This window comes from Bradyrhizobium sp. Arg237L (assembly GCF_029990105.1).
Taxonomy (GTDB): Bacteria; Pseudomonadota; Alphaproteobacteria; order Rhizobiales; family Xanthobacteraceae; genus Bradyrhizobium.
Map to the genome: position 1 here is coordinate 1 of NZ_JAQMIL010000050.1, position 56843 is coordinate 56843.

The following is a 56843-nucleotide window of genomic DNA, read 5'->3' on the forward strand; positions in this document are numbered from 1 at the left end:
ACCCGCCCTGCCGCCTCAAGCGGCGGGCACCTGTCCCTGATTATCGTGTCTCACGATAAGGGTGCACTTCATCCGATCTGCTCGTGGCGGCTCTCGAAAACGAGGGCGTCGACCGCATCTTTGGCGTCCCCGGCGAGGAGAACCTCGACGTCGTCGAGAGCTTGCGCAAGTCTTCCATCGAATTGGTCGTCACTCGTCACGAACAGTCCGCCGCCTTCATGGCTGCGACCCACGGGCGCCTCACAGGGAGGCCCGGTGTCGCCCTCAGCAACTTTGGGGCCGGGCGCCCTGAATCTCTCTACAGGAGCTGCCTATGGGCTCTTGGGAGGCATGCCGATGGTCCTGATCACTGGCCAGAAGGCGATCCACGCCAGCCGGCAGGCGCACTTTCAGATCGTGGACGTCGTCGCGAGCATGAAGCCGCTCACGAAACTGTCGCAGCAGATCGTAAGCGCGTCTTCCATCGCGACCGTCGTCCGGAATGCTTTCCGGATTGCGATGGAGGAGCGTCCCGGACCCGCGCACCTCGAGCTTCCGGAAGATGTCGCGGCGGAGAAGGTTTCCGGCGTGCCGGTCGTCCTGGTCCACCCGACCGATCTCCCGGCGCCCTCGATGGACGCCGTCCGGAAGGCCGCCGAGCTCATCCTCTCCGCGAAATGCCCGTTGCTTATGTTCGGTGCCGGTGCCAGCAGGCCAAGGCTCGCGCCCGCGCTCTCCGAATTCGTCCGCGGGGTGAAGATCCCATTCTTCAACACGCAGATGGGGAAGGGTGCCGTTGGTGAGGCTTCCGACTACTATGTCGGCACGGCGGCGCTGAGCGAGCGCGACTACGTCCATCGCGCGATCGACTGCGCAGACCTGATCATCACCATCGGCCACGACACCATCGAAAAGCCGCCATTCATCATGGGACGTGGGCGCCATCAGGTGCTCCACATCGGCTTCACGCCCGCGACAATCGAGGAGGTTTACTACCCGCAAGCTGAACTAATCGGCGACATCGCGAAAGGTCTCGACATGCTGGCGGCCGAGATCGAAGGGAAGCTCAAGCAGACCACGCGGTGGGACGGCGTGCGCGCGGACATCCTCCGCCACATCGGCGACCGTGCCAACGAAGACCACTTTCCACTGACGCCGCAGCGGATCGTTCACGACGTCCGCCAGGTCATGCCACCCGACGGCATCGTCGCGTTGGACAACGGGATGTACAAGATATGGTTCGCGCGCAACTACCGCACGGACGTCGCCAACACGCTGCTGCTCGACAACGCGCTTGCGACGATGGGAGCGGGGCTTCCGTCGGGCATGATGGCGGCACTGCTGAATCCGAAGCGACGTGTGCTCGTTGTCGCCGGCGACGGTGGTTTTATGATGAATTCGCAGGAACTGGAGACCGCGCAGCGTCTGAAGCTCGACCTCGTCGTGCTCGTAATCGAGGATCGCGCCTACGGGATGATCAGGTGGAAGCAGGCCGTCGACGGTTTCGGCGATGCGGGGATGACTTTCGGCAATCCGGATTTCGTCGCCTACGCGCAGTCCTACGGTGCCCAGGGTCATCGCGTGACCGAGGCGGGCGGTCTGGCACCGAGACTGGAGAAGGCCTTCGCAGCCGGTGGCCTCCATCTCGTGGTGGTGCCGGTGGACTACAGCGAGAATGTTCGTGTTTTGGTGGACGAACTAGCCGACATGCAGCACTAGGCCCTGTGGACTCTAAGGATTCACACATCAGGTCGATGCGACCTGATGTCATCCGGCTCTAGCCTTTGTCGAAGCCTTGGCTTGCGCCTCCAGGAACAGATCGACGAACAGTCTCGATGGCGGCCCGGTCGCGGGCGGTCTTGTGATATTTTGCCCGGCGTGTCGCGCGACAGGTTGAACCGGTCAACGTCACACGCGCCGCCGTCGAATTCAGCGATCACTGGGCGTCCCTCGACCGGCGCAAACTCGCTTGGTTGACGCTGCATTCCGTCTGCATCAGGCCGCCTCAGGAAGCGCGCGATCGATTGCGTGGCACTCTTCCTGGACAGTTGCCGCACTTCTCGCCCCAGCCGGGGTCTTAAATCGAGTTAGCTACCCGGTCCGTTGGGGCGAAGCACGGAATCGCTTTCTGTCCATCGAGATTTTGCAGCGGAAGCCAATACCCACGACAACGCAGGCCATAAATTACAACGTAATTTCAATAACATATGCGTTCGCAGTTTTATTCTGAATGGCGCGCCAATTCTGCGATTTTCTAGGCCAGATTACGATTTTGCGCGATTTCGTCCACGAGACGACGGCGCGCTCGCATCGCTAAAGTTCGAATAAGACCGGCGCCGCGATGTCGTTTCGGTCGGTGCTAGTAGCGTTGATGCCGAGCGCCAGCGACCATTTGTCGAACGCGGTCACCTTTGCAAGGCGTGCACCGTTGTAGGGTGCGTCCGTATTGCTCGGTGATGTCGAGAAGCCGTTGCCGAACATGTTCGGGACAATGATGAAATAAGCAGCGGGATCGAGCGCCTTGCCGGCGCCGATGAGCCATTCATTCCCGAGATGCGTACCGGAATACCAGCACGGATAGATGATCACGTTGCTCCGCTTTGCGTTAGGCGTTCCGTAGGGCGTAGGCCAGGCGCGCGCCCCCTCAGCGTCTGGACGGATTGCAGGCGATATCGCCGAGGCAGTTTGTAAAACATGCGTCGTTTTGCGTCCCGCGCCGACTTGACGACAACGCCTGGAAACGAAGACTTCAGTTCAGCAACCTGGGCCTGCACGCGCGTGCAAGTCCGGCCTCATCGGCCTCGGCCTGCACCGATGTTGATTTGGCATTTGCGATGCGTCAGGCGGTAGCGCCAAGACTTCAAGACGCTTTTACCTTCCGCTTCAGAGCACGCCGCTTTTGAGTAGCGGTCAGCTTACGCCTAAGCGAGACCAGCGCTGCCACGGTAGTCTTGTCCTGAGATTTTCGAATCGACACTTCTGTTATGGTCATGATGCTCCCCAAAGCGACAATGGTCGAATCTTTGGAGGACTTGATCAAGATCACCGAAGCGTACTCGTCCTGATCAACTTTGGAGTGTTGCTTTGAAGTGACACGCGTGAGACGGAGTTGCACCTACAGCAGCGGAATACTCTTGCAGCGCCAAACCGCGCGGTGCCTGGCAAGTCTGCTAGATGCTGGATCGCGTCTCCGCACGTCTCGCAAATGCGGACCTTGTCCTGCGGTTCACTGACTGCGATCACCGAAGCTATTCCTCTAAGCTACAAACCAGCGATACTTGGACAGTCAAAGCGCGGTGTGAGTCTAAATGATGTAGATGCTCGCCCGTAAAATTACGGGGTCGTTCAAGCGCTCCCAGCATTAACCTAACCGCGAAACGGATTGTGCTGACCGGCGCCCGCGAATGCATTGCGAAGAAGACCTACATTCGAGCCCATGGGTATCCGGCTGTGCATTTCGATGCAGTCGTGAACAAGCTCAAGGATAATCCGGGTTGGACCATGCGCGAGCTAGAATGCGGTCACGACGCCATGCTCGACATGCCGCAACAGCTTGCCGACCTTCTTATGGCAAGTGCGTAGAGCCCGCGTCGCACGCGTCCACTGGCGCTGCCATCAGTATGGAATCCGAAACTCTGAAAAGTGCGAGTCGGATTGACTACGTCGATGGCGGGCGGAAGCTGCTCGGATACGCCGGCGAGCGACCGCGAGGTGAGGCCGAAAAGGAGAGGCAGGCACTAGCGGCTGCGGTTCGAGTGAATTCGCGGGCGTGCCCTTGCTCACAGTGCGCTGAGGCTGCGCTGCGCAAGGGGCGTTGCACTAGTCACCGGAGATCGCGATGCAGACCACGATCCCGCGCCAGCTCGCTTCGATCGCAAAATGGACACTAGTCTCACATGATGAAGGGCTCGCGGGGGGCGTGCGATGACGTCCTTGTCGATCGCCGCTAGAGTTCGCGGCACATCGTCAATAAAGGGAGCTGTGATGCCGTGGTACGCCTACATCGCCTGGTTCTTTGCCGGCGCATTTCTTACCATCGCGATCCCACATGTCGTGCAGGGTATCTGCGGAAACTGCTTCCAGACGCCGTTCGCTTCACCGCGCGGCGTCGGCGAGTCCTCGGCGGTCGCCAATGTGATCTGGGGTTTTGTTAATCTCGCCATCGGCGGCGCACTGATCGATCTCAGCTTCCCGCCCCAACTGATGCCCCCGTGGACGATCTGCTTCACCGCGATGATCGGCGGGCTCGCCATCGCCATCTACCTTGCCAAGCATTTCGGCAAGGTCCGCAACGCCGCGCCCCATCCGTGACGAAGCGTGCTTGCGACTCCGTCCTTGAGAGCTGGCCGGCGCATCGATGCTCGCGTATCGGGTTCTGGTGGCGCAGCTCGATCTGCTCGAATCTGCTTTGGGCTTCCCAAGTGGATTTCGACCGTGGGACCGCCATCAAGCCGATCTCGTCGACGTACCGCGAAGCAAGACGACGTAGTCGAAGGCATCGCGGCAGAAAGCTCCGACGCGATGTTCCTCCGTCGGATGCCGCCTCTCAGTGTTTCACGCCACTCCGGAAGATCTGCTGCAAGTTCGCTTTCTATTTAATCAGACCAATCGCATCTCGGAAATTTCGGTGCTGCGCCGTTTGAAGCCATTCGAAGATAACGATCTCGGTTGTGACAACCTCTGCACCATGTCGCTCCATGCGTCGAATGGCGGTCTCCTTGTCCTCCGGACGGCGTGAGCCGAGGGCGTCGCGCACCACATAGGTTTTCCGCGAGGTCTGCAGCAGGCCAAGCACCGTCTGCTGGACGCAGACGTGAGACTCGCATCCGGCGACGACGAGTTGCGCATCGGGTGGAACGCGAGCGAGAAAGCCATTCTCGCGGCAGGCGTCGAAGAATTGCTTGTGGACCAGCCGGTCCTGCTCGACCGGCAGTTCGTCGACCGTGGCGCCCAGGCCCTTCGCGTTCTGTTCGGTGAAAAGGCGAGGAACGCCGATCAGTTTCGCCGCCTCGACGAGGCGGCTCGCATTTTTGATGGCGGCTGCGCCTTCATAGATTGCGGGCATCAGACGCGACTGGAAGTCAACGATCAGGAGAAGGGAACGCTCGGGATCTATAGTCAACATGATGTCAACCCTCGCAAAGGTGGGCGATACGGTGCTTGACGAAGGCTTCCATCAGGTCGGGCGCCGAGGCGCCGAACATCCGGATACGGCCGGTGTGGAGCAGCAGGAGAAGTCCCGTGGCGTGGGCAAAGCAATCGACCATCAGGTGATTTGCCTTCTGCCGTGATGTTCCCAGCTCGATCGCGGCTTCGGCGATCGGCCGCAGCGCTGCCTCAAGAGCCGCGTTGAGTATCTCATCACGTTCGTGGCCAAGACCCGCCGGCTTCATGCCACCACGGAAGAGATAAAAGCCGAGATCTAGATCGCGCGGATTCTCGGCGTAGAAGGTGAAGAACGACATCGCTGCAGCCTTCAGCCGCCGCGAGGGAGTCCTGGTCTGGGCCACCGCGTCGTTGACCGCGGCGCCGAGGGAGGCGAGGGATGCCTTCAGGACCTCGGCGTAGATCGCTTCCTTGGACTCGAAGTGGAAGTAGAGCGCGGCCGGTGTGTAACCGGCACGAACCGCGATGGCTCTGAGGCTCGCGCCCTCAAGACCTTCCTCGGCAAACACCTGTTTCGCGGCGCAGAGAATGAGTTCCCGCTTGTGTCCGCTGACTGCCTCGCGCCGGCTCTGCCGCTTTTCCACCATCTGCTCCTCGAATCGCGCTTGACATGGATTCTTACAGTGTTAGAAAATCTAACAGCGTTCAATAAATTGAACAAGGGGGGTCGCCATGCTGATGTCGGGTGCCGATTACCGGGAATCTCTTCGCGCTTACAAGCCACGGGTCTTCGTGAACGGGAGCACGGTAACGAGCGTGGCTGATGAGCCATTGCTCGCGCCCGGCGTCGCAGGTGTGGGCGTCACGTACGACTTTGCGCTTCGTGAGGAGCATGTGCCGATCATGACGGCGCGGCAGGGTACATCCGACAAGACCGTCAACCGGATGCTGCATATCAACGAAACCTCCCAGGACCTGCTGTTCAAGCTCGAAGCTGTGCGTCTCGTGTGCAAGACAGTTGGATGCGCGCAGCGTTACCTTACTCACGATGCTCTCAACGGCATCTATCAGTCGACGAAGCTGACCGATGACCGTCATGGCACGGACTATAGCCAGCGTTTCCTTGCTTATCTCCACGATATTCAAGACAAGGACCTTACTCTCGGCGTTGCAATGACGGACGCCAAGGGCGACCGGTCGAAGCGTCCGGGGGTTCAGGTCAATCCCGACGTTTACGTGCATATCAAGGAGCGGCGGCCGGATGGTATCGTAATCCGCGGCACCAAGGCCATCGTCACGGGCGCGCCTTACATGCACGAATTTCTCGTCATGCCGTGCCGGACCCACAATCCAGAAGACAAGGATTTCGCTGTATGCTGTGCCGTCCCGTGCGACGCACCAGGCGTGACGATCATCGCTCGCCCGGCCGGCCGCCCTGGTGAGGCGTCGGCCAAGTTTTCGGCCAAGTACGGCCAGTCCGTCGGCGTCGTGATCTTCGATGACGTCTTTGTCCCGCATGACCGCATCTTCCTGGCCGGCGAGACGGAGGAGGGCGGCTTCCTCACGACGTCTTATGCCACGCACCATCGGCACTCTTGCATCGGCGCCCGCGCCGGGTTCGGCGACCTCTTGATCGGAGCCGGAGCCCTTATGATCGAGGCCAATGGGCTCGACATCGATCGCCACGCTCACATTCGCGAGGCGATGGTCGAGCTCATCACCATCACGGAGAGCTTCTACGCCTGCGGCGTTGCCTCGTCCGTCTATTGTACCAGGGATCCTGCGGGATCGGTGATGCCGGACGCGGTCTTCTCCAACATCGGCAAGCTCTTGCTCGCGACCAAGATCTACGACATGCACCGCGTAGCCCACTACGTCTCTGGCGGGTTGATCGTGGCCCTGCCGGGACCGGAAGAAGACCATAATCCGGAGACCAAGGCGTCGCTCGCAGCAGTCATGGGCGGACGGCCGGATATCCCCGCCGACAAACGGGCCGAGGTGGCGCGCTTTATTGAGGATCTGACGGTCTCGCACGAAGCGGGCTGGTACTCGGTGATCTCTCTTCATGGCGGTGGTTCGCCGGAAGCAATGAAGCGCGAAATTTGGCGCAACTACCCCGTTATGGAGAAGATCGAATTGGTCGAGGGGCTCCTTGACCGCGGTATCCTCGACGAAGGACGCCGTGTCTCGAAGCAGCCGGGCCGCTGCTGCGCGACCGGATGTCAGGTGCCCGAGCCCCATCAGCACAGCGAGGTGCTGAAACTCGAGGGTGCGGCCGAATAGCTTCCGCTCCTCGGGCCCTCCATTCACCGACGTTCGATGGACGGCTCATTCTGACTGTCCGTAGCTTGCGGGATGACACATGAGTAGTTCCTATCGCGAGGTCTACGACCGCTGGAAATCGGATCCGATCGGATTCTGGAAGGCTGCGCAAGCCGACATTGACTGGTTCGTTCCCGCGACAGAGATCTATCGTTCGGACATCAAGCCGTACGGGCGCTGGTTTGCCGACGGCGTCTGCAACACCTGCCATAATGCCGTCGATCGCCATGTCGACGGCGGTCGTGGCGAACAGGCGGCGATCATCTACGACAGCGCCGTCACCGGCACGAAACGGTCGATTAGCTACGCCGAACTGCTGGGGGAGGTTCAGGCATGCGCCCTCATGCTCGAGGATTTTGGCGTGAAGCGGGGCGATTGCGTTCTTTTGTACATGCCAATGGTGCCGGAAGCCCTATTCGGGATGCTTGACTGCGCGCGTATTGGCGCAGTCCACTCCGTTGTGTTCGGGGGCTTTGCTGCGCCCGAACTCGCGACGCGGATCGACGATGCCAAGCCTCGGGTGGTGCTCTCCGCATCGTGCGGGATCGAGGGGAGCCGCGTAATCGAGTACAAGCCACTGCTCGACAAAGCGATCGAACTGGCCAAGACCAAGCCAGACGCCTGTGTGATCTTTCAACGCAGTCAGTCAAGGGCAAAGCTAATCCTCGATCGCGACCATGATTGGCAAGCTTCGACGACGCGCAAGGCGGCCGAGTTGCGTGCCGGCCGCAAGTCCGATTGTGTGCGCCTGGCGGCGACCGATCCCCTATATATCCTTTACACGTCGGGAACGACGGGCCAACCAAAGGGCATCGTACGGGATAATGGCGGGCATCTGGTCGCGATGCGCTGGACGATGTCTGCCATCTACGGGATGTCTCCCGGCGAGACCTTCTGGGCCGCCTCCGACGTCGGCTGGGTGGTAGGTCATAGCTACATCACCTACGGACCCTTGATCACTGGCTGCACAACGATCCTCTATGAGGGAAAACCGGTCGGTACGCCCGACGCCGGTGCGTTCTGGCGGGTGATTTCCGAGCACGGCGTGAAGGTCCTTTTCACAGCCCCGACCGCGATCAGAGCGATCCGGAAGGAGGATCCTGGGGGAAAGCTGCGAGCCCAGTATGACTTAAAGGGATTTCGTGCACTCTTTCTGGCGGGCGAACGGGCGGACCCGGAAACCGTTCGCTGGAGCGAGGAGACCTTGGGCGTCCCGGTGATCGATCACTGGTGGCAAACAGAGACTGGCTGGTCCATTGCCGCGAACCCGATCGGTCTCGGCATGCTGACGATCAAACACGGCTCGCCGTCCGTCCCCATGCCCGGCTACGATGTCGAAATCCTCGATGCCGAAGGTCGGAGTGTTCCTGCCGGCGAGATGGGCGAGATCGCGCTGAAACTTCCTCTGCCGCCCGGCGCTGCGGTCACACTCTGGAACGCCAACGACCGCTTTCAGCAAAGTTATTTGTCGCGTTACTCCGGCTACTTCAACACAGCCGACGCGGGCTACCTGGACGAGGATGGTTACATCTGGGTGCTTGGCCGAACCGACGACGTTATCAACGTCGCCGGGCACCGCCTGTCGACGGGCGCGATGGAGGAGGTGATCCTCTCCCACTCCGCCGTCGCCGAGTGTGCGGTGGTTGGTTGCAAGGACGAACTCAAGGGGGAATTGCCCTGCGGCTTGATTGTCCCGAAGAGCGGGATCAATGTCAGCCCAGACGTGATCGGCGAAGAGATCGTGGCAATGGTTCGCCAGCACATCGGTCCGGTGGCGGCACTAAAACGCGTTATCGCCGTCGATCGATTGCCAAAGACCCGTTCAGGCAAGATCCTGCGCTCAACGATAAAGCGGATTATGGATGGCGAGCCCGTGACGATACCATCAACGATCGAGGATCCTGCGGTACTCCACGAAATCGGGAGCGTTGTGAAAAAATGACCGCTATGTCCGACGCTGATGGAACCCTCGTTGTACTTGGTGACGGACCAATAGGGCTCGATAGGCGCGCTCGAGCAGTAGTGCACTGACGCTTCCTTGCGTAACCGTTCAAACCAGGGCCATAGCGTATCAGTTTGGAAGAGCTTTGGTGCGCCAGGGTGGAATTCTCTAAAGGGGTCGCATAGGCGTCGTCGTAGGCCCTCGGGAGGGCGGCTGTACGGTCGGCGTTAATGGCGCTGTTCGTTTGCATTGTTGTTATCCAGATATTGTTGGCTCAGTGGATCGAAAGCTTGCGAGCAATTTGGGAAATCCATCTGAAATGGGGGCTCGCGAACTGAGCGATCGTCAGGGTCGTGTTGACGAGCTGGAAGAAGAAACGTGCACGTTTAAGATGCCGTTTGCTGGCGTGCATGGCGGCTCGCCGAGACAGGTTGCGCGGTCGCAATGGAATCGTCATCGAGGTATTCTTTGATACGACAACAGGGCGTTCGCCGGGACAAGCCGAGTGCAGAGCGCGATATGTAAGAGGATAGCTTCCCATCTGCATCGTGTTGCCGGAGGCAGACATGTGCGGGCCTGATTGCATGGAATCTCCTTGAGTGGGCCGCGGCAATTGCTGCACAACATAGAGGATTGGGGCCAGCCAGGTGTGATCTGCGACGCCCATCGTGTTGAACTCTGACGCCCTTAGGGCGTGTCCTCGGAACTGCCGAATGACGAGGGTGGGAGATTGCAGAAGCGTTCGTCGCAACTTTCAGGATGGCAGACGCGAAGCGGTCTCTAGAAGCCAAGAGATACTTCAATCGAGGCGATCAACCGGCTCGATGCATCGTCAATCTGGTTGGCACAAATGAGCGTCGGCGATCGGTTCTTCCCATCTCAATGGCGGTGACCGGTTGAGCACGTGTCACTGAAGTGGTTGCCGTCTGGTTTCAATGCCGATCAGTGCAATCGCCACGGCGGCGATGATCAAAAATCCGGCGAAAACGGCGCTCGCTAGGGAAAGGCTTTTTGTTACGATCGGCGCGATCGCGGTCGGTGCCAGGAAGCCGCCAACCCTGGCGGCAGCCCCTGCGGCTCCCATGCCTGTCGCCCGGTCGCTGGTCGGATAGATTTCCGGCGTGAAAGCATAGAGCGCACCGAATGCGCCGACGAGCGCGAAGCTCATGCTGAGGATGGCCGCAGCAATCTGAGCCGGAGTCTCCGCCACCGCGAAAGCAAAACAACCGGTGGCACTAAGAACAATGAAAGCAATCAACGTGGGCCGTCGGCCCCATCGCTCCACGCCAAACGCAGCCAGGCCATAACCGGGAAGCTGCGCCAGCGCAGTCAGGACCAGGAAGTCAGAGCCGCGCACGAAGCCGAAACCCTCGCCTGCCAGTCGAGCCGTCAGCCAGGTAAAGATGCCGTAGTACGAGACCGAAATCAGCAGCCAGGCGATAGCGATGAAGATGGTTTTGCACCGCAGTTCCGCGGACAGCAATCCGCGACGGCTTTGCGGCGCGCTGCTTTGCAGGGTGGGCATTGCCGAATCGAGTTGCTTGCCATTGGCGACGGCAACGCCTTGCAAGATATGGGTCGCAGCCTCGGCCTTGCCGGTTTTCAAGAGAAAGAGCGGCGATTCCGGAAGGGACCTTCGCAACCAAAGTCCTGATAGAGCGGGCAGGGCGGCGCACGCAAGCAGCCAACGCCATGCATGCTCCGGCGACAGCGAGTGAACCGCCCAGGCAATGACAGCGACTGCGAGGGATCCCAGGGCCCAGAAGCCCTCGAGAGCCACCAGCCAGCGTCCCCGGCTTCGAGACGGCAGAAATTCCGCCATGGTGGCGTAGTCGACGGGCAGCGTTCCACCGACGGCGAATCCGGTCAAGAAACGGCCGAGCAGGAGGAGAGGGAAACTGGGAGCCGCCGTCGCCAGCAATCCGAAGACCGCGTCGCACGAGACCGTGATCAAGAATATGCGGCGCCGGCCAAATCGGTCCGCAAGCGCGCCGAAGAACGGAGCCCCGATCATCATCCCCAGGAAGAACGCGGCGCCGGTCTGAAGCGCCAACGCGATCGATATCCCAAAGGCGGCCGCGAGCGAAGGCGCGGAAAAGCCCGTCGCCAGCACCTGCATGGCATCCGCGGCCCATACCAGCCCGAGGATCGCAAGGAGGCGAAACTGAAACCGCCCGGTGCCGGCACGTTCGAGCGCTTCTTCATAGGTCTCAAAGCTAGCCTCGCTCACGATGGTCATGTGATCTCCCGGGTAGCATAAAGGTTGGTACACCTTATTATTTTAGCTGCTGAAAATTCGGGCAAATGAACTTCATGTGTATCAAAGGACGGCGATATCACAAGCGTGTTTCGACTAGTAAACGCGCTCGACACGATACCTTCGTTGCTGCATTTTACTTGGTGCACGTTTCATTTTTTGGTCCCGGCCGTTTGATTAAGACCAAGGGGACCGACGGCTCGCTGCAAGCCGGCTGACTTCAAGGCATAAACAATCGTGGGCAGGGTGTTTACGGGATGCGGTACTTGCAAATGAAATCGGCTTCTTTCACGCGTCACGTGCCGAAGACAGTCGGCGAAGCCATATCAATGCTCGCCAGACTTGCCGCTGAAGACGGAAGAGTGCTCGCCGGGGGGCAGAGCCTCGTGCCCATGATGGCGCTTCGCATGGCGCGACCGGCCCATCTCATCGACATCAATGAGGTTGCCGGCCTCGACACGATCGTTAACGACAATGGACGGCTCGCGATCGGCGCTCTCGTGCGCCACGGCGCGTTTCACCAGCCGGTCACGGAAGGTCCGTTGGGGCGGCTGCTGACGGTTGTCGCCGATAGCATCGGAAACTATCCGATACGCATGCGTGGAACCATGTGTGGCAGCCTTGCTCATGCGGACCCGGGATCCGAATGGTGTCTGACGGCCGCCACGCTCGATGCCGAACTGGTCGTCCGCAATCAAGATGGAGAGCGCCGGATTCCGTCGAATTTGTTCTTTGACGGGATCATGTCGACCACCTTGAAGGAAGATGAGCTTCTAGTCGAAATACGCTTCCCCATTTTGCCGATGGATACGATGTTCGGTTTTTTCGAATTCAGTCATCGTGCTCGGGATTTGGCGCTGGCCGCATCGCTCGTGACCTACCGGTTGGAGGAGGGACGAATGCGAGATGCGCGGCTGGGAATAGGCGGCGCGGAACCAACGCCGCGCCGCATCGCGGCCGCCGAAGTAGCTCTTAACGGCAGGCGTCCCGGCAGCGAAGCGTTTCGTCTGGCGGCTCGAACGGCCGCGCACGCGGTCGAGCCCATGGACGACAGCCAGATCGGCGTGGAGCACCGGCGGGACCTCGTCGAAGCGGTTGTTCAGAGAGCGCTGGAGCAGAGCTTATGAGTAAGTCGACCAAAGGATCTGGCACGTCATGGGTCGGCCGCGCAATTCGGCGCTTGGAAGATCCGGCGCTTGTCCGCGGAAGAGGCCGCTTCACGGCCGATTTGCACGCTGCGAACAGCGTGAAATTTGCGCGGAGCCCGGTAGCGGCAGGACGGATAAAGGCCGTCAAGGGGCCGGCGGGCGCTCGCATCATCACGGCGACCGATCTCTCCGACGTCAAACCTATTCGGCCGATGCTGCACAAGTTCAACTATAGACCGATCGCGCAGCCGATCCTCGCCAGCGGCATCGTGCGCTTTGTCGGAGAATGCGTTGCCGCGGCGATTGCGCCGACCGAGGAGGAGGCCGAAGACATCGTCGACGGCATCGAGATCGATATTGAAGAGACGGAGCCGATCGTCGGTGTGCATGATGCCATCAGCTCGACGCGCGAGCCTGTTCACACTGAGGCGCCAGGCAACATCGTCGTGGAGGGCCAGATCAAAACGCCTGGCTTTGACACGACATGGGCATCGGCGACCAAGATCATAAAGCTTCAGGTCAGGTCGCACCGACAGAGCGCATCACCGATCGAACCGCGTGCGGCTCATGCGTCCTATGATTGGCCAACCGGGCGGATCACCCTGACTTATACCACCCAAGCTCCCCACCTCATGCGTACCGCCATTGCTGACCTGCTGGGGTTACCGGAGGCTGATCTGCGCGTCATCGCACCTGATGTCGGCGGAAGCTTCGGGCAGAAGATGTCGCTCGCGCCGGAATGCGTCGTGATCGTCTGGCTCGCCCGCACATATCGCAGCTCGTTTGCGTGGATCGAGGACCGCCGCGATAACCTGATCGCGGGTCTGCATAGCCGCGACCAGCATATCAGTCTCGAAGGCGCGTTCGACGAAAGCGGCCGATTGCTTGCGCTGTCGGCGGATGTTCTTGCCAATATCGGCGCCTATTCATGCTTTCCGACGACATGCGGCGTCGAGCCGTTGATGGCGATGGTGGAGATGCCCGGTCCCTATGATGTCCGGCAATATGCATGTCGCGCCCGCGGCATCACGACCAACACCTGCACCATGGGACCCTATCGCGGAGTCTCACGTCCGGCCATTACGTTCGCCCTGGAACGGCTGATAGACGAGGCCGCACATGGCCTCGATCTGGATCCGGTCGAGATCCGGCGACGAAATCTGATCGACACGTTTCCTTATACGTCGGCCACTGGCCTGGTCCATGACCAGTCGTCCCATCTGGAAAACACTTGAGATTGCGGTCAAGCATATCGATCTTACGTCGTTCCGAAAGCGCCAAGGCTTGGCCTGGAACGCCGGCCGTTACCTTGGCGCTGGGATAGCGACCTTTTCCGAGTGCACGGGGTACGGAAGCGCCGCTTTCGCCGCACGCGGGATGGAGATTACGCCTGGATGGGAGTGCACCGAATTGACGGTCGATCCGTCCGGCTTCATCGAAGCGCGGATTGGCGCCTCGCCGCACGGCCAGGGACTACGGACCACCTTGGCGCAGATCATCGCAGACGAGCTCGGTGTCGAGCCTCGGAACGTAAGGATCATCCATGGCGATACCGATCGAACGCCCTATGGCTGGGGAAGCTTCGCGAGCCGCTCGCTGGTCATCTCCGGCGGGGCAACGTTGATCGCCGCCCAGAAGGTGCGGGCCAAGCTCATCGGGATGGCCGGTCACCTGCTGGAGGCGCAGCAGGAGGACATCGTCTTGAACGAGGGGAGGGCAAGAGTCATAGGCACGGATCGTTCGATCACGATCGCGGCCTTGGCGGGCGAAGCGTATCACCAGACGCATCGTTTCAACGGCATGATCGATCCCGGCATCTCCGAGAAGGGCTTCTATGATCCCCTCGGTACATTCTCCAACGCCTGCCACGCCGCGATCGTGGAGGTCGACATCAAGACCGGAAAGGTCAGAATCGAGAAATTCCTCGTGGTCGAAGATGCCGGCCGTCTCATCAATCCGATGATCGTCGATGGCCAGGTCCACGGGGGTGTCGCGCAGGGCATCGGAAACGCGCTGCTCGAGGAGATTAGATATGACGACACGGGAAATATCCTCACCTCGACCTTCGCCGACTATCTGTTGCCGACGGTACACGAGATCCCGACGATGGAGTTGCGCCATCTCGAGACCTATACCAACGCCAGCAATCTCAAGTCCAAGGGTATCGGCGAGGGCGGAACGATCGGCGCCCCTGCCGCCGTCGTGAATGCCATCAATGATGCGCTGCGGCCGTTGGGAATCACCATTAACGAAATGCCCGCAACGGCGCAGCGCATCCATGCCGCGGTGCGCGCAACAGGCAGGAATACGTGACGCCGAACTGGTCCGCAGATCTTGTCGTCGTCGATGAGGTGCACAACCAATGGACGTGAAAGCGATTGTCAAGCTGACCGTCAACGGACAGGATTATCGCGTCGATGTCGAGCCGCGACGGACGCTGGTCGACGCCATCCGCAGAGATTGCGGGCTGACGGGAACGCATATCGGCTGTGAGCACGGCGTTTGCGGCGCCTGCACCGTGATTGTGGATGGCGATCCGGTGCGCGCATGCTTGATGTTCGCGGTGCAGGCCGAAGGCAAGGACATCAGGACCGTTGAAGGATTGACCGCAGATAACGAGCTGCATCCGGTTCAAAAAGCCTTCATGGAGCATCACGGACTGCAGTGTGGATTTTGTACGCCCGGCTTTCTCATGCTTGCGGTCGCGGTGTTGGAACGGGACCCCGATATCGGCGACGACGCTCTGATCGATATCCTGTCATCAAATCTCTGCCGCTGCACCGGCTACCAAAATATCGTCAGAGCTGTACGGATGGCTGCCGCTGACATGCGGGAGCGTTCACGCTGCCGCGACGTCCCTGAGAACAAATTTTGAGTTAGCCAAAGATGCCGAGTAACCCGCGCGGCCGCAAAACCAAGCATGTGCAGAACCGACAAAATCGGGAGGTTGTGCCCTCGCAGCGTCCTGAGAAAAAGTATGATTTTTACGCGCAGGTCGGATATTTGCTTCGCCGCGTATTCCAGCGGCATACGGCGATCTTTCAACGGATGAGTATCGATCCGCAACTCACGGCCATTCAGTTTGTCGTACTCTGCGTCATCGCTGAAAACTCTCCTTGCTTCCTGACGACGATCAGCCGATCGGCCGCGCTCGATCCAGCAACGACTCGTGGTGTCGTCGAAAGGCTCAGCAAAAGAAACTTGATCACGATTACACCTGACAAGGTCGATCGGCGGCGCGTGGCTGCAGAACTGAAGGAGAAGGGGCGGCGGCTGGTCGAGGAGATGATCCCCTGCTCGCTCAGGATCACCGAAGCGACGATGTTCGGGCTCAACGCGGCCGAGAGGGTGGCCCTCCAATTCCTTCTCACCAAGATCATCGAATCCGGCGATCCTGACGAAATCGAGGATGCGTCTCTGTTTGATTTCAAGCGTCGATGACCCCTTGGCCTAGTGGAGGGTAGACAACGTGAAACGAATTCGGCCTCGCATTGCAATCGTCGGCGCCGGCCTCGGCGGAGCCACGGCGGCCATCCTACTATCGCGGGCAGGATACGCAGTGAGCGTCTACGAGCAGACCGCAGCCTTCGCGCGCGTGGGCGCCGGAATCCATTTGACCCCAAATGTCATGAAGGTCATGCGCCACATCGAGGTCGAGCGCCGGCTCAGAGAGACGGGATTCGAACCGGCAAATTGGCCAAGCCGGGACGGGGCGACGGGTGAGGTGTTGCTGGAGATCACTCTTGGACGCGTGGCCGAAGAACGCTACGGCGCGCCTTATCTGACGGTCCATCGAGGTGATTTTCACGACATTCTCACAAATGCCATTCCGCCCGGAGCCGTCCATTTCAACAAGCGGCTCGTCGGGCTCGATACGACCGAAACTATCGCAAGATTGAAATTTCACGACGGCACTGAAGCGGAGGCCGATCTGGTCATCGGCGCTGACGGTTTAAATTCCAAAGTTCGCGAAATATTGCTGGGACCGGAAAAGCCCCGCTACTCCGGTTCAGTTGCGCATCGATCCGCGTTCCCTGCGTCGCTGTTAGGTGAGTTGCGGCTGGAGGACTGCGTCAAGTGGTGGTCGCCGGATCGGCATGTCGTGGTGTACTACGTCACACGATCCCGCAATGAGGTCTATCTGGTCACCGGCGTTCCTGAGCCAGAGTGGACTGCCGAAGCCTCCTGGCTCCCCAGCACGACAAACGAGCTGCGGCGGGCGCTCGAAGGTTATCACCCGGACATACAGCGGCTGATCGGCGCGTCTCAAGCGATGACGAAGTGGCCGCTGATGGAGCGAAAACGTCTGCCCTTGTGGGGCCGCGGAGGCGTCGTGCTACTGGGAGATGCCTGCCATCCCATGAAGCCGCATATGGCTCAAGGCGCAGCGATGGCGATCGAGGATGCGGCGATGTTGGTGCGTTGTTTGATCGAAGTCGGCGCCAATAGCCTCGGTTATGCGCTCGAGCTCTATGAAGCCAATCGGATCGGCCGGACCACGAGGGTCCAGCAGGGCTCGCAACGGAACACCTGGTTGCGCGATCCGTCCGACGGGAACCCGGATTGGGTGTTCGGCTACGATGTGTTTGATGCGGCGCTCGTGCCGACAGCAGCCGGCGGCTCGAGCTTCGGATAGGCATCCCGATATGCGTTGAATACGAAGCCTCTCGCATTGTACGCGGCATTTTTCGTAAACATGTCCTGCCAAACAAGTTCGTAGTCAAAACCCTAGCGGCGTAATCTTGATTGACATAGGACTGCATAGGCCCCCGGACCTATTATGCTCAGCCTGAGTTTTGTCATTCATGACCCATAGCCGACCTCAGGGACGCAGATGGCCAAATCCGCCTGCCGTCTAGAGCAGGCGTCGCAGAAGCTGGCCATTCTAGTTACGTGCCATGTTAACTGCCGCGAAAGCCAACAGGCTGCCTGCGATCCCATCGACAACGCGCTGATACGACGCTTTGACGGTGCCGACACGGCCGATGGCCGCCAAGACGATGCCGACCGTACCGTAGACCAGCGCGCAGAGACCGATGAAGATTCCCGAAAGCAGGACCGCTTGCTGGGCGATGCCTTCATTCGCGTTCATGAAGTTCGGCAGGATCGCCAGGTAGACCAGGAGACCCTTCGGATTGAAGAAGCTGGTCATGAAGCCCTTCGCGAGCGAGGCGGGCGGAGCGTTCGGATTCAGAGAGATGCTTTGCCCGTCGATGGCGGACCGGATCATCCGGATCGCCAGATAGGCAAGGTATGCGACGCCGCACCAGCGCAGCGTTTCGAACAGGATCGGCGACGCCGCGACCAGCGTGGCGATGCCGAGCGCAGCCAATACGGCGTGCGTCACGTAGCCGAGTAACACGCCGGCGTTGGCTCGAAGGGCCGCCGTGCGGCCACCCGCCAGGGCCTGAGCCGCGATATAGATGAGGTCGGGCCCCGGCGTGCAGACGAGCGGCAAGACGGTCGCAGCGAACACAACCGACTTGGTCGCATCCATCGGGCCGCCTCAGGCAGCGACCACGGCGCGACGCATTACCTTCTGCGCCTTTGCCTGGTCGAGGGTGAATGCCAGCGTCCCGTAGTGCGAGCCCCAGGAGCCCGATCCGTTCGGGCCGCGGGTTGCGAGAAAGATGTCGACGGCCTCCTGAGTGCTGTGGCGCAAAAGCTCGGCGCCCTGCAGCAGACGCGCAACTGCTTCCGTCATCGGACGGGCGACGAACTCGTCCTCGACGGCTTCGCGAACCAGCGTTTCGGTATGAAGGACCAGCGCGTCGAAGCGGCCGTCCTGACCGAGAAGGGGGCGGGTCTCATCGAAGAGCGCCTGGATCGTACGCGGATCCTTGGCCATCGCGCGGCGCACGTCCATGCACATCATGTTCGCGGTGCCTTCCCAGACGCTATTTAGCGGCGCCTCGCGATAGAGGCGGGCGATGGGACCCTCCTCGATGAAGCCGTTGCCGCCGTGGCACTGCAGCGCTTCGTAGGCGATGGAGGGTGCGCGTGAGCAGTTGAAGAACTTGGCCGCGGGTGTGGCCACTCGGGCCAGCAGACGTTCGTGCTCGACGTCCGACAGTCGGTCGGTTGCCTTGGCGACGCGCAGCGCCATCAGCGTTGCGGCCTCGACCTCGACGGCCATGTCGGCGAGCACGTTGGTCATCATCGGCCGGTCCGCGATTGAGGTGCCGAAGGCCTTGCGGGTCGTCGTGTGCTGCAGCGCCAGCGTGAGCGACTGACGCATCAGTCCGGCGGACCCGATCGCGAAGTCCAGGCGCGTCAGATGGGCGTGCGATAGGATCTCTCGGATGCCGTGACCTTCCTCGCCGACGCGGATCGCCATCGTGCCAGCGTACTCGACTTCGCTGGATGCGTTCGACTTATTACCGGCCTTGTCCTTCAGACGCTGAATAAAGAAGTTGTTGAAGCTGCCGTCGGGCAACGTGCGCGGCAGGAAGAAGCAGGTCACGCCGCCGTTCACCTTCGCGAGCGTAAAGAAGCCGTCCGACTGCGGCACCGAGCAGAACCACTTGTGGCCGGTGAGTTCGTACCAGTTCGCGGTCTTGCCGTGGTAGTGCTCGGCGTGGGAGAAACGGGCCGTGGTCTGGGTCTCGCGGAGATCCGAACCGCCCTGCTTCTCCGTCATGGCGTAGCCGATGACTACCGACGACTTGTCGGCAACTTCGCGCCGGCTGTTTTCGTATTCGGTTCCCTTGGCCTTCTCCGCCCAGATCGCGAGCGCTGGCTCGGCCTCAAACCCGGCGTAGGAAGCGTAGGCCATGCCGGTCGGGCAGGCGGTCCCTTGCTCGACCTGGTTCCAGACGTAGCTTAGCACGGCGCGCGCGTAGTGGCCGTTCTTCTGGTTGGTTCGCCAGGCCAGGTTCGGCACTTCGTGCTTCCACGCCAGCGACATCAGTTCGTGCCAGCTCGGGTGAAAGTCGACCCAGTCGACGCGGTTTCCGAAGCGGTCGTGGGTCTTGAGCTCGGGCAGATGGCGGTTGGCGAGCCGAGCGAGCTCCTGCACATGCTCGTCGCCCGCGATGGCGCCGAGCGCCTCGCAGCGATCCGCGGCCCAAGGAGCCTCCCGCTCGATCGCGGCGCGCAATACCGCGTCGCCGGTGAAAGCGTTGAAGCCGGTCGCGGGCTTGGCCTGGTTCAGAACCTTGTGGGTGCCGTAGCGGCTGGCGGAGGCATCGAGCGTGTTTGAAGTGAGAGCTCGGGTCATGGGGACGTCTCCGGATCGTTTCGGGGTTCGTGAATGCCACTATCGCCCGGAAAACTGATGGTCGGGCGGCTGCCGCCGAGCCGAATTCCGGTTCATTATTCTAGCGCAACCTTAGAAAATAGAACTCATATTCATCTTTGGGAAGCCGAAGGGAATTTCAAAATTCGGCTTCATTCTGCGCAATACTTGACACGGATCGGTTTTCGAATCAAGATGAAAGTGAATTCGTTTTCATGTTTAAGGCGGCCAACATGGCGACCAGGGAAGTCCGTGCACTCGATAAGAAGACGCAGATCCTCCGTGCCGCCCGCGGCGTGGTGATGGACGGCGGATTCCAGGAGCTGCAGATGAACGCGGTCGCGGCCGCCGCAGGCATCGCCGTCGGTACGATCTATCGGTATTTCCCGTCGCGCGCCGAACTCTGCTCCGCTATCGTCAGCACGGTCTCGCAGCGGGAGGTCGACGTCTTGTCGGGGATCGCCGTCGCCGAGGGCGAACCGTCGCAGAAAGTGAGGGACGCGGTCCGCGCGTTCGTGCTGCGCGCCATGCGCGGCAAGCGTCTTGCCTACGGCCTCATCTTCGAGCCGATCGATCCGGAAGTGGAGAGCACGCGGCTGAAATACCGCCGCGCGATAGCACGGGTGTTCGAGACTATCATCAGAGAAGGCGTCGCCGCCGGCGAATTCCGCGAACTCCGCGTCGAAGTCGCGGCCACCTGCCTGGTGGGCGCCTTCATGGAAGGCCTCATCAGCGTACTTGCGCCCGGTGCCGCCGGCTTTCCGGCGCGGCCCGAAGAGTTTGCGGACTCCATCGCCGATCTTTGCCTCGCGGCCGTTGCTAAGCCCGGCCGGTTGCTGGTCGAGCAGCGGCCCATCGGCGCTTCTGAGCCGATCGCGCTGAAAAAGCCCTGAGCTGCGCAGCGCGCCACCCATCGCGTCCACCAGCCTCATCGAACGGAGGCGGGTCGAAAGAACGCCACGGAGGAAGTCATGTCTCGCCGAACTTGGGATGCCGCCAGTTTGCGCCGGCGCCCGGCGAACTTCGCGCCGCTCTCGCCGATCAGCTTTCTGGATCGCGCCGAGCGAGTGTTTCCCAACCGCGCGGCGCTTGTCTACGGCGATCACACCGAGACCTGGTCGCAGCGCCATCGTGGGATCGGATATCGGCTCCATGTACGAAATCGTGTCATGGCACGCCACGCTGGACTCGGAACGTGTGCCGACAAGTGCCGGCCGGCGTCGCGCTAGCGCGGGAGTTTCAAGCGACCAAGTGCCTGCTCCAATGCGTAGCTTGCCTGCAGCACGCGTGCATCGGCGCGCGGTCCGCCTACGATCTGCACGCCGATCGGCAGCCCGGCAGAGGTGAGCCCGCACGGCACGCTGGCGGCGGGCAGGCCGGTTTGGTTGGCCCATGATGTCAGCGTAGGAAAGGGCGGATGATGCGGATCGAGGCGGGCAATCTCCGGGGCGCTGATATTGATGACGGGCGCAACCAACAGATCGTAGCGCTCGAAGAAGGTGTTGATGCGGCTGCCAAGTTCGCCACGCGCGACAACGGCATCCACGAAGGCCTGTGCCGGCAACCCCTCGCCGATCCGCACAAGCGCCTGCATCGACGGGTCCAGCCTGCTTGTCCGTTCACCGAGCTTCCGGCCAAGCCGCGCCGAGAACGAGCACCAATGGACGCGATGCACGTCGGCGCAGGCTGCAATTTCCGTCGGGTGATCGGCCTCGATCCGGGCGCCCAGGCTTTCGAGGGTCTTGAAGGCGATCCGAACCGCGGCGGCGATCTCCGGCTCCACATCGATGTCCATGCCGAGATTGTCGCTGACCGCGACGCGCGATCCCTCGACGCCACGCGCGAGGTCCGCAGCATAGTCGGCACCGTCATAGGGCAGCGCGTACCAGTCGTGAGGATCGGGACGCGCCATCACGTTGAGCATCAGGGCAGCGTCGCGCACCGACCGCGTCATCGGGCCGATATGGCTGACGGTCGGATAGGCGCCGCGGGGATGATGCGGCACACGACCGAAACTCGGCTTCAAGCCGTAGATCCCGCTCCAGGCCGCCGGCACCCGGATCGAGCCGCCGCCGTCGGTACCGACCGCAAGAGGAGCGATGCCGGATGCCACCGCCGCCGCCGCGCCGCCGCTCGAGCCGCCGGGACTGTGAGCGGGGTTCCAGGGATTGCGGGTGATCCCGGTCAGCGGACTGTCGGTGACGATCTTGTGGCGTAGTCCGGCAGCGTCGTCTTTCCGAAGATGACCGCGCCGGCCTCGCGCAGCCGCGCCACGCACGGGCTATCGGGACCTCGCGTGTCGGGCTCGGCAATGGCAAGCGAACCGAAGCGCGTCGGCCAGCCTTGCGTGTAGACGTTGTCCTTGATCGATACCGGCACGCCGTCGAGCGCGCCAAGCGGCGTGCCGGCGCGCCAGCGCTTCTCGGATTCACGGGCGGACGCGAGCGCTGCATCGCGGCCAATGATGACGAACGGGTTGAGCGTCGTCTGCGTCGCCTCCGCCCTTTCGAGCATGGCCGCTTCGACCGGTGAAAGCTCCCTGTGTGTACCGAAAACCTCATCCGAGTTGATGAGGTGACGGAATCACCTAAGCTGGCGGAATGATCGGGCTGTTGTTTTTCGCTCTGGCCGTCCTCGCCTCGCCGCTCAAGTCGAAGATGAGGCTTGAGGCCGAGAACGCGGTGCTTCGACATCAGTTGATTGTTTTGCGGCGCAGGCTGCCCGGCCGTGTCCAATTCGCGAATAGCGATCGCTGGTTCTTTGTCCAGCTGTATCGCTGGTTCCCGTCTATCCTTCAGGTTCTTACCATCATCCGGCCCGAGACGGTCATCTGCTGGCACCGGTCTGGCTTTCGCTATTATTGGCGTTGGAAGTCGCGATCTTTGGGAGGCCGGCCGCAGATCGCGGTGGGGCTGCGCGCGTTGATCCGGCAGATCAGCGTCGAGAACCCCCTTTGGGGCGCGCCGCGGATCCATGGCGAACTGCTCAAGCTCGGGTTTGAGGTCGCGCAATCAAGCGTCGCCAAATACATGGTCAAGCGGCGAGGGCCGCCCAATCAGGGATGGCGGATCTTCTTGCGTAATCACGCGCCGGAAATTGCCGCCATGGATTTGGTCGTTGTTCCGACCGTAGGCTTCGATCTGCTCTATGCCGTCGTCGTCGTCCGACTGGACCGCAGAGACCTGGTCTGGATCAACGTCACAAGGAATCCGACGGCCGAATGGGTTGCTCGCCAAGTCACCGAGGCCTTTCCTTGGGACGAGGCGCCGGGCTACATGATCCGAGACCGGGATTGCATTTATGGCACCATCGTCACACGCCGATTGCGGGCCATGGGAATTCGGGACAAGCCTACCGCACCGGCATCGCCTTGGCAGAATGGCTTTGCCGAACGGCTGATTGGATCAATCCGCCGCGAGTGTCTCGATCATGTCGTCGTTTTTGGTGAGGCGCATCTCCGCCGGATTCTGCGATCCTACTCACGCTATTACAACGACATCAGAACGCATCGATCATTGGACCAAGATGCGCCGGTCTCTCGCCCGGTTCAGCGGACCGGAAGCATCAAATCGTTCCCCATCCTCGGCGGACTTCACCACCACTACGCTCGAGCTTAGGTTTCGGTACACACACGGGTCGGGTTCGATTTTCTGCGATGTTGTTTGCTCTCCAACTATGTCGGTGGTCTTGATCTTTCATCACGTACGTTTCGCGAGTAAAACCTGAGTTGACCCAGTCACTTGCGTGCTGCATCAAGCCGATGATTGAAGGAGGTACCGTAAGCTGGTCGAGTGTGGGGAAAGGCGGTAGCGCTCCCCGGCTACCACCGGCTACGATTTCCTACGCCGCACTACGATTTTCTCGATTTCGTACGCTTACTGGTAGCGGTGACGCACTCATGCCGGGGAGCGCGCCATTTCATCGGCGGCTTTAGCATAGAGGTCGGCTTTACGGGATTGATCTAGCCTCCGCCGCGGAGGGAACTTGGGAGAGATGTCTCGGGCGGAATGCGATCGATAGAGGCGACCGATGAAGAAGATGCGCTCCAGAGTTCGGCCCAGGCGCTTGCTATCGCGCAATGCTGCGTGGTCGGTCCTGTCACGCCAGCAAAATGGCATCGATCTCGATGTCGAAATCGATGAAGCCGCTCTGAGTCAACGTGCGGGCCGGTGGTGGATCCCCAATATACTCCGCGAACACTTGGTTGAACGCGGGAATGTCCCCGAGTGACCGAAGATAGACATTTATCTTCACGGCGTGCCGAAGCGAAAGACCCGCGGCAAGCGCCACGGCTTCGAGGTTGTCGAGCGCAAGACGAGCTTGCTCGACGAACGGCGCATCGCTGATGCGCCGCCCATCCTTTGTTCGAGGTGTTTGGCCGGCTAGAAAGACGAAGCGTCCTTCTGCGCTGATGGCTTGCGAATACGGACCTGCCGGTGCGGGCGCCGCGACCGTCGAAATCGCCTGGCGTCTCGTCATGCAACCGCTCCGGAAATGCGGCGCTTCTTCTTCAGCTTGTCCAGCGTGCGAACCATACGATCTAGCGCCGAGCTCCACTCGGTCTCATCCCGCGCGTAGCAAACCCGAAAATGTCCGCCGCTTGCGGGGCCAAATTGGTATCCGGGGCTGACCAATACGCCAGCCTCCGTGAGAAGAGCCTCGGCCACCGTCGGCCCGGGAAGCTCAAGGGCGCTGACGTCGGCCCATGCATAGGCGGTGCCACGTTGCGGCTGCCATTTGAGCCAGGGCAGCTGACGCAGCTTCTGCTCGGTGAGCCTCCTTAGCGCAGTGAAGGCGATCATGCGCTCTGCCAGCCAGGCATGGTCGTCGCGCAGCCATGACGTGAGGAGATGCTGCGCATAAGCAGGTGCGCGCAGCGCAGTGACGGACAGCACGTCCTCAATGCGGGTAGCTATCTTCTCCGGTGCAAGCACCACGCCAAGGCGGTAGCCGCTCAAGGATTCGGTCTTGCTCGGCCCAAGCAATGTCACCGTGCGCTCAAACATGCCGGGCTGCGCAGCCAAGTGAGTGAAGGGTCCCTCGTGTATCAGTCTGGCATAGAGTTCATCCACCAGAACAGTGACATCGTAGCGCTTTGCCAGTTCCGCGATGCGGCTGATCACGGCCTCCGAAAATGCCGCGCCAGATGGATTGTTAGGATGAGAGAATACGAACAGCCGAGCGCCGCGGCTCGCAAATTCGGCTTCCAGGACGTCGAAGTCCGGATGTGGGTCGCCGGCATCGAGATGCAGCGGAACATGGCCCGCCTCTGCGCCGAGAAAGCGAAGGATTCGTTCGCTGAAGAGATAGTCCGGCTCCATCAGAGCGACACGATCGCCTTCCTGAACCAGGGCGCCCAGAGACGCGAACAATCCGCCTTGGGTGCCGGGTGTCAGGATGACGTTCTGCTCGGGACGCAATGTGATCCCGACAAACCTGCCCGTGCTATCCGCCACGTCCTTGAGGACATCGGGATGTCCGCGGTAACCCGTATAGGCGAGAGCTCCATCGCGCGCGGCCCGGTCAAATGTCTCGACGGCCCAGGGAGGCGGCGGAAACCTCACGGTGTCGAAATGGGTCGTGTCAAGAAAACCGGCTGGGGCCTTGGCCAGCAAATCGAGATCCGCCTGGCGTACTGATTTATCTCCCAAGCCGGCCCGGCCAGAAATTCTCAAGCGAGCTAGACGGTCCTGTGGCGCACTTTGTCGAGCGGAGTCGTGCATCTGGGTTCTCCAGAGATGATGGAAATAATGTTAAGGAGAGGATCCGCCGCGACCTTGATCGCGGCGGATCCGGGCTAGGCTCGTCCGCTGTGGATGACCTCGGCTTCCGGCAGCAACCACTTGCCGTCCTTCAGGACGACCTTGCCGTCGAGCGAGAGGGTCGGCTTCCACATCAGCGAATCGAAATGAGTGAGGGTCTTCACCTCACCACCGAGGAGGACGCTGGTTCCGATGCCGATATGGGCCGTCCCATAGACGCCTTCGTCGTGCAACATCACGCCTTCCATAGGACAATGCGGATTGAGGCCGAACGATATCTGGGCGATGTTGTAGACGGCTGGGTCTCCCTGACGGGCCAAAAGTTGATCGAGGAAGTCCGCCTGATAGCCGCCAGAGATTCGTGTCACGCGACCGTTGGCGACATCGAACCTTATCGGCTCCTTCACGAGGCCGACGCCGTAATAGGGGATGCTCGCGTCGACGATGATGACGCCCTCTGAAGTCCCCTCAATGGGAGACGAACTGCATTCGATATTCGGCACGGTCGTAAAGTCGCCCGGTTTGCGAACCAGGCCGCAATGCGGGTTCGACGGACGGCCCTTCAGGCTCAGACGCAAATCCGTTCCGGCGGGTGTGGTGAGATGCACCTTGTCGCAGTTGGCGAGAAGTTCGCCGACTTTAAAGCAGAGCGGCCGGATCGCTTCGAAATCGGCGTTGATGCCACCGGTCACGAGCATGTTCGGATTGAACTGCGACAGCATGATGCCTCGCGCGCCATTTCCGATCGCGGTGCGGGTTGCATAGGTGTGAGTGATTGACTGTTTGACCGGCGTGAACAGGACGTTGGCCGCAGACATCGCCGCAGCGACGGTCTTGGTTGGCTCTTCTCCGTCGATCGACCTTGGCGGCATGACGATGATGTTGACCGCGTCGGTACGCTCGAGTGCGGCCGCAGCGACCGCTTCGGCGACACGATGCCCGGCGAAATCAGTTACGATTACGACTTCCTCTCCTGGCTGAACGTTCGCGCAGGTCGTCACCAGTTTGCGGGCGCCCCGCAGCATCAGCAGATTGTCCACGTCACCATCTCCTTCATGATCTTGATCGCATTCGACGAAAGTCGCCGATGCGCGTGACCGGGCGTCCACCCGGGGCTGGTTCATCTCAGCTCGATGTATGGTCTTTTATATTCAGAAAAAACATTCTGCAAGAGGTGCTTTGGGAGGTGACAGGAGACGAAATGGCGAAAAGTGAGGCAGAATGCGCGTGAAAAGAGCGAAATTTTTGAAGTATTGATCGAATTCAGCGCATCTGGAAGGGTTGCACGCTATTGTTTTTTATGTAGATAATATTCCATAGAAGGCCTTGCCGGGAGGATGGAGTTTATGGGCTATCGTATTGCCGTGGATATCGGTGGGACCTTTACCGACGGCGTGATCGAGAAAATTTCCGACGGTCGAGTTTACCTGGCCAAGCGTTTGACGACCCCAAATGACCCTGGTGAGGCGCTCTCTAATGTCGTCAATGACCTGCTCGCGGCGGTCGCGGCACGTGCTAAGCGAAGTGTCTCCGCCGACGTAGCGGAGGTGATTCACGGCAGCACGCTCGTCACGAATTCCCTTATCGAACGCAAGGGCGTTCCCACCGCGCTCGTCGCCACCGCGGGTACAGCCGATGTGATCGATATACGGCGCGAGGTTCGGTACGATCTTTATGATCTCGATATCGAGATGCCTGAGCCCCTGGTTCCTGCCGAGCGTCGCTTCGAAATCGCCGAGCGCACCACGGCAGACGGCGCAGTTCTGAAGCGCCCCCAAGATGCACTTGCCGATCTTGTCGCGAAGCTGCGGGCGGCCAATGTGCAGTCCGTTGCCGTCTCGCTTCTTCATTCCTGCGTCAATGCGGCCAACGAAAACGAAGTTGGCGCGGCGCTTCGTGATGCCTTTCCCGGAATGTGCGTGAGCCTCTCGTCGCGGGTCGCTGGCGAAATCCGCGAATATGAGCGGACCACCACCACTATCGCCAATGCTTACGTGCAACCAATCGTCAGGCGATATCTCGGTGAGCTGGAGAGCCGGCTGCGGCAGGCGGGAATCGAAGCGAGCTTGCGCATCATGGTATCGAGCGGCGGAACCAGTTCCGTCACCGCGGCTGCGGACGTGCCGATCTCCACGATCGAGTCCGGCCCCGCCGGCGGCGTGTTGAGTGCGACCAACGCCGGCCGCGCCGCGGGTTTCGAGGACATTCTGGCCTTTGATATGGGCGGCACCACCGCCAAAATCTGCACGATCCTCTCCGGCGCGCCCTCGGTTGTGCATGTTTTCGAGGCCGCGCGCGTGCGGCGTTTCAAGAAGGGGAGCGGATTTCCGCTCCTGGTGGCCAGCATCGATCTCATTGAAATCGGCGCGGGTGGAGGGAGCATCGCGAGGACGAGCGAGCTGGGACTGCTCACCGTCGGCCCGCAAAGCGCCGGTGCGGAGCCCGGCCCGGCCTGCTATGGCCAAGGCGGCCAACAGCCCACGGTAACTGACGCCGATCTGGCGCTCGGATATCTCAATCCGGATTATTTTCTGGGTGGGCGCATGCGTCTCGATCTTCATGCGGCGATGCGAGCCCTTCGTGCTCTGGGTGAGCGCCTGACGCTTTCCGCCGAGGCGGTCGCCAAGGGCATCTTCAATGTTGTCAACGAGGCGATGGCGGGGGCTGCCAGGGTTCACATTGCCGAAAAGGCGCAAGATCCGCGCAACTTCACCTTGGTGGCCACCGGAGGCGCGGGGCCCGTTCACGCGGTGGAAATTGCGCGCAAGCTGCGCGTTCCAAGGGTTCTCTTTCCCATCGCCGTGGGCACGGGGTCATGTCTCGGCTTTCTGGCTGCGCCGGTGCGAGTCGATCGGTCCTGGTCACGGTCGACGCGAATAGACGCCGTCGATTGGGCCGAGCTGGCGAGAGTGCTTGCCGGCCTGAAGGCGGATGCCGAGGCCGAATTGAGCGCGGCGGCGCCGCGTGATGCTGAGGTTGATTGGCAACTGCTGGTCGAGATGCGCTATGCGGGCCAGGGCGCAAATCTCACGGTCGCATTCCCTTTCCGGAATCCGGACGCAGCTTTCGGTGCCGATCTCACGGACGCGTTTCAGCGCAAGTATCAGGAGAACTATGGCGGGCTGTTGCCGTCGGGTACGCCCGAAACCGTCACGTGGCGCGTCGTGGGCGCGACCCGTCAGGATGTCAGGCATTTCGTTTGGCCAAGCAACCAAGATCGCGGAGGCGCGGCCCGCCCCAAGGCTCGCAGAGTCATCTTCAGGACCGAGACAGACACCTTCGAGGAGGTGCCGGTCTACGAAAGATACGCCGTGCCGGCGGGCTGCTGCCTGGAAGGACCGCTGATTCTGGAGGAAGAGGAATCGACCATCGTCGTTCCAATGGCGGCTCGCGTGGAGATTCTCGAGAATCTTAGTGTTCTCGTTCATTTGGAGGTTCGGCCATGAACGGCATCGATCCGATTTCGCTCGAAATTCTGTGGACTCGCTTGGTCAGCCTCGTGGATGAGGCCGCGGCGACTCTGGTGCGCACATCGTTCTCAACGATCGTACGAGAGTCCAACGACTATGCCGTGGTGCTGCTTGATCGCGATTGCCAATTGCTCGCTCAGTCGAGCCAGAGCATTCCTTCTTTTATTTGCACGCTGCCGGCTACGGTTCGCCATTTCCTGAAAGTCTTTCCGCGGGAGAAGCTGCGTCCCGGTGACGTCATGATCACAAACGATCCCTGGCTCGGCACCGGGCATCTCCCCGATATCAACGTCGCGGTGCCGATCTTCCGAGGTGAGGAGCTGGTGGGCTTTTCCGGCACGGCGGCCCATGCACCCGACATCGGCGGACGTTTGCGTTCGCCGAGCACCGCAGAGCTTTTCGAAGAGGGGCTGCGCATTCCGCCGACAAAGCTGGTCGATGGTGGCGTCGTCAACGAGACGCTGGTCGAAATCATCCGCAACAATGTGCGTGTACCCGATCAGGTCATGGGCGACCTGTGGGCGCAGGTTGCAGCGAACAAGATGCTGGCAAGGCGGCTGCTCGACACGCTCGAAGATACCGGTTGCGAGCTGACATCGGTCGGAAGCGAAATGCAGCTCCGCGCTGAAGGCGCGATGCGTGACGCAATTCGTGCTCTGCCGAACGGAACCTATGAAAATGAAATCAGCGTCGATGGCTTCGTCGAGCCGGTGGTGATTCGCTGTCGCATCGATGTCGGTGACGAGGCCGTGAGTGTTGACTATGCCGGTTCATCGCTGCAACTGCCGAAGGCGATCAACGTCGTTCCGATCTACACGTTTGCGTATACGGCCTACTCTCTCAAATGCGTGCTGGCGCCGACCGTGCCCAACAACGATGGCTCGTTCCGGCCCATTGCTGCCTCGGCTCCGCTGGGGTCGATCCTCAATCCGCGCTTCCCCGCAGCGGTCAGCGCACGGGCGATGACAGGGCACCTCATTCCGCCAGCCGTCATGGGCGCGCTCGCGCCTGTCATGCCCGACAAGGTGCGGGCGGCATCTGGCTCGCCCCTGTGGTGCGTTCATTTATCAGGACAGCATCAAGGCCAGCGCTTCACGTCCACTTTTTTCCTCAACGGAGGGCAGGGCGCCGGTGCGAACGGGGCTGGTCTGCCGACCCTGAGTTTTCCGAGCAATCTTTCCAACACGCCGATCGAGGTCATCGAATCGCAGGCTCCGGTGCGCGTCCAGCGTCGTGCGCTGAGACGAGGCACCGGCGGCCACGGGCTGCATTGCGGCGGTGACGGGCAGGTGTTCGAACTCCTCTTGCTCGCCGATAGTCCGGTCACCGTGTCTTTCATGGCGGATCGGCTCAGGACTCCTGCTCCCGGATTGCAGGGAGGCGGACCTGGAGCAACAGGGCGGGTTCTTCTCGACGGAGCGCCAGTGGATCCCCGCGAGATCCTGATCGTCCAGCCCGGTGCCCGGCTGACGCTCGAGACGCCAGGAGGCGGGGGCTTCGGCGCGGCACCCATCTAGGAACTATCACAACAACATGTTGGAAACCCAAGGCAGGACGAAATGAAGATAGGCACGTGGACAGCAATCGGTGCGGCGTTGCTCTCTTTGTGGGCGGGAGCGATCCAGGCGGAAGAATGGACGCCGAAGAAACCGATCGAAATTGTCGTGGGATTCGCTCCAGGTGGAGGTAGCGATCAAGCCGCCCGAATCATCGCTGCGGCTGCGCAGGAAGGCTTTCCGGTCCCCTTGGTCGTCACGAACAAGCCTGGTGCCGCGGGCGTTCTCGCCGCGCAGCAGGTCGCGCGGTCGAAGCCCGACGGATACACGTTGCTGGTGGCCGGTGGCTCGGAGACGACGTCGGTTCCGGCCCATCGCGAAGTGCCGTACGATCCCGACAAAGATTTCACGTCCATCATTCGCCTGACCAACAATCCTTTCTTCTTCATCGTCGCCGCCAATTCACCGTTCAAGACGATAGAGGACGTCATCGCCGCGGCCAAAGCCAAGCCAGGCGAGATTTCGCAGGCCAATACCGGCCTCGGCGGTCTGACGCATTCTGCCGGAGTACTGCTTGAGCGTGCCGCGGGCGTGAAACTCAAGCACGTTCCGTATCAGGGCGGTTCGCCGGCTATTCAGGCGTTGATCGCCGGCCAGATCGACATTGCCCTGGGAGCGACCGAGGAAATCGAAGGCCAGGTGCAGGCGAACACGATCCGTGTCCTTGCCAGCACTGGTGCGGAGCGCTCCAGCCATTATCCCGACGTGCCGACCTTGAAGGAAAAGGGATACGACGTAGTGTGCACCAACATGAAGGGTCTTGTTGGTCCGGCCGGGCTGCCGCCCGACGTCGTCAAATATCTTCACGACAGGTTCCGTCAGGCGATGGACCGCGATACCTGGCGCAAATTTGCCGAACGGGTCGGGGAGCCCTCCAACTATCGGAATGCAGCGGAGTTTGCATCAGCTCAGCAGGAGCAACTCTCGCGCATCAAGGCGGCGCTTAGACAGTGAGCCGTTTGTCCGGATGCGGTGCGTGCTTGCCTCGCGCCGCCGGTCAGCGCTGACATCCTTATCGAAAGGATCGAGATGAACCGGGACGTGATTGCAGGATTGCTGGTGCTCGCAATCGGCATAGTGACGCTGTTGCTTGTCGCACGATTGCCTGCTGATGCGGGAGGGACGGCCGGCGCCGCTTACTTGCCCAGGCTCATTGCCTATGGAGTACTCGCGACAGGCGCCTTCATTGGCGCGCAAGGTTTGAGAGCGCCGGTGAAAATGACGGCCTGGTCATGGCGTCCTCTCAGCGCGCTGATACTCGGCGTGCTGACCTTCGGCGTTCTGATCGAGCATGCCGGACTAGTCCTCGCCAGCGGCTGTTGCGCTTTCATTGGATCGCTCGCTGCTCCGTTTCCCGGCTGGAAGCAACGCTGCGCCACCATCATTATCATCTGCGCTCTGGCCGTCTTGATCTTCAAATATCTCCTCGGACTCAATATCAGCGTGTGGCCGACATGGATCTCCTGAACAATCTCATCTACGGGATGAGCGTCGCGGTCAGTCTGCAGAATCTCGGCTTTTGTTTCCTTGGCGCCCTGTTGGGGACACTGATCGGTGTCCTTCCTGGCATCGGGCCACTGGCCACTTTCGCGATCCTGCTCCCGATCTCGTTTTACCTGCCGCCGGTCGGCGCGATCATCATGCTCGCCGGCGTCTACTACGGCGCTCAGTACGGCGGCTCGATCACGTCGATCCTCGTCAACATTCCCGGCGAGGCATCGACCGTCGTCACCTGTCTTGATGGTCACCAGATGGCGCTGCAAGGGCGAGCGGGTGCCGCGTTGGCCACAGCCGCACTCGGCTCGTTCTTTGCCGGTTGCGTTGTTACGGTGTTCATCGCCATCGCGGGGCCGACGCTGGTCAAGCTGGCGCTTCTGTTCGGGCCGGAGGAATACGTCGCGCTGCTGGCGCTTGGCCTCGTCTCAGGAGTGCTGTTGTCCGGAGGCTCCATTGCGAAAGCCATAGCCATGGTGCTGATAGGGATATTGCTCAGTCTGGTGGGGATGGACGTCAATTCGGGCGTCGAACGTTTCACCTTTGGAATGTTCGAACTCTCGGATGGGCTGGGCTTCACGGCAGTCTCGATCGGTCTGTTTGGAATCGCCGAGATTGCCAGCAGTCTGGAGGATACTGACGGCAAGGGACGCAATATTGCGAAGATTACGAGCCTCTGGCCGACCCGCGACGACTTCAGGCGGTCGTGGGCGCCTGTCCTGCGCGGCACTGCTCTCGGAACGCTGCTCGGAATCTTGCCGGGCGGCGGCGGGACTATCGCGGCATTTGGAGCTTATAGCCTGGAGCGCAAAGTCTCGCGACGTCCAGGAATGTTCGGGCGCGGCGCGGTGGAAGGTGTCGCCGGTCCGGAATCAGCCAACAATGCAGCGTCTCAGGCCAACTTTATTCCCATGCTGAGCCTGGGCATCCCGCCAAATGCGCTAATGGCGCTGATGATGGGGGCGATGATCACGCACGGCATCGCCCCGGGGCCGCAGGTCATGATACGTCAGCCGGACCTGTTCTGGGGACTGATCGCCAGCATGTGGATCGGAAATTTGATCCTGGTGATCCTGAACCTTCCGTTGATCGGAATCTGGGTTTCCCTGCTTCGCATCAAGTATGTATTTCTGTTTCCCGGCATCCTCGTGCTCGCGGCAATCGGTGCATTCGCAGAAAGCAATCAGGTCTTTGACATCTATGTGCTGACCGGGTTCGCAGTCCTTGGATACGCGCTCAAGAAGCTGGATTTTCCGGTGGCACCGTTGTTGCTGGGGCTAGTCCTGGGCAAGCAACTCGACGAACAATTGCGCCGTGCGCTGCTGCTCTCGGATGGAGATTGGACGACGTTCGCCCGACATCCCATTGCGCTCGGGCTAATGATCGTCACCGCCATGCTTGCGGTGTTGATAGCGCTTCCCTCACTGCGCCGCTCTCGAGACGAAGCGCTTCAAGGGGAGGAAGGGGCTTCGTCACCTGCTTCCAAATTTCCAACCGCATAGCGCGTGTAGTGTCCAGGAGAGAGCGGGAAATGCAGATAGCCAGCTTGTCGCCACCGGAAGCATCGGATGAGATTTTCCGGAAGGTGTCATACCGATTGATTCCATTCATCCTGTTGCTGTATTTCGTTTGCTACATTGATCGTGTCAATATTGGCTTTGCGAAGCTGCAATTTCTCGGCGATCTCCATCTGACTGACGCGCACTATGGATTGGCCGCCGGATTGTTCTACGTTACCTACAGCCTCTTCGATATTCCCAGCAACCTGATGCTGGCTCGGGTAGGTGTCCGCAGAACGCTATTCCGGATCATGATCCTGTGGGGAGTTGTCAGTGGCGCCCAGATGTTCATCCGCAATGCGTCCGATCTCTATGTGCTGCGGCTTCTGTTTGGCGCCGCGGAGGCCGGCTTCATCCCAGGAATTATGCTGTATCTCACTTTCTGGTTCCCCGCACGCTTTCGCGCCCGCATCATCGGTCTATTCTTTCTCGGCGTTCCCTTGTCCGGCATCATCGGTGCCCCGCTATCGGGCATGATAATGCAGAACATGAATGACCTGTTCGGTCTTCGTGGGTGGCAGTGGCTGTTCCTGGTGTTTGCCATTCCGGCCATTGTCCTCGGCGTCATCGCGTATTTCTATCTCGATGACGACCCCAAGAGTGCCAGATGGCTAAGCGATCGCGAAAAGCAGCTTCTCGCTGACGAGCTGAAGTCAGATGGATCCGTTGGCGACGGGCGAAACAAAGGCAGTTTTGTCGAAGCAATGCGGGACCCGCGCGTCTATGTCATGGCGCTCTTGAATTTCGCGGCCAACACGGCTTCAAACACGGCGACGTTCTGGATCCCTAGTGTGCTGAAAGACGTCGGGCTTGGCAGTATTGATAGAATCGGGTGGGTGACCGGCGGCATTTCCATCGCAGCCGCTGCAGGGATGCTTCTGATCGCGCGCAGTTCCGATGCTTTCATGGAACGGCGCTGGCATTTCGTTGGTTGCGCGTTGATAACGGCTGGCGCCTATCTGCTGCTGCCTCTCGCTTCCGCGAGCGTGCTCGGGACCGTTCTGCTGATGGCCGTTGCAGCCATTGGAGGCGTCTCGTTACTGGCGATCTATTGGACCATCCCAACTTCGTATCTGCAGGGAAGAGGGGCCGCCGGTGCGATCGGCTTTGTCAGCATGGTCGGGGCGGTCGGTAGTGCGGTTTCTCCGTCGCTGATTGGATGGCTCCGCGAAGCAACTGGAAGCCTTTACGTGGGCCTTGGATCAACCGCCATAATTGTGCTTGCGGGCGCGGGCCTGGTCCTGCAGATGATTTCAAAGGATGATCTCGCTAGAATCGGGTCCACGGGTGAGTAAAGTGGAGCGTTGTGGAATCGAGAGCGAACTACAGACGTCAGGACCATTAGCAACATGCGCGATACCACACTAACCAGGGTCCAAAGCGACGTTGTCGCCAAGATTATCGATTATATCAGACGTGAAAAGTTGCCCGCCGATTCTCGATTGACGGAAAGCCAGCTCGCCGAGGAAGTCGGCGTCTCACGCTCTCCAATCCGGGCTGCGCTCCAGTTGCTGACCGATAAGGGGATCGTGATCTCAGCCGCGAACAAGGGGCACTATCTCGCACGCGATGGCAGCACCTTGGACGCTCTTGATCTGCCTATCTCGCCGCCGCCGGACGTGTCGTTGTATGACCGAATTGCCATGGACCGCATGCGCGATAGAGTTCCAGAGCAATTCACCGAAGCAAGCTTCATGAGGCGGTACGAGGTATCGCGTGCTCAGCTCGTCCGCACTCTCACGAAGATGTCCCAGGATGGCCTGGTCAGACGAAGCACCGGCCATGGCTGGATATTCATGCCGAGCCTTAATTCTGCGGAGGCTTATGCTGCCAGCTATCGCTTCCGTATCATCGTAGAGCCGGCAGGATTGATGGAGGCGACCTTTCTGCTGGACAGGCCGACAATGGAGCGGTGCCGCGAGGCGCACGAGCAGATGCTAATCCGTGCGAAGAGCGGGAAACTCAGCGGCAGAGAAATATTCGATACCAACGCCAAGTTCCACGAAATGCTTGCCATCATGTCGGGAAACCGGTTCATTGCGCAAGCGGTCGAACAACAGAACAGGCTTCGTCAACTCAGCGAATACTACGTCTACGATGACGAGGATCGTATCCAGACGTTGGTGCGCGAACATTGCGAGATTATGGATGCTCTCTCGGCGCGCGACCAGATTTGGGCAGCCACGCTCCTCCGTCGACATCTGGAGATCGCCAGCCGTTTGGTGCCGCCTTTTGCCAAATCGAACAGCGAGCGCACCGCCTAGAGGAGGAAGTGATCGCGTCGACGTATAAGCGAGAGCCCTTCACGCGAAGCTGGGTTTGCCTCGGATTGCACTGAGAATGCCGAAACGGACGGAGTTGGGAAAATGTTACGTCTGACGATCGAGGGAGGCGTTGCTCGGCTCACATTCGAAAATCCATCCAGGCTGAATGCCATCAACCAAGACATGTGGCGCGCCTTTCCAAAGCTTCTGGCGCAGGTGCAGGATGACGCCGGCGTCCGTGTCCTGCTGCTTGAGGGCGCGGGCGATCGCAGCTTCTGTTCCGGCAATGATATCAGCGAGTTCGACAAGGTTCGTGCCGATCCTGTCGCTGCAGCCGCTTACAACGCCCTGCAGCGCGACGTCGCTACTCAGTTTCGCGCGCTTACCAAGCCGAGCATTGCTGCGATCAACGGCTATTGCCTTGGAGCTGGCTTTGAGCTGGCTCTGATGTGCGATATGAGGGTCTGCACGAAGAACGCGCAGTTTGGAGTACCTGCGGTAAGGCTCGGTCTGCCCTATCGGCTTGAAGATATAGCAACCATCCTCAATGTGGTCGGGCTGGCTCAGGCACGCGAGATAGTGTTGTTAGGACGACGCTACGGAGGCGAGGATGCGCTTCGCCTTGGGTTGGTAAACTGGCTGGCCGATAGCGTCGGAGCGATGGCAATTATCGTGGACGCGGCGATAGCAGATTTGCTGTCTGGTGCACCGCTTAGTCTGGCGGCCGCGCGGATCGCATTCCAGGAACTTGCTCGGCGCGACGGACCGGCGGATATCGAACGTGCTCAGCGAGCGGCGGATCGATGTTATGCCAGTCAGGATTATGCGGAGGGTCGGATGGCTCAGCGAGAGAAGCGCAAGCCAGTCTTTCGTGGAAACTAGCCTGTTGCGATCGAGTCAATGTCTGGTGCAACCGGCAAATGTTCCTTCGTGATGGTCTGGTCGCCTAAACAGTTTCAACCAATCGAAGAAATGAGGTGTTGTGCGCCCCGTAACCACCGATTCTGGCGCTGGCGACCCGGAAGGTGCGCCTTTCACGCTCTGGACGCCATTTCGCAAAGATCGCGTGTTGCGCCTCCCCGCAACCAACTGAAAAGCGCGGTCGAGATTAATCCGGCATCGGCGACGCCAACCCCAGAATAACCCCGGCTACGGCAGATAGGCGCATGCCTCATGCCGTCGTGAAACTGTTATCTTCGGTCACTAGGGTTTTTCTAAAGTGGGCGTGGGGATGCTGCTTGCGCATACTGGATTATCCGTTAGCGGAGCGGTTCGTGAAGCTGATATTGCTGTCCGGTGCGCATGACGGGCTGCGTGATGCTTCAATCGGTTGAGCCTTCATTCCGAAATGTCCCGAGCTATATGTTTGGCTATGCAGCTCTTTGGACGCTCAATCTTGCCATCGTCGGCATGATGTCGGCACCCGGGTTGGGATGGGCACAACCGGCGCATGAAGATGCGCGCATCGCGTTCTCGATTCCAGCGCAGCCGTTGATTTCCGCGATCAGCCGCTATGGAGAGGCGACTGGAAACGAGGTTGTCTACGATGCAAATCTCGCGATCGGACGCCGATCGAGCGATGTGCAGGGTCTGCTGACCCCCGCCGAGGCGTTGGAAAGGCTTCTTGCTGGCACAGGCCTCTCCGCGCGGTTCGTGGCCGAAAGCATGTTCGTCGTCTTGCCGGCCCAGGCTGCGGCCGATCAGTCGGTCCCGCCTGGTCCATCGCCCTCGGCCGCCAACAGCCGCTATTACGCGTTGATGCAGGACAACCTGCTGGATGCGCTTTGTCGGTCGAACGGCGCTCGACCGGGCCGCTATCGGATCATTGTTGTGTTTTCGATCGGGTCATCAGGGGCAATTGAACAGGCACGTCGGATCGGCAGCACGGGCGAAGCAGGCGTTGATCGCCAGTTCGATGCGGCATTGAGCAGTGTCAGGTTCAGCGAGACGCCGCCTGAGGATTTCGCACAGCCGGTCCGCATTCTGATCGTGCCGGACGCCCCAGGCGTAACTCGTGGCTGTGCCGGCGCTGATGCGCGGCTGCGCGCAAGGCGCGGTCCACGATGGGCGACAGTTCCCTAGCCATCATCCGGCGTCTGTTCGTCGAGAGGTATGACGACCTGAAGGCGCGGCTGACGCATCGTCTCGGGTCGGCCGACCTCGCGGGCGATGCCATGCACGATGCCTGGCTGCGTCTCGCGCGCATCGAATCGGTCGGGACAGTCCAAAGCCCGCACAGCTACCTGTTCCGCGTTGCGCTCAACGTCGCCGACGATCAGCGCCGGCGGGAAAAGCGCCACAGGCCGACTGCGGACTATCACGATGCTCTGGAGGTGCCGGACGAGGCCGCCACGCCCGAGGAGACGCTGATCGCGCAGGCCGATCTCGAGGCCTTCCGGACAGTTCTCGCCGAACTTCCCGAGCAGCGCCGCACCATTTTCCTGGCCGCACGCGTCGGCAACATGCCGCGCCAGCAGATTGCGGACCGGCTCGGCATTTCGCGCAGATCCGTGACGCGTGAGATTTTGCGTGCGCACAAGTATTATCTCGCGCGCATGAAAGATCTCAAGGGTCGAGATGGCGCATCCGGCCTCCAGGAAGAGTCTCAGCTGTGAGAGCCACCAAGACCGCTGCCCGCCGATTGGCGGATGCGACAACGAAGGACACGAAGCTCGGATGAGCAAGGGGCAGGCCCGCCGGACGGCATTGAGTTCTATCGAGGACGAGGCTGTCGACTGGGTGCAGAAGCTCATATCCGGAGAGGCGACGCCCGGCGAGATCGAGGCGGCGATGCAGTGGCGTGCACAAAATCCCGGCCATGCCGCCGCCTATGATGCAGCGGAGCGCGCGTGGCGCGAGATGGGTGCGCTCGGTCGCGCTTTGCTGGATCCCAAGGAGGATTATGCCGCGGCGCTGGACAAGATGGCGCTGCGCCGCAGGACCGTGAACCGCCGTGCCGTGTTGGGCGGCGGCGCTACTGCGCTTGCGGCGGCGGCTGTCTATGGTGCGATAAACCCTCCCATCGGACTCTGGCCGTCCCTTACCGAACTCGCTGCGGATTACCGGACCGGCGCGGGTGAACAGCGCACAGTGCAGCTTGCAGATGATGTCGCAATCGAGCTGAACACACGCACCAGCCTTGCAGTGCGGGAAACGACCGCGGCGGAGCAGCGTATTCAGCTCATCGCCGGTGAGGCGTCGTTCACCACCCGGCCCCAGGTCGGGCCTTCGCTTGTCGTGCTCGCTGCGAGCGGCAGAACCATCTCCGATGGAGGAAGGTTCGACATCCGATTTACCGCGACCGGCGAACACCCTCCCGTCACCGTAACCTGCTTTGAGGGCGAAACGCGGATCGAGCACCGGTCTGATACCGTCGATCTCCGGCCAGGTCAGCGTGTCCACTACGACCAGGCCGGAATCAGCCAGATTGGGGCTGTCGACCTGGTCCTTGCCTCGGAATGGCGCCGGGGCATCCTGGAATTCCGCAATGCTCCGCTCGCGGAAGCGGTTGATGAAATCAACCGTTACTGGCCGGGTCGCGTTATCCTTATGAACGGAGCGCTGGCCAAGAAGCAGCTCAACGGTCGTTTCAGCATCGGACAGATAGAGCAAGTTCTGCTGGCGCTCGAACAGGCTTTCAATGCGAATGTGCGACGTCTGCCAGGCGGAATCGTTCTCTTGAGCTAGATTGGCGCAGGCCACGAAAATTTCCTAAAGATTTTTTCTCCGGCGCCTGTCCCATCGGCACGCGGAATTCGGTCTTAGCGGTGAGATCCTCTTAAACCCCTGAGGCGGCGGCGACTTCTGGCTGTCGCGTCAGGGGGCAGTCGCCTGAAGGAACCCGCCCGATGTCCGCTCATCTGTCTTTTCCCGCAGCCAGTTCCACGCGACGAACGACAGGTCAAGCTGTGCTGCTCGCAGGCACGAGCGCGCTCGCCCTCTTGCTGACGCAGCCGCAGGCGCTCGCCCGTCCCTTCGGCGCGCCATGGGGATCGGCCTCGGCGCCGACGATGACGAGCGATGCGGCGGCGCAGGCCGCGCAGCAGGCGGCGGCGATCGCAAAGCAGAGCCAGGCCGCGATGACGCGGGCGGCGCAGACGATCCAGGCGCTGAAGGCGGCGCAGGCCGCGGCAAGGGCGGCCGCGGGCGCGGCGCCGACGGTGGTGACCGACGGATTGTCGGCGGGCGGGCTGATCGTCGACCCCCGGGTGAGGGCCGGGGACAGCAGCCTGTGGCCATCAACGACAAGCTCGCCAAGCTGGCGGCCAACGCCGACCTCAGCGGCCTCACGTTCAACCTGACGCCGTCGCAGTTCATCTCGCTGCTGCAGCAGCAGGACGCGATGAAGCTTGCGATCGACCGTGGCTTCCTCGACCTGCTGACGCGGGTCGGTCTTGACTACAAGGATGCCTCGAGCCCCTATTTCGGCCAATACGCGCGCGCCTACCAGGCGATCGCGACTCTGTTCCCGGCCTCCCTGGGTTACACCGACAACAGTGCCGGCGGCTTGGGCGTCGTCCCTGTACTCAAGCACACCGGCGATCTTCGGATGGCGCGTTCGCTCGCCCAAGTGGGCGGCGTGGCGACGGGCCTGCCTACAATACAAGGCCCGCCGATCGCGGCGCTGACATCAGCCTCGAACGTTGCCGGTTCGGTCCAGCAAGTCGCGACACCAGCACAGTCCGGCAACAATGATCAACCTTCCATCATCATGGTCGAGTTCCTCCGCTTCGGTGGAGGAAACGGAGAAGAGACGCCCGCGAATGAGCGGAAAGATACGAAGCGTGAGAGCAATCTAAATTATGATCCTCGCAATGCTCTGCGTATCCTCGGCAATGGCGCTATCACGTCGGAGGAGGTCGGTCCGTTGACCGCTCAAGAGCGAAAGTTGCTCAGCGACGACGCACGGTCAAGGATGTGAGAGGGGCCCAGGTGCCAACCACCGCCGGGTGGCACCCAGGCGCACGCCGAACATGCGCCACTTTTCGAACTTCGGCGCGTTGGGCAGCGTCCCCCTGATATAGAGGTTTGCGGCCTTTCAACGTCCTTTGCTAAGAACGTAACGGCTGAGCCCCCAGGGGCTGAACCGCTCATGCGAAGGATTGGATGAGATATCGTAGGTTTGGCTGGTGTGGGGAAAAGCGGTAGCGTTCCACCGACTCGAACCCCCGACAAGCGATCTGGATTGAGGATGGCTACTTCTCAGGGCCTAGAATTTAGATAGCGATCTCAATGCCATAAGAGTTTCGCAGTTTAGTTCTGAGTGGCGCACCATCCTGCTTCGCGCCTGATGGCGCTTCGCAGGACGTGTCCTGCGAGGTCTTGACGGGGCGGGGCCGACAGATCCTTTCGCGCGAAGCAGTCTTGGGCCAGCGTTACGTCGGTATCACTCCGACCTGAGGAAGCGGCTCGCGGACCACAACGCTGGAAAATCTCCGCACACCTCTCAATACTATTACGGTGCACTTAATTGCTGCATATTAAGTGCACTGTCACCGTAACTCCCGTAACTCGGAGTTTGGCCGCCTCGACGTGCTCATCCAAAACGCGGCAATCTCGAATACGAATAAGCGGCTCGGTCAGTCCGTCGAGGAATACGCAGCCACGACTCGCCCGAGCAACGTGTCCCTCGATGAAATGCGCGCGGTATGGGAGACCAACGTGCTCGGCGTCTTTGCCGTCTACCAGGCAATGCTGCCGCTCCTGCGCGAGATGCCGGGCGCCCGCATCGTCAACGTGTCGAGCGGCGCCGGGTCGCTAACGAGGAACGTCGACCCGGCCTTCTCCCTCCGCTCGATTTTTGGCCCCGTCTACCCTGCGTCCAAGACGGCTCTCAATGCTTTGACAGTCGCCATGTCAATCGAGCTGGAGCCGGAGGGGATCAAGGTCAACGCCGTCTCCCCGGGATTCATCAAGACGAACCTCAACGGATACGCGGGCACGGGGACTGTCGAAGAGGGCGCGCGCGAGGCGGTGCGGGTTGCGCTGCTCGGGCCGGACAGCCCGACGGGGACGTTCACGCGCTGGGAAAACGAAACGATCCCGTGGTGATCGGTAGAGCCAAAAATATAAAATAGGCATTCTTTAAACCGCTTGCCCACGACACCTATGGTGGAGTTGCGCTCATCGACGCTTTCCAAGATGGCGCAGCCATCATCCGGAAGCAGCCATTCGCTGACCAGATTGACGACGTAGCAGGTCCAGGAACGCGCCGAACACCGGCCGTAACCGCTGGCGCGAAGGATAGTAGAGGAAGAATCCAGGGAAGGGCGCCGTCCAGTCGGCAAGCAGGTGGGTCAGTGCGCCTCGGCCGATATATGGCGCGACTTCATGTTCAAGAAGATAGGCAACGCCGAGACCTTCAAGCGCACAATCCAGCATCAGTTCGGGCTCGTTGAAGGTAAGCGGCCCCGGCACCCGCACGTCGAACTCAAGACCGTTCTGCTCGAACTCCCAGGGGTAGATCGCGCCAGGGTCGACCATTCGATAGTTGATGCAGCGGTGCCCCATCGGATCGCGCGGGTGCTGGGGCGTGCCGTAACGCGCAAGATAGGATGGCGTGGCCACTACCGCCATGCGGAGGTCTTGTCCGACCTTCAGCGCAATCATGTCTCGCTCGATCTTTCGCCGAGTCTGATGCCGGCGTCGAACTGGTCGGCGATGATGTCGCGAAAAGCATATTCGATCAGCACCTCAACCGTCGCATCCGGATGCGCGGCGGTGAAGTCCGGCAGCACCGGACGGATGACCATTTCGTAGGCCTGACGCGTGGCTGTCAGACGCAGCGTGCCCGAGACGCGGTTGCGGCAGAGTTGGAGGGTACCCACCGCGGTTTCGATACTCTGGAGCGCGGGTCCAATCGAACTGAGCAGTTCCTCTCCAGCATCTCTGGCAGAGACGCTGCGGCTGTTGCGCTGGAGGAGACGAACGCCAAGCCTCGATTCGAGCCGCTTAATCGTATGGCTGAGATTCGAGGTCGAGGTGCCGAGTTCAGCCGCTGCGCGGGTGAAGCTGCGCAAGCGAGCCACGCAGGCAAACGCGGCAAGATCATCGAGACTGCTCTGCACCATCGTTTCATCTCTGGCTCATTACAGGATGCTCGACAGGCCTAGGGCGTGCGCTTGCACAACAGGCTTTGCAGTCGGACTATCGCGTCGTCGTGAGCGCAAGAGATCCGTCCACTGTCACTGACATCGTCAAGGATCATGGCGAAATCGCTCTTGCGGTGGAACTCGACGTCACCAAACCGGATCAGGTGAGGGCCGCCGTCGAGGTGGCTGAAGAGCGGTTCGGTGCGATTGACGTGCTCGTTAACAACGCCGGATACGGCTACGTCGGCGCCATTGAGGAAGGCGAGGACGCCGACGTCCGCGCGATGTTCGAGACCAACATCTTCGGTACCTGGAACATGATCAAGGCCGTCCTGCCTGGTATGCGGGAACACGGACGCGGGCACGTCGTCAACATGAGTTCGGTCGGCGGGATCACGACATTTCCGGATGTCGGGTTTTATCATATGGCGAAGTTCGCGGTGGAGGGACTGTCCGAAACGCTGGCCAAGGAAGTGGCTCCCTTCGGCATTGGTGTCACTGTCGTGGAGCCGGGCGGGTTCCGCACCGACTTCCGAGGGCGTTCCATGAAGTAGTCGAACATTCGGCTGCCGGCCTATGCTGACACAGCCGGTAAGGCCCGCGACAATCTGCTGGCCGCCCACGGTAAGCAGCAGGGTGATCCGATGCGCGGTGCCAGAGCGACCATCACCGCGTTGGAGGCGGATGAGCCACCACTGCACTTGGTGATCGGGGGAGACGCCCTTGATCTCATCCGAAAGAAGGTCGCCGACCTGCAGCAAGACCTCGACACGTGGGAAGGGCTGTCGCGGAGCACGGATTTCCGGACGAGCGCAGGCGCCTGATCGGGGTGGAGTCGAATTGGTGAATTGGTTTGGATGGGCGCAGCGCCCGCGCAGACTTCGCCAGCACGCGGAATAGGGAACGCCAATTCTACGCAACGACCATCAGCGCTATGCCATACTACGCTAGGGCGGACCGAGAGGCATTCGACCTGGTCTTGTCGAGAGGTCAAGAGACTATGCCGCCAACCTCGGAATGGAGCTTTCAACCGATCGTAAGAATCGGGTGTTGCATGCCCGGGATTTGAGCCTAGTGCCCAGAACCCTCCTCGTTGAGCGGTGCCGGCTCCCGGCCCGCCGAGCATAACGGCCGCGGCTGCATCGAAGCCCTGCGCTCGCAGTCCGGGGCCGTCGAGTAGGTCGTCAAGAAGCTCGAGCCTCACGTCTCGTATGTCGGTTGTTGCCATCGGCTTCACGACGGCATCCAGGTCGGCCTTCCCGGATGATGCGGCGTGGATATAGGCGCGGAGGGATCGATCGAGTCCGGTCTTCTTGTCCGGATCAAACAGGACCCGGCGCAGAATATCGCTGTTCCAGTCGGCTGGAATTACATCCGGCGGGATTGCGTTGGTCCGAAACAGCGGAACGAATGCGATCTTCTTGCTTCCGATCCAGGGCATAATCTACTCCCTTCACCGAGGGACGGCCTTACAAAGGATCGAGGATTGCAAAACCCAAAGTATCAGACGAGCTCTCAGGTTGTCTGTGAAGCAGTTTACGCTTATGAAGCGACTGAAAGTGGAAACCAAAGTGATGGCCGTGGACCGCGCACATCCAACGTTTGGGACTGGTTCTTGGCGGAACCGTGCTTTGACGGTATCGTGCGGTGAATCGGAGAGCGATGACGGCACACGATGTTTCGGCGGTTGACGAGATCAAAGCGGGTGATGATGAGGCGGCTTGCCGCTCTGCTGTATCTGTTTTGCGTCCTAGCGCCTGGTGCGGCTTTGGCTTTTGGCTCCGGACCCGCGCCCTGTCTGGACGAGTTCCAGACCGCGGCGGTCGCCCATATCCATGATCACGCCGCCGTCGCCGAGCATGCGCACGGCGGGACCATCCAATATCATGATGGCGCAGCACAGCGCCAGCATCCGGATGATCAGGCCAATGCAGCCGGCGGCGGACAACACCGCCATGATGAAAAGAGCGGCGCCGGACCGTGCTGCGCTATGATGTGCGTCTCAGCCATGCCGGCCGATCTGCCGCGTGTCGCGCCGCCCTCCCAGCCAGTATCTACTTGCGCCTCCGAGTCCTATCGAAGCGTGCGCAGCGAGGCGCCTCCGCGCCTTTACCGTCCTCCCATCGCCTGATCTCGACGTGACGTAGCCGGCGCTGCGCGCGCGATTCGCGCATGCGTCCGTGGTCCATCGGCAGAGCGGGGAAGACCCATGTTTTCGCGAGTTTCGGCGAAGTTCGCCGCCATTCCGGCGGCGCGCGAATGGCGTCGCAGGTTGATTGTCGGCGCCGTGATGGTCGCTGCAGCGCTAGGAGGCTGTCAGCCCAAAACGGTACCCATTGGGTCCGCCGATCCGGCGAATCCGGCGGCGCCGGTCCCTCGCGTCACTTATCGCCCGACGCTCGCGCCCTATTCCAGCCTGCGGCCGGCGACGCCAATGCCTTGGCGCGATCGCAACGACGCCGTCGCGCCTAAATCGAATTCCGATGGAGGCGAGCGATGATCGTGCGCTGCGCGAAAATTGCGACTGCCATGGGCTTGCTTCTTGCCGCGACAGTGCTGTCCGGATGCGCATCCTTCTCGCCTGACAGCGGCTTCGCCGTTGTCTCGGCCGTCACCGCGACAGCGGGGGGCAAGGAGGCCGCCTTCGTGCGCTCTTCAGACGACGCCGAGAGGGTAGAGGCGACGGTCCGCCAGCTGCTCTCGCGGACGCTGACCGCCGACGCCGCGGTCAAGGTCGCGCTCCTCAACAACAAGGGCCTGCAAGCCGCCTACAACGAGCTGGCACTGGCCGAAGCTGACATGGTTGAGCAGAGCCTGCCGCCGAATCCGACGTTTGCCGTCTCCCGCATTTCGGGCAACGGCGCCAGTGAGATCGAACGGCAGGTGGTCGGCGACATACTGGCGCTCGCGACGCTGCCGCTGCGCAGCGATATCGCCCGCGAGCGTTTTCGCCGGGCCCAGCTTAAGGCGGCCTTGGAGACGCTACGGCTCGCAGCCGACGTCCGCCGCGCCTACTTCAGGGCGGTGGCCTCAAACGAGATGTCGGTGCTGCTGACCGACGCCAAGTCGACCGCCGAGTCCACCGCGCAACTCGCAAAAAAGCTGGGCGAGACCGGCTCGCTCAACAAGCTCGATCAGGCTCGCGAACAGGTTTTCTATGCAGAGACGACGGCGGATCTCGCGGCGGTCCGGCAGGAGTCGGCGAGCGCGCGCGAGCGGCTGGCGCGACTGATGGGTCTATGGGGTGCCGAATTGACGTTCCGAATTCCCGACAAGCTGCCGCCGCTGCCGCGCCGACCGCAGACGCTTCCATACATAGAGGTGGATGCCGTCTCCCACCGGCTCGACCTGCAGATCGCGCGAATGGAGCTCGTGGCGCTTGCAAAGTCGCTCGACCTCACGACGGCGACACGCTTCGTGACGCTGCTCGATCTTGCCGGCATCGACCGTCGCACGCGTGATCCCGAGGGACCGCCATTCCGCGAACGCGGCTTCGACGTGCAATTCCAGATCCCGGTCTGGGACGGTGGCGAAGTGCGCGTCCGTCAGGTGAGCGAAATCTACAACCAAGCCTTCAATCGGTTGACTGAGAAAGCGGTCAACGTTCGCTCGGAGGCTCGGGACGCCTACCGCGTGTACCGGTCAACCTACGACATCGCGACGCATTACCAGCGCGAGGTTCTGCCGCTGCGGCAGATCATCACCGAGGAGATGCAGTTGCGTTTCTCCAGCATGCAGGTGGACGTGTTCGCGCTGCTGATCGAGGTCCGCCAGCGGCTCGCCTCCCTGCGCGCGGCCATCGAGGCCAAGCGGGGATTCTTTCTCGCCCAGGCGGATCTCAGGAATGTCGTCAATGCCGGCGGACCGGTCAGCGGTGGAGAATCTGGATCTACGAGGACCGCCCAGGCGGCTGGCGGCAGCCATTAAACGGAGACCTACAATGTTTTCACGGAGAGGTTTTTTGGGAACGGCAGCCCTCGTCGGCGCCAGCGCGATCTCGGGCCGCATTCAAGCTGCGGCGATCCCCGAGGCACCCACGACGGATAAGGCGACCTCCCAGCCGCCGCTTCATCCGACGACTGGGCCGGACTACAGGCCCGTTGTCACACTCAACGGCTGGTCGCTCCCCTGGCGAATGAACGGGGACTGGAAGGAATTCCATCTCGTCGCCGAGCCGGTCGTGCGGGAGTTCGCGCCGGGTATGAAAGCGAACCTGTGGGGCTACAACGGTCAGGCTCCGGGCCCGACGATCGAAGCGGTCGAAGGCGACAAGGTCCGTATCTTCGTCACGAACAGACTGCCAGAACACACAACGGTGCATTGGCACGGCATGATCGTGCCGAGCGGTATGGATGGCGTCGGCGGTCTCAATCAGCCGCATATCGCGCCCGGCAAGACCTTCGTCTACGAATTCGAGATGAGGAAGAGCGGGACGTTCATGTACCACCCGCACTCCGATGAGATGGTGCAAATGGCCATGGGCATGATGGGAATGTTCATCGTCCATCCGCGCGACATGTCGTTCCGGCCCGTCGACCGCGACTTCGTCTTCGTGATGAGCAGCTATCTCATCGACCCTGGCACCTATCTGCCCAAGGTCAACGAGATGACCGACTTTAACATGTGGACCTGGAATAGCCGTGTGTTTCCGGGCATCGATCCGCTGCCCGTGAGACTCGGCGATCGGGTGCGCGTCAGGATGGGAAATCTCACGATGACGAATCATCCCATCCATCTGCACGGCCACAGCTTCGCGGTGAGCTGCACCGACGGCGGCTGGCTACCCGAGAGCGCGCAATGGCCGGAGGTCACCATTGACGTGCCGGTCGGTGCGATCCGCGCTTTCGACGTCGTCGCCGACAATCCCGGCGACTGGGCCTTTCACTGCCACAAGGCACATCACACGATGAATGCGATGGGGCACGACATGCGCAACATGATTGGCGTCTCGAAAAGGGACTTGGCCAAGGCGGTCGGCAAGCTCGCTCCAGACGCCATGGTGATCGGCCATACGGGAATGGCCATGGGCAACATGGAGATGCCCGCACCTGACAATACGCTGCCAATGATGACCGGTACGGGGCCGTTCGGTCCGATCGAAATGGGCGGCATGTTCACGGTGATGAAGATCCGCGAAGACCTGGCGCATGGCGATTACCGCGACCCCGCCTCCTATAAGCATCCGGCCGGTACCATCGCCTACGAAGTCGAGGCGCCATCGGCGGAGCCAGCCCGGCGCCAGTCGCCGGCGACGGCCAAGCCGCCGCAAGGTGGCGGCAAACCTAAGCACGACATGAAGGGAATGAAAATGTAGTTCCCCATTTCCGCAGAAGCAGAACAATTGAAATGGAGAAAAAAGACATGAAAACGCGGATAACGATCTGCTTGGCGCTGATTGCGATATGGACGGTGGATCCTGCGCTTGCTCACGAGTCCCACGGGCGCGAATCCTATTCCGCAGGCGAACCGGGCGACCCGAAGAAGCCGGCGCGCACCATCGAGGTCGAGATGACCGAGATGGATTTCAAGCCCGCGAACATCGAGGTGAAGCGGGGTGAACAGATTCGGTTCGTCCTGCGCAACGTGGGGAAGGAAGGTCACGAGTTCATCCTCGCCACCACGGCTGAAAACCTCAAGCACGCCGAACTGATGAAGAAGCATCCTCACATGGAGCACGACGACCCGAACGGCGTTCGGCTCGAATCCAAGAAATCGGCCGAGATCCTCTGGAAATTCACGAAGAAGGGAAGGTTCGAATACTCGTGCCTGATCGCCGATCACCGCGAATACGGCATGACCGGCCACGTTACGGTGAAATGAAGCAATGAAGGAGAATACAATGAAGACGTTCCTTCGCGCTGCAGGAACAGCCGTCCTTGCCACGGCATTGATGCTGGGCGTAGCTGCCGCGCAGACTGCCATGATCGACGGTGAGGTCAAGAAAGTCGATGAGAGCGCCGGGAAGATCACGCTCAAGCATGGTCCGGCAAAAAATCTGGGAATGGACGAGCCAATGACCATGGTCTACCGGGTTAAGGATCCCGCGATGATCAAGCAGGTCAAGGTCGGCGACAAGGTGCAGTTCGAGGCCGAGAATGAGGCCTCGGGCTACACCGTGACCAAGCTTCAGAAGAAGAAATGACCCGCGTCGGCGGCGGCGCGCTTGCCGCCACCGGACCAGATCAACACAGGTCGCGTGGTTTGCTCGGATCTAGTGATGGTGGTAGCGAGGACGGTGGTGATCGGGTATTGCGCCTCCAGTATTTGAACCTAGCCAGGGGTTCGAACAGCGGCGGCTTCGGCAGGCCATAAAGATGCTTCCGAGCTAGGCGCCCCGGGCTCCGGGTTTCGCGGTGTAAGCCAACCTCCGCCACCGTGCCAAGCGCTCACGCCGCAAGGACAAACAGCGGTTCGCCGCGTCAGTGATTGCGTATGATTCCCTCCCTGGGCACCATTCTGGCGCCATTCAGTGCAGAGTTGCGAACTCAGTCCAGCACAATGGATGCCCGCTTCGCGCCATAGCCGTCATCCGTCGCTGATGTAACTGGCAAGTTCGTCTGGAGTCCCCTCTGGAAAGGCGGCCTTCAGAAACTCGAGGAAGGCTGAAACGCGTGCGCTGAGTAAACGGCGGGAGGGATAGAGCGCCCACAGGGCGATATCCGGCCCATCGACGTCGGCCCAATGCACCAGCCGTCTGGCAGAGATATCATGCTTCACAAGGGATATCGGAAGTCGCGCCGCGCCGACGCCCGCGCGCACGGCATCGCGGATCATCGGAAGCGACGAAAGCCTAAGGATCGGATTGGCGGTTAACCGCGATTTCCCGGAGGACGTCACCACGTCCCAGGTCTCGGTTTGATTGCCGCCGCCGCGAACGACCGCCGGAACCATTGCGTCTTCGACGCCGCGGGCAAGCGATGGGCTCGCGACAACGACCAAACGGTCGTGCAGAAAGACGCGACCGATCAGACTTTCATCAGGTGCCGGATTGACGCGGATAGCAAGATCATAACCTTCTTCGATCATATCGACGCCTCGATCCTCGGCCGTGACCTCAAGGCTGACGTCAGGAAATTTCAACGCGAACCCGCCTGCAAGTTTGCCCATCGCTGTCTGTGAAAAGAGCAGTGGGGCACTGATCCGCAACCGCCCCCGCGGCTTGGTTCCCCCGGAAGCGATGGTTGCCGCTGTCTCATCAAGTTCGACGAGCAAGGCGCTCGTGCGCTCGTAGAGCGCCCGTCCCTCCTGCGTGAGTTTCAGTGCGCGCGCGCTCCGCTCGAACAACCGCAGATTCAGGCTGGCCTCCAATTCCGAGACGCGGCGCGACAAGGTCGCCTTCGGGCGGAGCGTAGCGCGGGCCGCTTTTCCAAAGCCGCCGTGACGAGCCACCAGACTGAAATCGGCCAGAGCCAGCAGGTCCATAGCGTTCCACCTGTGAGACAGAGTGTCCATATATAGCGACTATTGGCGCGAATATGGATCACTAATTTGAGCCATGCCACTTCGGCATCCCCAAATTAGGAGTGAAATCCATGACCATCCTCGTTACCGGCGCTACTGGCCGTGTCGGCCGCCATGTCGTCCAGCAACTCGTCAATCGCGGCGTTCGCGCGCGCGTGCTCACCCGCGATCCCTCAAAAGCCGACTTTCCGGCCAATGTCGAAGTCGCGCAGGGTGACCTGCTCGACATCGGCTCGCTGCGGGCCGCGTTCGACGGCGTCAGTACGCTGTTCCTGCTCAACGCGGTTACGGGCGACGAATTCACGCAAGCGATCATCACCTTGAATGTTGCCCGCGAGGCTGGCGTCAATCGGGTGGTTTATTTGTCGGTGATCCACGCCGATCGCTTCGTGAACGTGCCGCATTTTGCAGTGAAGTCCGGCGCCGAGCGGATGCTAGAAGCGATGGACTTCAGCGCAACCATTCTGCGCCCGTCCTACTTCATCGACAACGAACTCATGATCAAGGACGTCATCTTCAACTACGGCCTCTATCCGATGCCGATCGGCAACAAAGGTGTCGCCATGGTCGACGCCCGCGATATTGCCGAGGTTGCAGCGATCGAACTGATCCGCAGGGACCAAGCGCCCGGCAAGCTGCCGATCGAGACCATCAACCTGGTTGGTCCGGATACGCTGACCGGTTCGGAGGTGGCCGCGATCTGGTCCGAGGTGCTGGGCCGCTCAGTCGCCTATGGCGGCGACGACCCCAGTGGCTTCGAGCAGAGCATGGCGACCTTCATGCCGAAGTGGATGGCCTATGAGATGCGCCTGATGGCCGAGCGCTACGTCAGTGACGGCATGATTCCAGACCATGGCGACGTCGAGCGCCTGACCACGATCCTGGGCCGCCCGCTGCACTCCTACCGCGACTTCGCAAACGGCATGGCCGCTACGGCCTCCGAGTGAGTGGACAGTCAGACATTGAGGGAGATCGATCATGATTTACTCAACCGCGACAGCCCGGTGAATCCGGACGGTGAAACCAGACTGACCCGCGAGCAGATCTGGAAGGGTCTCGAGCTAAAGGCGCGCGATGCTCGCCTTTTCCTACCGCAAGGTCTCTGCACGCATTGCGAGGTCGTCGAAGAGAATTCGACGCACTTCGTGCGCGAAGCAACCATCGCCGGCTCGAACCTCCGTGAGATCATTACACTCGAGCCGCAGAGAGCAGGTCACCTTCTTCCAGGCTACCGGCCCACGCGAGGGTGCGATCGTCAACGAGTTGTTCGAAGACGAGACGGGCGAGCTAAGGCCAGCTCTGCTGGCGACGTTGAAACGCACCCGCGCACTTCTTGCCGAGGGCAGGCTCTGATTCATCTCGACCGCAACTGGAACGATCGCCGCCTCGGGCGGTCGTTTCGCAAGTGGAAACCAGGCGCCGCTTCGCCCCATTTGTGACCGCCGGGGAAGGTTGACTTCAGTCTTCAGGTCAGGCGACAGAAGCATCTCTGCAGCCAAGGAGCGGCGCGTATCCACTCGTTACACCATCTCGCGCCAAGCAAGCGCAGCGAACATGAGATCTTATTAATCACTCTGTTTCCGCCAAGGTCGGAGGTGGGTGCCCAAGTATTTATTCACCATGGGCGTAATGACAAATATGATGGACGCTACCGTAACTGGCGTCAGAATGAGAGTGCGGTGCCAAATCTGCCAATCGCTCGTAATCGGCCCCAGCACGTAGAGCAAAGCCGTCACCAGGGGATATACGGCAAAGACCATCACCACCGTCAGACGCGCTTTCGACAACCGAACACTTCGCTCGGTCGGACTTGCAGGCGTTTCATCGGATGAAGATTGCGGTTTTGTTTTCTTGAGAACCATGAAATCAGCCCAACCTAATTGATCAAGCGGTGCAAATGGCAAGTTGCCATGTCAGCATCCTCTCGCACGAGATCGACCCGCCCCTTCGCGTTGACGCCCAGGACAGCCCTCTCCTCGCACCGGGGATGATCGAGCTAAGGCTCGTCATCGCGGCCTGCAGCTCCCTCTCGCGCGGCGGACGCCAGCGCCCGCGGCATCAGTTCATAGGGATGCGCCCAGCCCGGATAGGAGGCAATTCGGTCAAGCCACGCTCCAATGTGCGGATATTGGCTTCGGTCGATCCCGGTTTCTTCGTGATAGAATTGATAGGCGCACATCGATATATCCGCGATCGTCAAGTCATCTCCGACCACGAACGGGCGATCTTTCAACCGCTCTTCCACGATCTCGAGAGCAATGATCGCTTGGCCCCGCAGCCACTCCGTCACCGCGCTTTCGGGCAGTCCTCTGAGCCCCCTCACGAAACGAAGCGTTGCGTAGCTGGGTGTGAAGCGATGATTGTCGAAGAGTATCCATCGCAATATCTCGCGGCGCTCTTCGTCTGTTTTGCCACCGAACAGACCTGTCGCCTCCGATAGATAAGTGAGAATCACGCCTGATTGCGACAATGTCAGATTGTTCGCCTTCAACACGGGCAGTTCGCCCATCCCGCTTACCTTAGCGCGGAATTCAGCGCGGCTCGCGTCATTGAAAAAGTCGACGAAGCGCGGCCGCCAACTGAGGTTGCAGAGGCTCAACATCAGCGCGACCTTGTAACAGTTCCCCGATTCCGCGCGGCAATAAAGCTCAAATTCCATTTTTCGCCTCGGCCCAAGCCAATTCCGCTGGTTCCGCGCGTTGCCACGACAGCGACACCGCTCGGTCCGATATATTCGATACGTATCGTTTCGTTATTGAAATTGCAAGATGCCCTTGCACGTTTGCGAGATTTCTTTGCCGCAAGAGCGAGCGCAACAGGCCATTCAAAGCGGCAAGACTTGATGGCGCCCCGTTCAACGCGCTCGCTCGATCTCCTTAAGCATTCGGCGCTGTGGCCTATCGCCCCGCCGGTCCGGGTCCCCAGGTGATATTGCTGGCCCGGCAAACGATCTGACTTCGCAGCCTCGCAGATCGCATCTGCACCTCATGCTGAACTATCGGCGATATCTGTGCCGATTGATCGGTGACGTGCTCCGAATATACAGTTAGAGCCCTCAGGCTCTTCGGTTGATCTGCATCACCCCCCGCAGGATTCACGGCTGCCCGAAATGCGCCGGAAGGAACAGACCAGGTTATGAAGAAAGCGGATTTGGCCAACGAAACAAAGGCAACAGGACGGCCGCGCAGTGCAGCATCGAGAAGAGCCATCCTCGAGGCAACGCATTCATTGCTGGACTCGACGACGGTCCGAGATCTCACGATTGAGGCGATTGCGCAGAAAGCCGGCGTCGGAAAAGCGACTATCTACCGCTGGTGGTCCAGCAAAACGGCTATCGTCATCGAGGTCTTCCTGGACTCGATGATTTCGAATACGCCCATTCCTCGCGCTGACAGCGCCGCCGACGCAATCAGAAAACACCTTGTACTACTGATCAAACAGTATCGGGGCAAATTGGGTCGGATAGTCGCCGAGATCCTGGCTGAGGGACAATTCGAACCCGAAATTCTCGCAGAATTTCATCGCCGATTCTTCGCTGATCGTCGGGCGGCGGTCCGCGAGGTAATTGAAGCCGGCGTGCGCGATGGCGAGTTTGCAGCAACTCTCGACATCGACGCGGTGATTGACATGCTTTACGGTGCTGTGAATTTTCGCCTCATCGCAAAGCATCTTCCTCTCGACATTCGTTTCGAGCGCTCGCTTTCTGAGCTTTCATCCAGAGCGTTGGGAGTCGAAGCAAGCGCTTTACCGAAGGTCGTTGGAAATCAGTCCGAGGCAGCGCTTCGTAAAAAAGGAGGGCTAAAGACCGGCCACTAACTTGCAGCGGCGAGTTGCTGCAATGTGCCAAAACAGTCTGCGAACTCTCAACTGGCTTTTCTTAGGGCAAGGTCTTTCGCGACCTCCCATGTAGATGGTTTTAAGTTTGGCCGGCCAGAACGACGCAGAATTCTTCAGTTGCGATTCCCGAGGCCTATCATCCAATTGGTGACCACAGCGGAGCATTTATGCATTGGCTCCGCCAAATGTCTGAACAAGAGGGGCACCGAGCAAGCTGCCGGATCGGGTTATATCCGTCCATTGGCGCCTGGCCTACAAATCCGGTGAAGTGCTCGGCTGTGGGCGAAGGTGGTAAGTCTCCAAAATCGGATGATTGATATCCCGACCGAATAGTATTTGTCTCGTTATATCAATTCGAATACAATGAAGCATTTACGAAGTAGCGCCGATGGTATCGAATGCGTTCGTGAAATTCGGACCTGATGCATCGCAGGCTAGAGCATGATCCGGAAAAGTGGATACCGGTTTTCCGAAAAGATCATGCTCAAACAAAAAGATAGAGCGGGATGATGATTCGAAGAAAAATCATCACGCTCTAGTCAGCCAAAAGGCAAAGAACATCCACCGACGCGAGTTGCCTTGGGATTGTGGAGTCTTGGGCGTGAAGCAAGGACAGAAGATACCTTCAGAAAGGCGTGTCGCGCTCATTGAGGCAGAACGAAGGGCAGCTACGCTGTTTGACGAGATCGAAAGGCGAAACCTTGTCAGAGCGGGGCGGACGGAGCGAGAGGTCGAGCAAGAGATTTACGCGATCGCATTGCAACAGTTTGGCGCTGAGAAGCACTGGCATAAGCGCATTGTGCGGGCGGGCACGAATACTTTGACGCTTGCGGCCGACAACCCGCCGGTCCGCAGCATCGAGGCAGACGACATCGTCTATGTGGATTTAGGGCCTGTCTTCGAGGACTGGGAAGCGGATCTCGGTCGTACCTATATTCTGGGTAATCATCCTGGAGGACCGTTAGTCGAAGCCTTACCAATCGTCTTCGAAAAGGTGCAGGCCCATTACCATGCATCACGCGGCATAACAGGCTCCGAACTATACGCGTATGCACAAAAGGCGGCGGCGGAGGCTGGATGGCTTTTTTGGCGGTGCGATCGCAGGCCATCTTGTGAGTGAATTCGCTCACGCCCAGATCCCTGGAAATAGGGACTTGAATCGGATACAGCCGGGGAACACCAAGCGCATGGACGATCCTGACGAACTCGGCCGGGAGCGGCACTGGATCCTAGAAATCCATCTCGTTGAACCACGCGGCTCATACGGTGGATTTTATGAACGCCTGCTATGACGGCGCTTTCGAATCGCCTGTCTACAACCATTGCCACCTCCGGTAACTTTGATGTCGCGCTTTTCAAAGTCATAGGAACGTACTGGCAAGTGCGCTCAGGCGCCCGTTACACGCCAGATCACATCGCCAACATCGTCCGCCACCAGAACAGAACCGTCGGGGCCGAGCGCTACCCCGACCGGTCGCCCGTAGGATTCCCGCTCATCCGGTGCGAGGAATCCGCTCAGGATGTCCCGCGGCGGGCCGGATGGGCGTCCGTTCTCGAAGGGCACGAACACGACCTTGTAGCCGCTGAGCGTGCTGCGATTCCAGGAGCCGTGCTGTCCGATTGCCATGCCATCGGGAAAGCCCGGAAGCGTGCCGGCCGGCAACCAGCATAGACCCAGCGATGCCGTGTGCCCGCCAAGGGCGTAGTCCGGCGTGATGGCCGTTGCGACCAAGGCCGGATCCTGCGGGACGCGATCGTCAACCGTCTGCCCCCAATAGCAATAGGGCCAGCCGTAGAAGCCGCCGTCGCGGACCGAGGTCAGATAATCCGGAGGTGTCTCGTCGCCGATCCCATCGCGCTCGTTGACGACCGTCCAGAGCGCGCCGGTCTGCGGCTCCCATGCGAGGCCCACGGGGTTGCGCAGGCCGCTCGCAAACATGCGGCTGTTGCCGCTCGCAAGATCGAGCTCATAGACGCAGGCCCGCCCTTCCTCGACCTCCATGCCGCTCTCGGCGATGTTGCTGAGCGAGCCGACCCCGACATAGAGCTTCTTGCCATCGGGGCTCGCCAGCAGGCTTCGCGTCCAATGCCCGGCAGGCTTGAACTCGACAAGTTTGCGCCCCTCGGCGGTGATGCGGCCCGTGCCCCCCGCATACGAAAACGCTACGATGCCGTCGGTGTTGCCGACATAGAACGTCTCGCCTACCAGCGCCATGCCGAACGGCTGGTTCAGCCCCTCCATGAATGTCTCTCGTATTTCTGCGACGCCATCGCCGTCACGGTCGCGCAACAGCGTAATACGGTTCGCGCTGACGCCAAGTGCATCGGCCCGTCTCATCGTCGCCTGCATCGCATAGT

Annotated in this window: 51 protein-coding genes and 5 pseudogenes (1 of these 56 running past the window's edge); 37 read left to right on the plus strand and 19 right to left on the minus strand. The window is 60.6% G+C overall.

What is annotated here, in order from left to right; translation table 11 throughout:
• Window positions 1-77 precede the first annotated feature (77 nt).
• Window positions 78-1698, plus strand: a pseudogene (locus OZ411_RS27095) (acetolactate synthase large subunit).
• 675 nt (window positions 1699-2373) lie between these two features.
• Here OZ411_RS27095 and OZ411_RS27100 read toward each other — a convergent pair.
• Window positions 2374-2620 (minus strand): annotated as a pseudogene (locus OZ411_RS27100) (hypothetical protein); the annotation flags it as partial.
• 743 nt (window positions 2621-3363) lie between these two features.
• On the opposite strand from OZ411_RS27100, the gene OZ411_RS27105 reads away from it, so the two are divergent.
• Window positions 3364-3561 carry a hypothetical protein gene (locus OZ411_RS27105; RefSeq protein ID WP_282530409.1) on the plus strand — a complete coding sequence of 66 codons (198 nt, stop codon included), beginning with the start codon at window positions 3364-3366 and terminating at the stop codon, window positions 3559-3561.
• Window positions 3562-3963: 402 nt separating this feature from the next.
• Window positions 3964-4290, plus strand: a complete 327-nt coding sequence (locus OZ411_RS27110; RefSeq protein ID WP_282530410.1) for a hypothetical protein — start codon at window positions 3964-3966, stop codon at window positions 4288-4290.
• A 280-nt stretch (window positions 4291-4570) separates the two neighbouring features.
• Here the strand turns inward: OZ411_RS27110 and OZ411_RS27115 are convergent, their stop codons facing one another.
• Both OZ411_RS27115 and OZ411_RS27120 read right to left on the minus strand, forming a co-directional pair.
• Window positions 4571-5104 (minus strand): isochorismatase family protein, encoded by a 534-nt coding sequence (locus OZ411_RS27115; RefSeq protein WP_282530411.1) that lies wholly within the window; start codon window positions 5102-5104, stop codon window positions 4571-4573.
• Window positions 5105-5108: 4 nt separating this feature from the next.
• Window positions 5109-5732: a TetR/AcrR family transcriptional regulator gene (locus OZ411_RS27120; RefSeq protein WP_282530412.1), complete on the minus strand. Its 624-nt coding sequence runs from the start codon at window positions 5730-5732 to the stop codon at window positions 5109-5111.
• Window positions 5733-5817: 85 nt separating this feature from the next.
• On the opposite strand from OZ411_RS27120, the gene OZ411_RS27125 reads away from it, so the two are divergent.
• Window positions 5818-7368 carry a 4-hydroxyphenylacetate 3-hydroxylase N-terminal domain-containing protein gene (locus tag OZ411_RS27125; RefSeq protein ID WP_349017038.1) on the plus strand — a complete coding sequence of 517 codons (1551 nt, stop codon included), beginning with the start codon at window positions 5818-5820 and terminating at the stop codon, window positions 7366-7368.
• 79 nt (window positions 7369-7447) lie between these two features.
• Entirely contained in the window at window positions 7448-9349 is a 1902-nt protein-coding gene (locus tag OZ411_RS27130; RefSeq protein WP_282530413.1) for a propionyl-CoA synthetase, read from the plus strand.
• 26 nt (window positions 9350-9375) lie between these two features.
• Here OZ411_RS27130 and OZ411_RS27135 read toward each other — a convergent pair.
• The 3 genes and pseudogenes from OZ411_RS27135 to OZ411_RS27145 all read right to left on the minus strand — a co-directional run.
• Window positions 9376-9599: pseudogene (locus OZ411_RS27135) on the minus strand (cytochrome P450); the annotation flags it as partial.
• 24 nt (window positions 9600-9623) lie between these two features.
• The gene (locus tag OZ411_RS27140) at window positions 9624-10016 is read right to left on the minus strand and encodes a hypothetical protein (protein ID WP_282530414.1); all 393 of its coding nucleotides are present in this window, start codon (window positions 10014-10016) and stop codon (window positions 9624-9626) included.
• Between the two features lie 240 nt (window positions 10017-10256).
• Window positions 10257-11588 carry an MFS transporter gene (locus tag OZ411_RS27145; protein WP_282530415.1) on the minus strand — a complete coding sequence of 444 codons (1332 nt, stop codon included), beginning with the start codon at window positions 11586-11588 and terminating at the stop codon, window positions 10257-10259.
• Between the two features lie 290 nt (window positions 11589-11878).
• Between OZ411_RS27145 and OZ411_RS27150 the strand changes: the two genes are divergently transcribed.
• Genes OZ411_RS27150 through OZ411_RS27175 form a run of 6 tightly spaced genes read left to right on the plus strand, consistent with a single transcriptional unit; the run spans window position 11879 to window position 17390 of the window.
• Window positions 11879-12733: an FAD binding domain-containing protein gene (locus tag OZ411_RS27150; RefSeq protein WP_282530462.1), complete on the plus strand. Its 855-nt coding sequence runs from the start codon at window positions 11879-11881 to the stop codon at window positions 12731-12733.
• Window positions 12730-13989, plus strand: coding sequence for a molybdopterin cofactor-binding domain-containing protein (locus OZ411_RS27155; RefSeq protein WP_282530416.1), 1260 nt, complete (start codon window positions 12730-12732; stop codon window positions 13987-13989). The genes OZ411_RS27150 and OZ411_RS27155 overlap by 4 nt, the downstream gene beginning before the upstream one ends.
• Window positions 13958-15067 carry a molybdopterin cofactor-binding domain-containing protein gene (locus tag OZ411_RS27160; protein WP_282530417.1) on the plus strand — a complete coding sequence of 370 codons (1110 nt, stop codon included), beginning with the start codon at window positions 13958-13960 and terminating at the stop codon, window positions 15065-15067. The genes OZ411_RS27155 and OZ411_RS27160 overlap by 32 nt, the downstream gene beginning before the upstream one ends.
• Window positions 15068-15116: 49 nt before the next feature.
• Complete coding sequence (locus OZ411_RS27165) at window positions 15117-15629, plus strand: (2Fe-2S)-binding protein (protein ID WP_282530418.1); 513 nt, start codon at window positions 15117-15119, stop codon at window positions 15627-15629.
• A gap of 11 nt (window positions 15630-15640) precedes the next feature.
• Window positions 15641-16195 (plus strand): MarR family winged helix-turn-helix transcriptional regulator, encoded by a 555-nt coding sequence (locus tag OZ411_RS27170; protein WP_282530419.1) that lies wholly within the window; start codon window positions 15641-15643, stop codon window positions 16193-16195.
• 28 nt (window positions 16196-16223) lie between these two features.
• The gene (locus OZ411_RS27175; RefSeq protein ID WP_282530420.1) at window positions 16224-17390 is read left to right on the plus strand and encodes an FAD-dependent monooxygenase; all 1167 of its coding nucleotides are present in this window, start codon (window positions 16224-16226) and stop codon (window positions 17388-17390) included.
• Window positions 17391-17639: 249 nt separating this feature from the next.
• Here the strand turns inward: OZ411_RS27175 and OZ411_RS27180 are convergent, their stop codons facing one another.
• Complete coding sequence (locus OZ411_RS27180; protein WP_282530421.1) at window positions 17640-18251, minus strand: LysE family translocator; 612 nt, start codon at window positions 18249-18251, stop codon at window positions 17640-17642.
• 9 nt (window positions 18252-18260) lie between these two features.
• Window positions 18261-19973, minus strand: a complete 1713-nt coding sequence (locus OZ411_RS27185; RefSeq protein WP_282530422.1) for an acyl-CoA dehydrogenase family protein — start codon at window positions 19971-19973, stop codon at window positions 18261-18263.
• Window positions 19974-20224: 251 nt separating this feature from the next.
• On the opposite strand from OZ411_RS27185, the gene OZ411_RS27190 reads away from it, so the two are divergent.
• The gene (locus OZ411_RS27190; protein ID WP_282530423.1) at window positions 20225-20884 is read left to right on the plus strand and encodes a TetR family transcriptional regulator; all 660 of its coding nucleotides are present in this window, start codon (window positions 20225-20227) and stop codon (window positions 20882-20884) included.
• Between the two features lie 332 nt (window positions 20885-21216).
• Here the strand turns inward: OZ411_RS27190 and OZ411_RS27195 are convergent.
• Window positions 21217-22505, minus strand: a pseudogene (locus OZ411_RS27195) (amidase family protein).
• An 86-nt stretch (window positions 22506-22591) separates the two neighbouring features.
• Between OZ411_RS27195 and OZ411_RS27205 the strand changes: the two are divergent.
• Window positions 22592-23608, plus strand: a complete 1017-nt coding sequence (locus tag OZ411_RS27205; protein ID WP_282530426.1) for an integrase core domain-containing protein — start codon at window positions 22592-22594, stop codon at window positions 23606-23608.
• Window positions 23609-24089: 481 nt separating this feature from the next.
• On the opposite strand, the gene OZ411_RS27210 is transcribed toward OZ411_RS27205, so the two are convergent.
• From OZ411_RS27210 to OZ411_RS27220, 3 genes are all read right to left on the minus strand, one after another.
• On the minus strand, window positions 24090-24470 hold the full coding sequence (locus OZ411_RS27210) for a RidA family protein (RefSeq protein ID WP_282530427.1): 381 nt from the start codon (window positions 24468-24470) through the stop codon (window positions 24090-24092).
• Window positions 24467-25714 (minus strand): aminotransferase class I/II-fold pyridoxal phosphate-dependent enzyme, encoded by a 1248-nt coding sequence (locus OZ411_RS27215; RefSeq protein ID WP_282530428.1) that lies wholly within the window; start codon window positions 25712-25714, stop codon window positions 24467-24469. The genes OZ411_RS27210 and OZ411_RS27215 overlap by 4 nt, the downstream gene beginning before the upstream one ends.
• A 74-nt stretch (window positions 25715-25788) precedes the next feature.
• On the minus strand, window positions 25789-26793 hold the full coding sequence (locus OZ411_RS27220; RefSeq protein WP_207234610.1) for an aminopeptidase: 1005 nt from the start codon (window positions 26791-26793) through the stop codon (window positions 25789-25791).
• 306 nt (window positions 26794-27099) lie between these two features.
• On the opposite strand from OZ411_RS27220, the gene OZ411_RS27225 reads away from it, so the two are divergent.
• The 14 genes from OZ411_RS27225 to OZ411_RS27290 all read left to right on the plus strand — a co-directional run bounded on the left by OZ411_RS27225 (window position 27100) and on the right by OZ411_RS27290 (window position 42147).
• Window positions 27100-29199, plus strand: coding sequence for a hydantoinase/oxoprolinase family protein (locus OZ411_RS27225; RefSeq protein ID WP_282530429.1), 2100 nt, complete (start codon window positions 27100-27102; stop codon window positions 29197-29199).
• Window positions 29196-30740: a hydantoinase B/oxoprolinase family protein gene (locus OZ411_RS27230; RefSeq protein ID WP_130583175.1), complete on the plus strand. Its 1545-nt coding sequence runs from the start codon at window positions 29196-29198 to the stop codon at window positions 30738-30740. The genes OZ411_RS27225 and OZ411_RS27230 overlap by 4 nt, the downstream gene beginning before the upstream one ends.
• A 42-nt stretch (window positions 30741-30782) precedes the next feature.
• A complete protein-coding gene (locus OZ411_RS27235; protein ID WP_282530430.1) occupies window positions 30783-31733 on the plus strand; it encodes a tripartite tricarboxylate transporter substrate binding protein in 951 nt (316 codons plus the stop codon).
• Between the two features lie 75 nt (window positions 31734-31808).
• The gene (locus tag OZ411_RS27240) at window positions 31809-32246 is read left to right on the plus strand and encodes a tripartite tricarboxylate transporter TctB family protein (protein WP_282530431.1); all 438 of its coding nucleotides are present in this window, start codon (window positions 31809-31811) and stop codon (window positions 32244-32246) included.
• Complete coding sequence (locus OZ411_RS27245; protein WP_282530432.1) at window positions 32234-33775, plus strand: tripartite tricarboxylate transporter permease; 1542 nt, start codon at window positions 32234-32236, stop codon at window positions 33773-33775. The genes OZ411_RS27240 and OZ411_RS27245 overlap by 13 nt, the downstream gene beginning before the upstream one ends.
• A gap of 29 nt (window positions 33776-33804) precedes the next feature.
• The gene (locus OZ411_RS27250; protein ID WP_282530433.1) at window positions 33805-35127 is read left to right on the plus strand and encodes an MFS transporter; all 1323 of its coding nucleotides are present in this window, start codon (window positions 33805-33807) and stop codon (window positions 35125-35127) included.
• Between the two features lie 54 nt (window positions 35128-35181).
• A complete protein-coding gene (locus OZ411_RS27255) occupies window positions 35182-36096 on the plus strand; it encodes a GntR family transcriptional regulator (protein WP_282530434.1) in 915 nt (304 codons plus the stop codon).
• A 102-nt stretch (window positions 36097-36198) separates the two neighbouring features.
• On the plus strand, window positions 36199-36978 hold the full coding sequence (locus OZ411_RS27260; protein ID WP_282530435.1) for an enoyl-CoA hydratase-related protein: 780 nt from the start codon (window positions 36199-36201) through the stop codon (window positions 36976-36978).
• 480 nt (window positions 36979-37458) lie between these two features.
• Complete coding sequence (locus tag OZ411_RS27265; protein ID WP_282530436.1) at window positions 37459-38178, plus strand: STN domain-containing protein; 720 nt, start codon at window positions 37459-37461, stop codon at window positions 38176-38178.
• Window positions 38160-38711 carry a sigma-70 family RNA polymerase sigma factor gene (locus OZ411_RS27270; protein ID WP_282530437.1) on the plus strand — a complete coding sequence of 184 codons (552 nt, stop codon included), beginning with the start codon at window positions 38160-38162 and terminating at the stop codon, window positions 38709-38711. The genes OZ411_RS27265 and OZ411_RS27270 overlap by 19 nt, the downstream gene beginning before the upstream one ends.
• The gene (locus OZ411_RS27275) at window positions 38674-39783 is read left to right on the plus strand and encodes a FecR domain-containing protein (RefSeq protein ID WP_282530438.1); all 1110 of its coding nucleotides are present in this window, start codon (window positions 38674-38676) and stop codon (window positions 39781-39783) included. Before OZ411_RS27270 ends, OZ411_RS27275 begins: the two co-directional genes overlap by 38 nt.
• Window positions 39784-39944: 161 nt before the next feature.
• A complete protein-coding gene (locus tag OZ411_RS27280) occupies window positions 39945-40397 on the plus strand; it encodes a hypothetical protein (RefSeq protein ID WP_282530439.1) in 453 nt (150 codons plus the stop codon).
• Complete coding sequence (locus OZ411_RS27285; RefSeq protein WP_282530440.1) at window positions 40328-41017, plus strand: hypothetical protein; 690 nt, start codon at window positions 40328-40330, stop codon at window positions 41015-41017. The genes OZ411_RS27280 and OZ411_RS27285 overlap by 70 nt, the downstream gene beginning before the upstream one ends.
• Before the next feature lie 563 nt (window positions 41018-41580).
• Window positions 41581-42147, plus strand: a complete 567-nt coding sequence (locus OZ411_RS27290) for an SDR family NAD(P)-dependent oxidoreductase (RefSeq protein WP_282530441.1) — start codon at window positions 41581-41583, stop codon at window positions 42145-42147.
• A 102-nt stretch (window positions 42148-42249) separates the two neighbouring features.
• Here OZ411_RS27290 and OZ411_RS27295 read toward each other — a convergent pair whose 3' ends face one another.
• Together OZ411_RS27295 and OZ411_RS27300 are read right to left on the minus strand one after the other, a co-directional pair.
• Window positions 42250-42705 (minus strand): LysR substrate-binding domain-containing protein, encoded by a 456-nt coding sequence (locus OZ411_RS27295; protein ID WP_282530442.1) that lies wholly within the window; start codon window positions 42703-42705, stop codon window positions 42250-42252.
• Window positions 42702-43115 (minus strand): LysR family transcriptional regulator, encoded by a 414-nt coding sequence (locus OZ411_RS27300; RefSeq protein ID WP_282530443.1) that lies wholly within the window; start codon window positions 43113-43115, stop codon window positions 42702-42704. The genes OZ411_RS27295 and OZ411_RS27300 overlap by 4 nt, the downstream gene beginning before the upstream one ends.
• Window positions 43116-43183: 68 nt before the next feature.
• On the opposite strand from OZ411_RS27300, the gene OZ411_RS27305 reads away from it, so the two are divergent.
• Window positions 43184-43741 carry an SDR family NAD(P)-dependent oxidoreductase gene (locus OZ411_RS27305; protein ID WP_349017040.1) on the plus strand — a complete coding sequence of 186 codons (558 nt, stop codon included), beginning with the start codon at window positions 43184-43186 and terminating at the stop codon, window positions 43739-43741.
• 90 nt (window positions 43742-43831) lie between these two features.
• The gene (locus OZ411_RS43385; protein ID WP_349017039.1) at window positions 43832-44011 is read left to right on the plus strand and encodes a hypothetical protein; all 180 of its coding nucleotides are present in this window, start codon (window positions 43832-43834) and stop codon (window positions 44009-44011) included.
• Window positions 44012-44937: 926 nt separating this feature from the next.
• Here the strand turns inward: OZ411_RS43385 and OZ411_RS27310 are convergent.
• Window positions 44938-45144: a hypothetical protein gene (locus OZ411_RS27310; RefSeq protein WP_282530444.1), complete on the minus strand. Its 207-nt coding sequence runs from the start codon at window positions 45142-45144 to the stop codon at window positions 44938-44940.
• A 539-nt stretch (window positions 45145-45683) separates the two neighbouring features.
• Here OZ411_RS27310 and OZ411_RS27320 point away from each other — a divergent pair.
• The 4 genes from OZ411_RS27320 (at window position 45684) to OZ411_RS27335 (ending at window position 49329) form a co-directional block, all read left to right on the plus strand.
• Window positions 45684-47114 carry a TolC family protein gene (locus tag OZ411_RS27320; protein WP_282530446.1) on the plus strand — a complete coding sequence of 477 codons (1431 nt, stop codon included), beginning with the start codon at window positions 45684-45686 and terminating at the stop codon, window positions 47112-47114.
• A gap of 13 nt (window positions 47115-47127) precedes the next feature.
• Entirely contained in the window at window positions 47128-48501 is a 1374-nt protein-coding gene (locus tag OZ411_RS27325) for a multicopper oxidase domain-containing protein (protein ID WP_282530447.1), read from the plus strand.
• A gap of 47 nt (window positions 48502-48548) precedes the next feature.
• Window positions 48549-49007 (plus strand): cupredoxin family protein, encoded by a 459-nt coding sequence (locus OZ411_RS27330; protein WP_282530448.1) that lies wholly within the window; start codon window positions 48549-48551, stop codon window positions 49005-49007.
• Window positions 49008-49077: 70 nt separating this feature from the next.
• Window positions 49078-49329 (plus strand): copper-binding protein, encoded by a 252-nt coding sequence (locus OZ411_RS27335; protein ID WP_282530463.1) that lies wholly within the window; start codon window positions 49078-49080, stop codon window positions 49327-49329.
• Window positions 49330-49712: 383 nt separating this feature from the next.
• Here OZ411_RS27335 and OZ411_RS27340 read toward each other — a convergent pair whose 3' ends face one another.
• Window positions 49713-50609, minus strand: a complete 897-nt coding sequence (locus OZ411_RS27340; RefSeq protein WP_282530449.1) for a LysR family transcriptional regulator — start codon at window positions 50607-50609, stop codon at window positions 49713-49715.
• A gap of 110 nt (window positions 50610-50719) precedes the next feature.
• Here OZ411_RS27340 and OZ411_RS27345 point away from each other — a divergent pair, with 110 nt between their 5' ends.
• Together OZ411_RS27345 and OZ411_RS27350 are read left to right on the plus strand one after the other, a co-directional pair.
• On the plus strand, window positions 50720-51595 hold the full coding sequence (locus tag OZ411_RS27345) for an NmrA/HSCARG family protein (RefSeq protein ID WP_282530450.1): 876 nt from the start codon (window positions 50720-50722) through the stop codon (window positions 51593-51595).
• Window positions 51596-51626: 31 nt separating this feature from the next.
• Window positions 51627-52001 (plus strand): annotated as a pseudogene (locus tag OZ411_RS27350) (AtaL-like protein).
• A 212-nt stretch (window positions 52002-52213) separates the two neighbouring features.
• Here the strand turns inward: OZ411_RS27350 and OZ411_RS27355 are convergent.
• On the minus strand, window positions 52214-52552 hold the full coding sequence (locus OZ411_RS27355; protein ID WP_245476073.1) for a hypothetical protein: 339 nt from the start codon (window positions 52550-52552) through the stop codon (window positions 52214-52216).
• Window positions 52553-52644: 92 nt separating this feature from the next.
• Window positions 52645-53307 (minus strand): glutathione S-transferase family protein, encoded by a 663-nt coding sequence (locus OZ411_RS27360; protein WP_282530451.1) that lies wholly within the window; start codon window positions 53305-53307, stop codon window positions 52645-52647.
• Between the two features lie 476 nt (window positions 53308-53783).
• Between OZ411_RS27360 and OZ411_RS27365 the strand changes: the two genes are divergently transcribed.
• Both OZ411_RS27365 and OZ411_RS27370 read left to right on the plus strand, forming a co-directional pair.
• On the plus strand, window positions 53784-54464 hold the full coding sequence (locus OZ411_RS27365) for a TetR/AcrR family transcriptional regulator (protein WP_130578851.1): 681 nt from the start codon (window positions 53784-53786) through the stop codon (window positions 54462-54464).
• Window positions 54465-54939: 475 nt separating this feature from the next.
• The gene (locus OZ411_RS27370; protein ID WP_282530452.1) at window positions 54940-55605 is read left to right on the plus strand and encodes a M24 family metallopeptidase; all 666 of its coding nucleotides are present in this window, start codon (window positions 54940-54942) and stop codon (window positions 55603-55605) included.
• A 267-nt stretch (window positions 55606-55872) separates the two neighbouring features.
• Here OZ411_RS27370 and OZ411_RS27375 read toward each other — a convergent pair whose 3' ends face one another.
• On the minus strand, window positions 55873-56843 hold the 3' portion of the coding sequence (locus OZ411_RS27375; protein ID WP_282530464.1) for a sorbosone dehydrogenase family protein. It continues 331 nt past the right edge of the window; 971 of the gene's 1302 nt are visible here — the last part of the coding sequence; its start codon lies beyond the right edge, outside the window; its stop codon occupies window positions 55873-55875.

Excerpts from the sequence above, each read along its gene's own strand:
- OZ411_RS27320 (WP_282530446.1), top strand. The coding sequence starts at position 45,684 with ATGATCGTGCGCTGCGCGAAAATTGCGACTGCCATGGGCTTGCTTCTT.
- OZ411_RS27215 (WP_282530428.1), bottom strand. The coding sequence starts at position 25,714 with ATGCACGACTCCGCTCGACAAAGTGCGCCACAGGACCGTCTAGCTCGC.
- OZ411_RS27185 (WP_282530422.1), bottom strand. The coding sequence starts at position 19,973 with ATGACCCGAGCTCTCACTTCAAACACGCTCGATGCCTCCGCCAGCCGC.
- OZ411_RS27360 (WP_282530451.1), bottom strand. The coding sequence starts at position 53,307 with ATGGAATTTGAGCTTTATTGCCGCGCGGAATCGGGGAACTGTTACAAG.
- OZ411_RS27115 (WP_282530411.1), bottom strand. The coding sequence starts at position 5,104 with ATGTTGACTATAGATCCCGAGCGTTCCCTTCTCCTGATCGTTGACTTC.
- OZ411_RS27230 (WP_130583175.1), top strand. The coding sequence starts at position 29,196 with ATGAACGGCATCGATCCGATTTCGCTCGAAATTCTGTGGACTCGCTTG.
- OZ411_RS27125 (WP_349017038.1), top strand. The coding sequence starts at position 5,818 with ATGCTGATGTCGGGTGCCGATTACCGGGAATCTCTTCGCGCTTACAAG.
- OZ411_RS27170 (WP_282530419.1), top strand. The coding sequence starts at position 15,641 with ATGCCGAGTAACCCGCGCGGCCGCAAAACCAAGCATGTGCAGAACCGA.
- OZ411_RS27165 (WP_282530418.1), top strand. The coding sequence starts at position 15,117 with ATGGACGTGAAAGCGATTGTCAAGCTGACCGTCAACGGACAGGATTAT.
- OZ411_RS27130 (WP_282530413.1), top strand. The coding sequence starts at position 7,448 with ATGAGTAGTTCCTATCGCGAGGTCTACGACCGCTGGAAATCGGATCCG.
- OZ411_RS27250 (WP_282530433.1), top strand. The coding sequence starts at position 33,805 with ATGCAGATAGCCAGCTTGTCGCCACCGGAAGCATCGGATGAGATTTTC.
- OZ411_RS27335 (WP_282530463.1), top strand. The coding sequence starts at position 49,078 with ATGCTGGGCGTAGCTGCCGCGCAGACTGCCATGATCGACGGTGAGGTC.
- OZ411_RS27160 (WP_282530417.1), top strand. The coding sequence starts at position 13,958 with ATGACCAGTCGTCCCATCTGGAAAACACTTGAGATTGCGGTCAAGCAT.
- OZ411_RS27210 (WP_282530427.1), bottom strand. The coding sequence starts at position 24,470 with ATGACGAGACGCCAGGCGATTTCGACGGTCGCGGCGCCCGCACCGGCA.
- OZ411_RS27255 (WP_282530434.1), top strand. The coding sequence starts at position 35,182 with ATGCGCGATACCACACTAACCAGGGTCCAAAGCGACGTTGTCGCCAAG.
- OZ411_RS27275 (WP_282530438.1), top strand. The coding sequence starts at position 38,674 with ATGGCGCATCCGGCCTCCAGGAAGAGTCTCAGCTGTGAGAGCCACCAA.
- OZ411_RS27190 (WP_282530423.1), top strand. The coding sequence starts at position 20,225 with ATGGCGACCAGGGAAGTCCGTGCACTCGATAAGAAGACGCAGATCCTC.
- OZ411_RS27120 (WP_282530412.1), bottom strand. The coding sequence starts at position 5,732 with ATGGTGGAAAAGCGGCAGAGCCGGCGCGAGGCAGTCAGCGGACACAAG.
- OZ411_RS27245 (WP_282530432.1), top strand. The coding sequence starts at position 32,234 with ATGGATCTCCTGAACAATCTCATCTACGGGATGAGCGTCGCGGTCAGT.
- OZ411_RS27140 (WP_282530414.1), bottom strand. The coding sequence starts at position 10,016 with ATGGGCGTCGCAGATCACACCTGGCTGGCCCCAATCCTCTATGTTGTG.
- OZ411_RS27240 (WP_282530431.1), top strand. The coding sequence starts at position 31,809 with ATGAACCGGGACGTGATTGCAGGATTGCTGGTGCTCGCAATCGGCATA.
- OZ411_RS27270 (WP_282530437.1), top strand. The coding sequence starts at position 38,160 with ATGGGCGACAGTTCCCTAGCCATCATCCGGCGTCTGTTCGTCGAGAGG.
- OZ411_RS43385 (WP_349017039.1), top strand. The coding sequence starts at position 43,832 with ATGCGCGGTGCCAGAGCGACCATCACCGCGTTGGAGGCGGATGAGCCA.
- OZ411_RS27150 (WP_282530462.1), top strand. The coding sequence starts at position 11,879 with ATGAAATCGGCTTCTTTCACGCGTCACGTGCCGAAGACAGTCGGCGAA.
- OZ411_RS27155 (WP_282530416.1), top strand. The coding sequence starts at position 12,730 with ATGAGTAAGTCGACCAAAGGATCTGGCACGTCATGGGTCGGCCGCGCA.
- OZ411_RS27310 (WP_282530444.1), bottom strand. The coding sequence starts at position 45,144 with ATGGCGGTGTTGTCCGCCGCCGGCTGCATTGGCCTGATCATCCGGATG.
- OZ411_RS27295 (WP_282530442.1), bottom strand. The coding sequence starts at position 42,705 with ATGATTGCGCTGAAGGTCGGACAAGACCTCCGCATGGCGGTAGTGGCC.
- OZ411_RS27345 (WP_282530450.1), top strand. The coding sequence starts at position 50,720 with ATGACCATCCTCGTTACCGGCGCTACTGGCCGTGTCGGCCGCCATGTC.
- OZ411_RS27145 (WP_282530415.1), bottom strand. The coding sequence starts at position 11,588 with ATGACCATCGTGAGCGAGGCTAGCTTTGAGACCTATGAAGAAGCGCTC.
- OZ411_RS27110 (WP_282530410.1), top strand. The coding sequence starts at position 3,964 with ATGCCGTGGTACGCCTACATCGCCTGGTTCTTTGCCGGCGCATTTCTT.
- OZ411_RS27225 (WP_282530429.1), top strand. The coding sequence starts at position 27,100 with ATGGGCTATCGTATTGCCGTGGATATCGGTGGGACCTTTACCGACGGC.
- OZ411_RS27260 (WP_282530435.1), top strand. The coding sequence starts at position 36,199 with ATGTTACGTCTGACGATCGAGGGAGGCGTTGCTCGGCTCACATTCGAA.
- OZ411_RS27365 (WP_130578851.1), top strand. The coding sequence starts at position 53,784 with ATGAAGAAAGCGGATTTGGCCAACGAAACAAAGGCAACAGGACGGCCG.
- OZ411_RS27330 (WP_282530448.1), top strand. The coding sequence starts at position 48,549 with ATGAAAACGCGGATAACGATCTGCTTGGCGCTGATTGCGATATGGACG.
- OZ411_RS27235 (WP_282530430.1), top strand. The coding sequence starts at position 30,783 with ATGAAGATAGGCACGTGGACAGCAATCGGTGCGGCGTTGCTCTCTTTG.
- OZ411_RS27265 (WP_282530436.1), top strand. The coding sequence starts at position 37,459 with ATGTTTGGCTATGCAGCTCTTTGGACGCTCAATCTTGCCATCGTCGGC.
- OZ411_RS27325 (WP_282530447.1), top strand. The coding sequence starts at position 47,128 with ATGTTTTCACGGAGAGGTTTTTTGGGAACGGCAGCCCTCGTCGGCGCC.
- OZ411_RS27280 (WP_282530439.1), top strand. The coding sequence starts at position 39,945 with ATGTCCGCTCATCTGTCTTTTCCCGCAGCCAGTTCCACGCGACGAACG.
- OZ411_RS27205 (WP_282530426.1), top strand. The coding sequence starts at position 22,592 with ATGATCGGGCTGTTGTTTTTCGCTCTGGCCGTCCTCGCCTCGCCGCTC.
- OZ411_RS27180 (WP_282530421.1), bottom strand. The coding sequence starts at position 18,251 with ATGGATGCGACCAAGTCGGTTGTGTTCGCTGCGACCGTCTTGCCGCTC.
- OZ411_RS27340 (WP_282530449.1), bottom strand. The coding sequence starts at position 50,609 with ATGGACCTGCTGGCTCTGGCCGATTTCAGTCTGGTGGCTCGTCACGGC.